Annotated in this window: 56 protein-coding genes and 1 riboswitch (2 of these 57 only partly in view); of the genes, 46 read left to right on the top strand and 10 right to left on the bottom strand. The window is 45.1% G+C overall.

What is annotated here, in order from left to right:
• A protein-coding gene (locus IGJ25_RS01060; RefSeq protein ID WP_016249833.1) for an ISL3-like element ISEfa11 family transposase crosses the window boundary here: on the bottom strand, positions 1-675 show its 5' portion. Its footprint begins 621 nt before the window's first position; only the first 675 of its 1,296 coding nucleotides appear in the window; its start codon is at positions 673-675; the stop codon falls past the left edge of the window.
• Positions 676-850: 175 nt separating this feature from the next.
• On the opposite strand from IGJ25_RS01060, the gene rsgA reads away from it, so the two are divergent.
• The 13 genes from rsgA (at position 851) to IGJ25_RS00995 (ending at position 14,552) form a co-directional block, all read left to right on the top strand.
• Positions 851-1,735, top strand: coding sequence for a ribosome small subunit-dependent GTPase A (gene rsgA / locus IGJ25_RS01055; protein ID WP_015510635.1), 885 nt, complete (start codon positions 851-853; stop codon positions 1,733-1,735).
• Positions 1,736-1,744: 9 nt separating this feature from the next.
• Positions 1,745-2,398 (top strand): ribulose-phosphate 3-epimerase, encoded by a 654-nt coding sequence (rpe, locus tag IGJ25_RS01050; RefSeq protein ID WP_081117067.1) that lies wholly within the window; start codon positions 1,745-1,747, stop codon positions 2,396-2,398.
• Positions 2,399-3,031: a thiamine diphosphokinase gene (locus tag IGJ25_RS01045; RefSeq protein WP_081117068.1), complete on the top strand. Its 633-nt coding sequence runs from the start codon at positions 2,399-2,401 to the stop codon at positions 3,029-3,031.
• Positions 3,032-3,173: 142 nt separating this feature from the next.
• A complete protein-coding gene (gene mreC / locus IGJ25_RS01040) occupies positions 3,174-4,031 on the top strand; it encodes a rod shape-determining protein MreC (protein WP_010748844.1) in 858 nt (285 codons plus the stop codon).
• Between the two features lie 2 nt (positions 4,032-4,033).
• Complete coding sequence (gene mreD / locus IGJ25_RS01035; protein WP_010748845.1) at positions 4,034-4,543, top strand: rod shape-determining protein MreD; 510 nt, start codon at positions 4,034-4,036, stop codon at positions 4,541-4,543.
• A 186-nt stretch (positions 4,544-4,729) separates the two neighbouring features.
• Positions 4,730-6,091: a C40 family peptidase gene (locus tag IGJ25_RS01030; RefSeq protein ID WP_015510633.1), complete on the top strand. Its 1,362-nt coding sequence runs from the start codon at positions 4,730-4,732 to the stop codon at positions 6,089-6,091.
• 69 nt (positions 6,092-6,160) lie between these two features.
• On the top strand, positions 6,161-7,909 hold the full coding sequence (locus IGJ25_RS01025; protein ID WP_081117069.1) for a PTS sugar transporter: 1,749 nt from the start codon (positions 6,161-6,163) through the stop codon (positions 7,907-7,909).
• A complete protein-coding gene (locus tag IGJ25_RS01020) occupies positions 7,890-9,920 on the top strand; it encodes a BglG family transcription antiterminator (protein WP_081117070.1) in 2,031 nt (676 codons plus the stop codon). The genes IGJ25_RS01025 and IGJ25_RS01020 overlap by 20 nt, the downstream gene beginning before the upstream one ends.
• 12 nt (positions 9,921-9,932) lie before the next feature.
• Entirely contained in the window at positions 9,933-10,367 is a 435-nt protein-coding gene (locus IGJ25_RS01015; RefSeq protein ID WP_081117071.1) for a PTS sugar transporter subunit IIA, read from the top strand.
• A gap of 313 nt (positions 10,368-10,680) precedes the next feature.
• Positions 10,681-12,453: a PTS mannitol transporter subunit IICBA gene (locus IGJ25_RS01010; RefSeq protein ID WP_005230247.1), complete on the top strand. Its 1,773-nt coding sequence runs from the start codon at positions 10,681-10,683 to the stop codon at positions 12,451-12,453.
• A 15-nt stretch (positions 12,454-12,468) separates the two neighbouring features.
• Positions 12,469-12,906, top strand: a complete 438-nt coding sequence (locus tag IGJ25_RS01005) for a PTS sugar transporter subunit IIA (RefSeq protein ID WP_008381683.1) — start codon at positions 12,469-12,471, stop codon at positions 12,904-12,906.
• 22 nt (positions 12,907-12,928) lie between these two features.
• The gene (locus IGJ25_RS01000; RefSeq protein WP_081117072.1) at positions 12,929-14,077 is read left to right on the top strand and encodes a mannitol-1-phosphate 5-dehydrogenase; all 1,149 of its coding nucleotides are present in this window, start codon (positions 12,929-12,931) and stop codon (positions 14,075-14,077) included.
• A 175-nt stretch (positions 14,078-14,252) separates the two neighbouring features.
• A complete protein-coding gene (locus tag IGJ25_RS00995; RefSeq protein ID WP_015510628.1) occupies positions 14,253-14,552 on the top strand; it encodes a hypothetical protein in 300 nt (99 codons plus the stop codon).
• A gap of 135 nt (positions 14,553-14,687) precedes the next feature.
• On the opposite strand, the gene IGJ25_RS00990 is transcribed toward IGJ25_RS00995, so the two are convergent.
• Positions 14,688-15,200 (bottom strand): type 1 glutamine amidotransferase domain-containing protein, encoded by a 513-nt coding sequence (locus tag IGJ25_RS00990; protein WP_081117074.1) that lies wholly within the window; start codon positions 15,198-15,200, stop codon positions 14,688-14,690.
• A gap of 124 nt (positions 15,201-15,324) precedes the next feature.
• Here IGJ25_RS00990 and IGJ25_RS00985 point away from each other — a divergent pair, with 124 nt between their 5' ends.
• The 3 genes from IGJ25_RS00985 to IGJ25_RS00975 all read left to right on the top strand — a co-directional run bounded on the left by IGJ25_RS00985 (position 15,325) and on the right by IGJ25_RS00975 (position 17,266).
• Positions 15,325-15,876 (top strand): hypothetical protein, encoded by a 552-nt coding sequence (locus IGJ25_RS00985; protein ID WP_081117075.1) that lies wholly within the window; start codon positions 15,325-15,327, stop codon positions 15,874-15,876.
• 182 nt (positions 15,877-16,058) lie between these two features.
• Positions 16,059-16,502 carry a hypothetical protein gene (locus tag IGJ25_RS00980; protein WP_060791861.1) on the top strand — a complete coding sequence of 148 codons (444 nt, stop codon included), beginning with the start codon at positions 16,059-16,061 and terminating at the stop codon, positions 16,500-16,502.
• An 8-nt stretch (positions 16,503-16,510) separates the two neighbouring features.
• Entirely contained in the window at positions 16,511-17,266 is a 756-nt protein-coding gene (locus IGJ25_RS00975) for a DUF6681 family protein (RefSeq protein ID WP_081117076.1), read from the top strand.
• Between the two features lie 55 nt (positions 17,267-17,321).
• Here IGJ25_RS00975 and IGJ25_RS00970 read toward each other — a convergent pair whose 3' ends face one another.
• Positions 17,322-17,729 (bottom strand): Hsp20/alpha crystallin family protein, encoded by a 408-nt coding sequence (locus IGJ25_RS00970; RefSeq protein WP_005230267.1) that lies wholly within the window; start codon positions 17,727-17,729, stop codon positions 17,322-17,324.
• A 174-nt stretch (positions 17,730-17,903) separates the two neighbouring features.
• Between IGJ25_RS00970 and ispE the strand changes: the two genes are divergently transcribed.
• Positions 17,904-18,755: a 4-(cytidine 5'-diphospho)-2-C-methyl-D-erythritol kinase gene (ispE, locus tag IGJ25_RS00965; RefSeq protein WP_081117077.1), complete on the top strand. Its 852-nt coding sequence runs from the start codon at positions 17,904-17,906 to the stop codon at positions 18,753-18,755.
• Positions 18,756-18,926: 171 nt separating this feature from the next.
• Here the strand turns inward: ispE and IGJ25_RS00960 are convergent, their stop codons facing one another.
• Positions 18,927-19,106 carry a hypothetical protein gene (locus IGJ25_RS00960; protein ID WP_081117078.1) on the bottom strand — a complete coding sequence of 60 codons (180 nt, stop codon included), beginning with the start codon at positions 19,104-19,106 and terminating at the stop codon, positions 18,927-18,929.
• Between the two features lie 306 nt (positions 19,107-19,412).
• On the opposite strand from IGJ25_RS00960, the gene IGJ25_RS00955 reads away from it, so the two are divergent.
• From IGJ25_RS00955 to thiT, 7 genes are all read left to right on the top strand, one after another.
• Positions 19,413-20,372, top strand: coding sequence for a metal ABC transporter substrate-binding protein (locus tag IGJ25_RS00955; RefSeq protein WP_034696266.1), 960 nt, complete (start codon positions 19,413-19,415; stop codon positions 20,370-20,372).
• Between the two features lie 12 nt (positions 20,373-20,384).
• Positions 20,385-21,065 carry a metal ABC transporter ATP-binding protein gene (locus IGJ25_RS00950; protein WP_005232967.1) on the top strand — a complete coding sequence of 227 codons (681 nt, stop codon included), beginning with the start codon at positions 20,385-20,387 and terminating at the stop codon, positions 21,063-21,065.
• Positions 21,038-21,868 (top strand): metal ABC transporter permease, encoded by an 831-nt coding sequence (locus IGJ25_RS00945; protein WP_005230272.1) that lies wholly within the window; start codon positions 21,038-21,040, stop codon positions 21,866-21,868. Before IGJ25_RS00950 ends, IGJ25_RS00945 begins: the two co-directional genes overlap by 28 nt.
• Positions 21,869-22,019: 151 nt before the next feature.
• On the top strand, positions 22,020-22,844 hold the full coding sequence (gene purR / locus IGJ25_RS00940; RefSeq protein ID WP_005230273.1) for a pur operon repressor: 825 nt from the start codon (positions 22,020-22,022) through the stop codon (positions 22,842-22,844).
• A 179-nt stretch (positions 22,845-23,023) separates the two neighbouring features.
• Positions 23,024-24,397 carry a bifunctional UDP-N-acetylglucosamine diphosphorylase/glucosamine-1-phosphate N-acetyltransferase GlmU gene (glmU, locus tag IGJ25_RS00935; RefSeq protein ID WP_225000770.1) on the top strand — a complete coding sequence of 458 codons (1,374 nt, stop codon included), beginning with the start codon at positions 23,024-23,026 and terminating at the stop codon, positions 24,395-24,397.
• Positions 24,398-24,512: 115 nt separating this feature from the next.
• Positions 24,513-25,487, top strand: a complete 975-nt coding sequence (locus tag IGJ25_RS00930; protein WP_005230276.1) for a ribose-phosphate diphosphokinase — start codon at positions 24,513-24,515, stop codon at positions 25,485-25,487.
• Between the two features lie 182 nt (positions 25,488-25,669).
• Positions 25,670-25,771: riboswitch (TPP riboswitch) on the top strand.
• A 52-nt stretch (positions 25,772-25,823) separates the two neighbouring features.
• Positions 25,824-26,396 (top strand): energy-coupled thiamine transporter ThiT, encoded by a 573-nt coding sequence (gene thiT / locus IGJ25_RS00925; RefSeq protein ID WP_081117080.1) that lies wholly within the window; start codon positions 25,824-25,826, stop codon positions 26,394-26,396.
• 55 nt (positions 26,397-26,451) lie between these two features.
• Here thiT and IGJ25_RS00920 read toward each other — a convergent pair whose 3' ends face one another.
• A complete protein-coding gene (locus tag IGJ25_RS00920) occupies positions 26,452-27,240 on the bottom strand; it encodes a hypothetical protein (RefSeq protein ID WP_081117081.1) in 789 nt (262 codons plus the stop codon).
• Between the two features lie 231 nt (positions 27,241-27,471).
• Between IGJ25_RS00920 and IGJ25_RS00915 the strand changes: the two genes are divergently transcribed.
• From IGJ25_RS00915 to gor, 18 genes are all read left to right on the top strand, one after another.
• A complete protein-coding gene (locus tag IGJ25_RS00915) occupies positions 27,472-28,188 on the top strand; it encodes a class A sortase (protein WP_005230283.1) in 717 nt (238 codons plus the stop codon).
• A 75-nt stretch (positions 28,189-28,263) separates the two neighbouring features.
• Positions 28,264-29,928, top strand: coding sequence for a patatin-like phospholipase family protein (locus tag IGJ25_RS00910; RefSeq protein WP_208788519.1), 1,665 nt, complete (start codon positions 28,264-28,266; stop codon positions 29,926-29,928).
• Positions 29,921-30,136, top strand: a complete 216-nt coding sequence (locus IGJ25_RS00905; protein ID WP_005230288.1) for a YdbC family protein — start codon at positions 29,921-29,923, stop codon at positions 30,134-30,136. Before IGJ25_RS00910 ends, IGJ25_RS00905 begins: the two co-directional genes overlap by 8 nt.
• 27 nt (positions 30,137-30,163) lie before the next feature.
• Complete coding sequence (locus IGJ25_RS00900) at positions 30,164-31,048, top strand: YicC/YloC family endoribonuclease (RefSeq protein ID WP_081117083.1); 885 nt, start codon at positions 30,164-30,166, stop codon at positions 31,046-31,048.
• Between the two features lie 13 nt (positions 31,049-31,061).
• The gene (locus IGJ25_RS00895; RefSeq protein WP_005230307.1) at positions 31,062-31,343 is read left to right on the top strand and encodes a hypothetical protein; all 282 of its coding nucleotides are present in this window, start codon (positions 31,062-31,064) and stop codon (positions 31,341-31,343) included.
• 124 nt (positions 31,344-31,467) lie between these two features.
• Positions 31,468-32,082, top strand: coding sequence for a guanylate kinase (gene gmk / locus IGJ25_RS00890; protein WP_005230308.1), 615 nt, complete (start codon positions 31,468-31,470; stop codon positions 32,080-32,082).
• Positions 32,083-32,087: 5 nt separating this feature from the next.
• On the top strand, positions 32,088-32,393 hold the full coding sequence (rpoZ, locus tag IGJ25_RS00885) for a DNA-directed RNA polymerase subunit omega (RefSeq protein ID WP_005232977.1): 306 nt from the start codon (positions 32,088-32,090) through the stop codon (positions 32,391-32,393).
• 128 nt (positions 32,394-32,521) lie between these two features.
• The gene (gene priA, locus IGJ25_RS00880) at positions 32,522-34,924 is read left to right on the top strand and encodes a primosomal protein N' (RefSeq protein WP_081117084.1); all 2,403 of its coding nucleotides are present in this window, start codon (positions 32,522-32,524) and stop codon (positions 34,922-34,924) included.
• Between the two features lie 10 nt (positions 34,925-34,934).
• The gene (gene def / locus IGJ25_RS00875; RefSeq protein ID WP_225000771.1) at positions 34,935-35,426 is read left to right on the top strand and encodes a peptide deformylase; all 492 of its coding nucleotides are present in this window, start codon (positions 34,935-34,937) and stop codon (positions 35,424-35,426) included.
• Positions 35,419-36,372, top strand: a complete 954-nt coding sequence (gene fmt, locus IGJ25_RS00870) for a methionyl-tRNA formyltransferase (RefSeq protein ID WP_086338833.1) — start codon at positions 35,419-35,421, stop codon at positions 36,370-36,372. Before def ends, fmt begins: the two co-directional genes overlap by 8 nt.
• Complete coding sequence (gene rsmB, locus IGJ25_RS00865) at positions 36,362-37,720, top strand: 16S rRNA (cytosine(967)-C(5))-methyltransferase RsmB (protein WP_208788518.1); 1,359 nt, start codon at positions 36,362-36,364, stop codon at positions 37,718-37,720. Before fmt ends, rsmB begins: the two co-directional genes overlap by 11 nt.
• Positions 37,721-37,734: 14 nt before the next feature.
• A complete protein-coding gene (locus tag IGJ25_RS00860; protein ID WP_005230317.1) occupies positions 37,735-38,475 on the top strand; it encodes a Stp1/IreP family PP2C-type Ser/Thr phosphatase in 741 nt (246 codons plus the stop codon).
• Complete coding sequence (pknB, locus tag IGJ25_RS00855) at positions 38,472-40,475, top strand: Stk1 family PASTA domain-containing Ser/Thr kinase (RefSeq protein ID WP_081117087.1); 2,004 nt, start codon at positions 38,472-38,474, stop codon at positions 40,473-40,475. The genes IGJ25_RS00860 and pknB overlap by 4 nt, the downstream gene beginning before the upstream one ends.
• Before the next feature lie 229 nt (positions 40,476-40,704).
• Positions 40,705-41,172, top strand: a complete 468-nt coding sequence (locus IGJ25_RS00850) for a CtsR family transcriptional regulator (protein ID WP_005230319.1) — start codon at positions 40,705-40,707, stop codon at positions 41,170-41,172.
• 5 nt (positions 41,173-41,177) lie between these two features.
• A complete protein-coding gene (locus IGJ25_RS00845; RefSeq protein ID WP_010748867.1) occupies positions 41,178-43,658 on the top strand; it encodes an ATP-dependent Clp protease ATP-binding subunit in 2,481 nt (826 codons plus the stop codon).
• 269 nt (positions 43,659-43,927) lie between these two features.
• Positions 43,928-44,848: a peptidase U32 family protein gene (locus IGJ25_RS00840; protein WP_081117089.1), complete on the top strand. Its 921-nt coding sequence runs from the start codon at positions 43,928-43,930 to the stop codon at positions 44,846-44,848.
• A 13-nt stretch (positions 44,849-44,861) separates the two neighbouring features.
• Entirely contained in the window at positions 44,862-46,103 is a 1,242-nt protein-coding gene (locus tag IGJ25_RS00835; protein ID WP_008381725.1) for a peptidase U32 family protein, read from the top strand.
• Between the two features lie 93 nt (positions 46,104-46,196).
• A complete protein-coding gene (gene gor, locus IGJ25_RS00830) occupies positions 46,197-47,543 on the top strand; it encodes a glutathione-disulfide reductase (protein WP_081117090.1) in 1,347 nt (448 codons plus the stop codon).
• Positions 47,544-47,705: 162 nt separating this feature from the next.
• Here the strand turns inward: gor and IGJ25_RS00825 are convergent, their stop codons facing one another.
• The 4 genes from IGJ25_RS00825 to IGJ25_RS00810 form a co-directional block, all read right to left on the bottom strand.
• On the bottom strand, positions 47,706-48,692 hold the full coding sequence (locus IGJ25_RS00825) for a polyprenyl synthetase family protein (RefSeq protein WP_081117091.1): 987 nt from the start codon (positions 48,690-48,692) through the stop codon (positions 47,706-47,708).
• Between the two features lie 11 nt (positions 48,693-48,703).
• On the bottom strand, positions 48,704-49,264 hold the full coding sequence (locus tag IGJ25_RS00820) for a Gx transporter family protein (RefSeq protein ID WP_005232987.1): 561 nt from the start codon (positions 49,262-49,264) through the stop codon (positions 48,704-48,706).
• Between the two features lie 10 nt (positions 49,265-49,274).
• Positions 49,275-49,682 (bottom strand): NusG domain II-containing protein, encoded by a 408-nt coding sequence (locus IGJ25_RS00815; protein ID WP_010748871.1) that lies wholly within the window; start codon positions 49,680-49,682, stop codon positions 49,275-49,277.
• 206 nt (positions 49,683-49,888) lie between these two features.
• Complete coding sequence (locus IGJ25_RS00810; RefSeq protein WP_005230327.1) at positions 49,889-51,829, bottom strand: NAD(P)/FAD-dependent oxidoreductase; 1,941 nt, start codon at positions 51,827-51,829, stop codon at positions 49,889-49,891.
• 270 nt (positions 51,830-52,099) lie between these two features.
• Between IGJ25_RS00810 and pplA the strand changes: the two genes are divergently transcribed.
• The 4 genes from pplA (at position 52,100) to IGJ25_RS00790 (ending at position 57,045) form a co-directional block, all read left to right on the top strand.
• Positions 52,100-53,038: an extracellular electron transfer flavoprotein PplA gene (pplA, locus tag IGJ25_RS00805; RefSeq protein WP_016608361.1), complete on the top strand. Its 939-nt coding sequence runs from the start codon at positions 52,100-52,102 to the stop codon at positions 53,036-53,038.
• 264 nt (positions 53,039-53,302) lie between these two features.
• Entirely contained in the window at positions 53,303-54,379 is a 1,077-nt protein-coding gene (locus tag IGJ25_RS00800; protein WP_005230331.1) for an FAD:protein FMN transferase, read from the top strand.
• Positions 54,380-54,391: 12 nt separating this feature from the next.
• Complete coding sequence (gene menA, locus IGJ25_RS00795) at positions 54,392-55,345, top strand: 1,4-dihydroxy-2-naphthoate polyprenyltransferase (protein WP_015510612.1); 954 nt, start codon at positions 54,392-54,394, stop codon at positions 55,343-55,345.
• Positions 55,346-55,494: 149 nt separating this feature from the next.
• Positions 55,495-57,045 carry an IS1182 family transposase gene (locus IGJ25_RS00790; protein WP_194185553.1) on the top strand — a complete coding sequence of 517 codons (1,551 nt, stop codon included), beginning with the start codon at positions 55,495-55,497 and terminating at the stop codon, positions 57,043-57,045.
• 395 nt (positions 57,046-57,440) lie between these two features.
• Here the strand turns inward: IGJ25_RS00790 and IGJ25_RS00785 are convergent, their stop codons facing one another.
• Positions 57,441-57,671: the 3' end of a biotin--[acetyl-CoA-carboxylase] ligase gene (locus tag IGJ25_RS00785; RefSeq protein WP_081117227.1), read on the bottom strand. The gene runs 732 nt beyond the window's last position; only the last 231 of its 963 coding nucleotides appear in the window; its start codon lies off the right edge, out of view; its stop codon occupies positions 57,441-57,443.

Raw genomic sequence — 57,671 nt, 5'->3', positions numbered from 1 at the left:
GTCTGTCACCAAGAATTCTACTTCTTCTGGATTGGTACAACCTAAGAAATAGCTTGTTAATCGAGGTAATTTACGCGTAGGCAAAACATCTATTAATTTTCCTGTTTCGCCATCTGCACAAATAAAGCTCATTTTATCTTCTATAGAAGCATGCGAACGAAATTCATCAACCATCAATACTCTGGGGAGAATCTTCTTAGATTGCTTTGGTAAATAGCTTTTAAACTCTTTCAATGTACGAATAACGGTGGTCAAAGATACCTGACAGCTTTTCGCAATAAAAGATAAAGATACTTTTTCAGTCAGTAAAGAAGCAATTTTATATCTAACATGATTTGCGATTGAATGTCTGGGTTGGACAAAATAACTTTGAGCAGTCCAATGGGTGCGACAGTTTTTACAGGTATAGCGCTGCTTTTTTAGGCGCATAACCAAAGGCATATGATTGTATTGTTCAAAACGGACAATCGTTTCCTTCTTCCCATTTTTCACTATAATTGCTTTCCCGTTTCCATCTACCACAGTAGAACCACAACTTCTACAAGCACGAGGAGTAGGCGAGAGAACAGCATCGACGACCAACGTCTTTTTCTTCTGAAGGGTCTCGTAAGAGACCTCTGTAATCATCAAATCTTTCTCTATTATTCTCAGCATTTTTTTGATAGAATCATTCATATAGCATATCGTCCTCTCAGTTGTTTATTTTGTGGTGATTTAATCATACTAGAGAACGATATGTTTTTTAATACCTAAAATGAAAATGGGGCTGAAGAATCAATTCTGATTCATCAGTCCCATAAATTATAGAGCCAAAATATGATACAATAGTAAAAAACGAGGAGGAAATTGTTTGAAGGGAAAAATCATCAAAGCGCTAAGCGGATTTTATTATGTGGCATCAGAAGATGAAATCTTTCAAACCCGCGCTCGAGGAAATTTTCGGAATCGAAAAATCACTCCTTTGGTGGGGGATGAAGTGATCTTTGAAAGCAGCAATCAAACAGACGGTTATCTTTTAGAGATCTTGCCGCGAAAAAATGAGCTAGTTCGACCGCCAGTCGCAAATGTGGATCAAGGGGTGGTCGTGACAAGTCTAGTTGAGCCGAACTTCTCCTATAATCTATTGGATCGCTTTTTAGTGACGTTAGAGTATGAGGGGATCGAACCGATCATCTTTTTGACAAAAGCGGATCTTGTGAAAGATCTTGCCGCAATGAAAGCAATTGAGGAGACCTATCAAGCAATTGGCTACCACGTGATCACGTCAAAAGCAGAAGGCGAAGATCTATTGGAACTTCAACGGTACTTTCCTGAGCGGATCACCGTCTTTATGGGACAATCCGGTGCTGGAAAGTCGACATTGCTGAATCGGATCGTCCCAGAATTGGCATTGGAAACAGGAGTGATCTCAGAATCTCTCGGGCGGGGGAAACATACGACCCGTCATGTGGAGCTCTTGCCGATTTGTGATGGATTGGTTGCCGATACACCAGGATTTAGTTCGATCGACTTTTTGGAAATCGAAGCGGTGGAGTTACCCAAACTATTTCCTGACTTTTTAGCGGTAGCTGCCAACTGTCGTTTTAGGGAATGTAGGCACCTTAATGAACCTGATTGTGCAGTTAAGCAGGGGGTTGCAGCAAATGAGATTGCCGAGACTCGTTATAAGAATTACGTGCAATTTTTAGAAGAGATTGAAAACCGACGTCCGGTTTATAAAAAGAAGAAAAGGTGAGGGAAAAGCATGATAAAACTAGCACCATCTATTTTAAGTGCCGATTTTGCAAATCTTCAAAGAGACATTGAGTTGGTAGAGCGCCATGGCGCAGATTATATTCACGTAGACGTGATGGACGGTCATTTCGTCCCTAATATTACCTTAGGCCCAAATATCGTTAAAGCGATTCGCCCAGTTACCAAACTGCCGTTGGATGTTCACCTAATGATCACCGAACCAGAAAAGTATATCCATGCCTTCGCAGAAGCTGGGGCAGATATCATTGGGATCCACGCGGAAGCAACACCTCATATCCATCGTGCGATCCAAATGATTGTGGCAGAAAATGTCAAAGCAGAAATCGTCATCAACCCAGGCACACCAGTATCAGCCATTGAACATGTTTTATCCATGTGTGATCAAGTGTTAGTCATGACGGTCAATCCAGGGTTTGGTGGGCAATCCTTTATTGAAGAATCACTAGAAAAAATTGCGGTACTGGCTGCTTTAAAAGAAGAAAAAGGCTACCATTATGATATCGAGGTAGATGGCGGGATCGTTCCTGAGACAGCCAAACGTTGCCTGGAAGCAGGTGCAAATGTCTTCGTAGCAGGAAGCTATATTTACGATGCCGATGAACCTGTAGCACAAATCAGAGCCTTGAAAGAAGCTTTGCAATAAATGAAGATTTTGTTAGCAGCAGGGGGGCGCCCTGAAAATTGGCCACCGCTGATGACGTATGACAAATACATTGGGATTGATCGCGGGGCATTGTTTTTGCTTCAGCACCAACGGCCAGTCGATCTAGCGATTGGTGATTTCGACTCTTTGACCGCAGGCGAACTGCAAGCAGTCAAACAACAAGTCAACACAGTGATCCAAGCTCCTGCTGAAAAAGATGATACAGATACCCAATTGGCATTGGTGGAGACGTTGCGTCGCTATCCAAAAGCGCAAATCGACTTGATTGGTGCAACAGGAGGACGTCTCGACCATCTTTTAGCCAATCTATGGCTGCCTTTAGAAGATCGATTTCGTCCATTTGCCCCAAATCTGCGTTTTTTAGATCGTCAAAATGTCGTTCAGTTCTTTTTACCAGGCACCTATCAATTAGAAAAAGAACCCGAGATGCAGTATTTGGCGTATTGCTGTTTGACGCCGGTAACAGATTTGACGTTGATAGGTAGCAAGTATTTATTAGAAAACGTCCAAGTGCCGTACCCAACTTCTTATGCCAGCAATGAATTTCTGACACAAACAGCAGGTTTTTCCTTTAGCAGCGGGATGATAGCAGTCATTCAAAGTTGTGATTAAGAGACGAAACGTCTCTTTTTTTTGTTGAAAATTTCAGAAACTTAATTACAAAAAAAACATTAAGACGGTCAACTTAGCTTTTGTTTGCAGGGTATTAATGGTAAAATTGGAACTACAGTTTGGAATTATTTGAGGTGTCTTTGTGAAAAAGTTTAATCCTAATAAAAATATTATCATCACATTGATTATTGTGATTTTAGTTGTCACCGTATTAAGCGTGACGATCGCCCGCAGAGCTGCGGGAAACTCCACCAATGTTGTGCAATCAACGGTCAATGACTCCGTTGGCTTTATCGATAAAGTGATTACGGCGCCTTTTCGTTGGATCGAAAATGGTGCGAATTCAGTCAAAAACTTGTTTGTGACGTATGAAGAAAATGAACGTTTAAAAGAGAAATTGGACAGTTTTGATGAATTGGAACAAGCGAAGGACAATGCGCAAAGAGAAATCGATGCCTTGAAAGAAGAGCTAGAGCTGAATGCGACCTTGACGAATTATGAACGGATCTCCGCCAATGTCATCAATCGGTCACCTGATACTTGGCAAGATATGCTGATCGTGGATCGAGGCTCAAGAGACGGCGTTGAGGTCAACATGGCGGTCATGTCGCAAAAAGGCTTGATTGGTCGTGTGATAGAAGTCAATGCAGCTTCTTCTAAAATTGAACTTTTGACTTCTGAAAACCAGAATTCTAACCACTATCCGGTTCGGATCAGCGGCGAAGATGGGTCAAACTTTGGGATTCTAAGTAGTTACGATCAAAAAGAACGTTCCTTGGTCATTACCCAGTTGACAGGGGACAATGAGCTGAAGGAAGGCGATGTCGTGCAGACCTCTGGATTAGGAGGAAACTCACCTGCCGACTTAGCGATCGGAACAGTGATCCGTACCACCAAAGATGAGTTTGGTCTTGATACCCAAGTGTTTGTAAAACCGTATGCCCAAATGTATGATATTCAAGCAGTAACGATTATCAAACGCTTGGCAGGTGAGGAATAGCCATGAAAAAGCATGACTACATCAAATACCTGGCAGCGGGCGTCTTCTTTTTGATGATGTTGGCAGATGGACAACTGACGCGTTTTTTAGAAAAATGGACCCAAGACAATTATATCGCCAGTGCGCATCTTTTATTGATCGCCCTTTTATGTGGCGCGAAGTATTTGCCGAAAAACTTTTTGATCACCACGGCGCTTGTGATCGGCTGCCTCTATGACGTGTATTATGTCGGTGTGATCGGCATCTACACGGTGGCGTTTCCCTTGATCGTGTGGATCATGTATATTTTGCAAAATACGCTTTATCAAAATGTATTTACCATGTTTTTCGGAATGATCATCTTTGTTACAAGCTTAGAAGTTGTGACGTTGGGCGTCCAGTTGCTATTTAAGATCGCCTCAGTTAGCACGTCATTCTTTGTTTCCCGCTTTCTAGCACCTACGCTTTTATTGAACATCATTTTGTTTATCCTTTTAGTCGTTCCATTCATGAAGCTATTCAAAGACGAATAGCTTCATTTTTTTTTGCGTTTGACTGTATAAAAATAACAGCGATTGAAATGTTTTTGTAATATTCCTTTTATCTCTCTGACATACGGCTGTGTTACAATCACACTATCGTGAAGGACTTTAGGTATTCTTAAGCATTTATACATAAAAAAACCATATTAGGGGAAGCAACAGCCGGAGGAATGAAGAGTGAAAAAGCGAATTTTATCTTTATTGTTAGTAAGTTCAATTGTTCTTACTTCTGCAGCAGCACCGACACTTGTCTTTGCATCAGATTTTGACAATAAAATTGAAGAAAAAAATAAAGAGATCTCTGACTTGCAAAACCAGCAAGCGAGCATCCAGTCACAAGTAGCAGCACTTGAAAGCGACGTGGCTGCAATCAATGAAAAAGCCCAAACTTTGTTGCAACAACAAGGTGATTTGCGTGCGGATTCTGAAAAGTTGAAGCAAGAAATTGCTGATTTGAAAGTCAGGATCGAAAAGCGTGAAGAAGCGATCCAAAAACAAGCCCGTGACGTTCAAGTCAATGGTCAAAGCACGAACTTTATTGATGCAGTATTAGAAGCTGACTCTTTAACAGATGCTATTGGCCGTGTGCAAGCAATGACGACGATCGTCAATGCTAACAAAGATCTTGTGGATCAACAAAAAGCAGACCAAGAAGCAGTTGAAGCGAAAAAAGCGGAAAACGACGATAAATTGGCAGAAATCGCAGCGAACCAATTTGAGCTAGAAACACAATTAGGGGATCTACAAGCCAAACAAGCCGATTTAAATGTTTTACAAGCGGAATTGGCTGTTCAACAAGCATCTAAAGAAGATGAAAAAGCTGATTTAGAAAAACAAAAAGAAGAATACGAAGCAGAACAAGCACGCATCGCTGCAGAAGAAGCGGCGGCAGCAGCCGCTCGTGAACAAGCAGCACAAGAAGCAGCGGCTCAAGAAGCGGCAGCAGCTGAAGCAGCTACTCAGGAAGCAGCATCAAGCGAGTCTTCAACGTCGAATTCAACGACATCAAACTCAACAACAAATTCTAGTACGACGACTGATACTACGCAAGGCAGTTCATCACAAGGTGGCGGTTCAACAAATACGACACCATCGACTCCTGCCAACAATAACAATAGCAATAACAACCAAGGATCGAACAATAGCGGCAATGGTGCAAGCAATACTCCTGCACCCGCACAAACGGTCAACGGTTCAGCAATCGTAGCCGAAGCAATGAAATACATTGGTACTCCTTATGTATGGGGTGGTACGACACCAGACGGCTTTGACTGTTCTGGCTTTACACAATATGTATTTGCTAAAGTTGGGATCTCATTACCACGGGTAACTTACGCACAAGAATTTTCTGGTACGGTGATTTCGATCAATGAAGCAAAAGCTGGTGACTTGTTATTCTGGGGTAGCCGCGGAAGCACACACCACGTGGCGATCGCTATGGGTAACGGACAATACGTTCATGCACCAACACCAGGTCAAAATGTTTCTGTTAGCAGTTACTCTTATTACTCACCAGATTTCGCGGTACGCGTAAACTAAATCAATTGAAGCTATTTCAAAAGCTGGCGTTTTACGTCAGCTTTTTTTGATTTCTGTTTTAAAAAACGTATGCTTTTTTTGTTTTCAGTCTTGCCAGAACATCTTATAATAGAGAAGAGAAAGGAAGCGGATAAAATGAACAAGACCTCGTCTTCCAGAGAAAAAATGATAACGGTTAAGTTTTATACGAATTATCTTTCTCGCATGATGATGCCGAATTTAAGTATTTTTATTGCGTGGATGCTGATTTCATTCCTGCTGCCTTTTTTCTCAGTCGATCAACAAGTGATCCAGAAAATGGAACAAGGAGTCTTGACTGTGCTGCTGCCCCTCATGATCGCCTATACAGGTGGGCAGATGTTGGCGCCTGAACGAGGTGGGGTCGTAGGAGCAGTGGCGGTCTTAGGGGCTATTCTCGCAACCGATATTCCCCAGGTCTTTGGGGCGATGCTGCTGGGACCGCTAGCGGGCTGGCTATTGTACCGCAGTGATTCGATCGTGAGCAAAGTCAAAAGTGGCTATGAGATGCTGGTGCGCAATTTTATTGCAGGTGCGTTTGGCGGACTCCTCTTTTTAGGCAGTTACTTCCTATTGGCGCCGCTTTTTAATTGGTTCAGTCTCGGCAGCTATCAGCTGGTTGATTATTTTGTTCAGCAAAACGTTTTGCCCTTTATTCATATCATTGTAGAACCATTGAAGGTTTTGTTTTTTAATAATATTGTCAACCATGGTCTATTTACACCGCTAGGGATCGAAGCAGCGGCACTCAATGGTCAGTCGGTTTTATTTTTGATCGAGGCTAACCCCGGTCCAGGATTAGGGGTCTTAGCGGCGTATCTTTTTTTTGGTTCAAAGCGAAACCGAACGAATGCCGCAGCATCCGTTTTTGTGCAGGCTATTGGTGGGATTCATGAAGTGTATTTCCCGTTTGTTCTGCTCGATCCTTGGGTGTTGCTCGGTCCGATCGTTGGTGGTTTCAGTGGCACGCTGATCTTCCAATTTTTAGGGGTAGGCTTAAGAGCGCCTGCGTCTCCGGGCTCGATCTTAGCGATTTTACTCAATACACCGCCGTCTATGATCCTAGGTGTCTTAGCTGGGATTGTCGTCAGTACGGTCGTATCGTTTGCGATCGCTAGTGTGCTGTTAAAACGGAAGTCCAATACAGAAAATGAGGAGCGTAAGATGCCGAAAATGAAGAAAGTCACGGAGATCGTCGTGGCCTGTGACGCAGGGATGGGGTCCAGTGCGATTGGTGCCAGCATACTAAAAAAACAATTACAAGAAGCCCAGCTAACGTTTCCTGTCCGCTATCAATCGATTTATCGTGTGATCGATGATCCCGCGCTTTTGGTGATCACCCAACGGGAATTAGCAGCTATTGCCCAAAAGCAGACACCACACGCACAGCATTATGTGTTAGATAATTTTTTGGCGGCAGATGAGTATGCCCCGCTGATCCAAGAATTACAAAAAAGAGAACAGGATCCGCAAAAATCGCTGCAAACCGAGGCAGCAAGTTCGCTAGGATTTTCAACGATCATCTTTTTGTATACTGGAAAAAAACGCGGTTCACAAACGATGGCAGTGGAGATACTAAGAAAAATGGCCCGCCAACAAGCGCTGTCTTTGACCATAAAAAAAATGGCGTATGAAGGACAAGCTCTTGACCCTACGGCAATCTATATCCTCCCGAAAGAACTTGCAGAAAAGTGCCTGATCCCAGATGTTCCTTTGCTGGTGGTGGATGATTTATTGACGACAGATGCGTATCGTCAGTTACTGACAGAAGGAGTCGACTATGTTTTTGACCAATCGTGAAACACTTTTATTAACGGAATTGATGAATAGTACCGGTCCAGTTTCTTTAGATCGCATGATGCAAGTCTTAAAAGTCAGTAAACGAACGGTGTACCGTGAACTGGCTAATCTAGAAAAATCGCTGGAAACAGTAGGAGCTACCTTAGAGAAGGTCGGTCGTGGTCATTTCCAAATTTTTGCATCAGAAACGAGCATTCGCCAATTGCAAGAAGCCATTATGGCAGATACCGATCAAGAATTCGCGGCTAGTGAGCGACAACATCGTATTTTGCTGCAACTGACTACCGCCACGAAGCCTGTATCTAGTCATTTCTTCTTGGATCGCTACCAAATCAGCAATACGACGTTTTTTTCAGATATCAAACAGCTAGAAGAAAGTCTCGCACGGCTGCCGTTAAGGATCGTGCGCAATCAAGGGTATGAGATCGAAGGCTCCGAAAAATATCGGCGGTTGATCACAGCCAATACACTAGTGATGGAGATCAATGAGTACCAATTTTTCCATTTACTGGAAACCGATGATGAAGCCCCGTTTATTTTTCAATTTCTGTCCCGTGACCATCTATTGCTAGCCCAGCGGCTGATTCGAGAAACCATCGAGCCGCAGTTCAAGGAACTTAGTGACCGCAAATTGGCGTTTATCGTCTTGATGCTGGCGCTAGCCATGGATCGGGTAGCTTTGGGCTACACGGTGGAAGAAGAGACGTACCCGAGTCAGATCAACAAAGACTTGCTGAAGGTGGCGAAAAAGATTTTTGCTCAGATCGCCGAAAAGACGAAACTGCTTTATTCCATCAACGAAATCGTCTTTTTTGCCGTGTTACTAGGTGATTTTGCTAATTCCTTTGATCGTGATTTTTTTGATGACAATTTTGATACTGACTTGGCTTATCGTGTGAAACGCTTGATCGAATTGGTCAGTGAGCAAACGGAAGTGGCGTTTTATGAAGATACGAACTTGTATAAAATGCTGCTGACCCATATCTCAGGAGTGATGACGCGGGCGATTTTAGAAGAAGATCATTTGAACAACCCTATCCTAGAAAAAATCATGAACCAGTATGTCGAGATCGCCAGCGGGATTCGCAATCATCTGCCGCAGGTCTTTCCGCAGCAGCAGTTCTCGGAAGAAGAAATCGCCTATATGGTCCTGCATTTTGCCAATTCGTTGGAAAAAAATCCGAAAGTGTTAGAAGTCAATATTGCAGGGATCTCTCCTAGCGGATTAGCCTCCATCAGTTTATTAGAGATGCAGCTGCGGAAACATTTTCCCTTTATCAATCAAATCACCTTCTTTCGAGTGGGAGATGTCAAACGGGAAAATATCGAGGAGACCTATGACTTGGTGATCTCGACTTCCTTGCTGCCAGGGTATCAAGGAGAGTACAAACTCGTTTCACCGATCCTGCTAGAAGAAGATATTCAAGAGTTGAAGAAGGCCTTCCAAGCCATTAGTCAGAAAAAACGTTCCGCAAAAAAGGCACCCTCTGCTTTGGTCAAAGAGGAATCCTATGAAGCGGTCTTGGCTTTTATCGAAGCCATTAACCAGCTATTGGCGCTGTTTCAAGTGCAAGCCCTTGATAACCCAGCGGACTTGGAAGAAACGTTGCAGCTGGTGCTGACGTCTTTTGATGAACATGTTGTTTTGGATCGTGAGAAAGTCGTTGATCGTCTCTTACGGCGCTACTTCCAAGCGCCAGTGGGCATTCCTGACACTCACTTTGCCTTGTTTCACGCGGCGAGCTCGGCGATCTTGCAACCAGTTTTTCGTATTTTCGACTTGAAACAACCTTTGCCCCTTTTAGCGATGGATAAAAAAGAAATCGCTGTTACCCGTTTATTAGTCATGTTGGCGCCGTATCCTATCAATGAAACAAGCTCTCAGATGTTAGGAAAAATCAGTGGTTCGATCATTATGAATGATCTAAATACGGAGATTTTTAATTCGGGCAATGATTCGATTATTTATCAGTTACTCTCTTCGCTCTTGATTGAAGAAGTAAAACAATAGGAGGGATCAGCGATGTATATTCCACAGGAGCGGATTTTGTTGGATCAACACTTTACCGATGCCACAGAGGCTCTGACAAAAATTGGCGAGTACTTAGTCAACCAGGAGATCGTTTCCTTCCCCTATGTCAAAAGCCTTTTGCGGCGCCATCAAAAAACAGGTGTTTACATCGGTAACTTTGTGGCATTGCCCCATGCGGAAGAAGAAGCCCAGCAATGGATCAAGGAAGAAGGACTCTTTTTGATCCAAGTGCCTGATGGCGTCGACTTCGGCACGAAGGAGCAGCCTAAAATCGCTACGATCCTTTTCGTAGTCGTCCTAAAAGAGCAGCAATTAGCTGTTTTGCAAGAAATCGCCTTTTTTTGTTCTGATATGCAGAATGTTCGGGTGCTTAGTGATGCCGAATCGGTTGAAGAGATCCAACAGATTTTGCTGGCAGAAGAATAAGCGATCAGCAGCAGGCTGGCTTGCAACAAGAGCAGCGAACGAAATAAATGAATGAGCTGCCTCCGTGTACTTGCTCTTTCTACCTTGTGTAGAAGGAGCGGGTACACGTTTTTTTTGTGTTTTGGCAAAATCCAAAAAAATGCTTCACGTGAAACATAACGAAAATAAGCGAGTGCAGGGGCTGCTCGCCTTTTTTTTGTCCTATCCGTTTGGCTACAAGTTTTGGCACAGTTTTTTGTGCCAAAGTACGACTTTCGAGCTTTTTGGGAAGCGCCTACAATAAGGGTGTAAGCAGACGAGAGGAGAGAAAAAAATGGAACAGACACAAAAAGCAGCCAAATCATCAGTCAAAGCAAAAGTTCAAAAATTAGGCAGTACGTTGTCGAGTATGGTGATGCCGAATATCGGCGCATTGATTGCATGGGGTGTATTAACGGCATTATTTATTCCAGATGGGTATTTACCAAATGAAGCCTTTGCAACGATGGTCGGTCCAATGCTAACGTATTTGATCCCAATCTTGATCGGGTATACTGGCGGGAAAGTGATTGCTGGTGACCGCGGAGCCGTAGTTGGGGCGATCGCAACGATGGGGGTCATCGTCGGAACGGATATCCCAATGCTATTGGGTGCGATGATCATGGGTCCTTTAGGCGGTTGGGTCATCAAGAAATTTGACGAGATCTTCCAAGACAAAGTTCGCGCTGGCTTTGAAATGTTGGTCAACAACTTTTCATCAGGTTTGATCGGTTTTGCCTTAGCATTACTGGGCTTTGTAGCAATCGGGCCAGTTGTGAACACCTTGACAGAAGCAATGGCAGCAGGGGTCGAAGTGATCGTCAATGCCCACTTGATTCCATTAGCCAATATCTTTATTGAACCAGCAAAAATCTTATTCTTAAACAATGCTATCAACCATGGAATTTTGACACCACTAGGCACTGAGCAAGTCAGCGAATTTGGGAAATCGATTCTTTACTTGTTAGAAGCCAATCCTGGACCTGGTTTAGGAGTCTTGCTAGCCTTCACTTTCTTCGGAAAAGGAGCAGCGAAATCTTCGGCACCTGGAGCGATCATCATTCACTTTATCGGTGGGATCCATGAGATCTACTTCCCATACGTCATGATGAAACCATTGATGTTCTTAGCAGTGATTGCCGGCGGTGTATCAGGAAGCTTTACCTTCCAATTACTAGGTGCAGGCTTACGGGCACCTGCTTCACCAGGTTCGATCATTGCGATCTTAGCAATGACGCCATTCAACTCGGTGATGAGTGTCGTTTCTGTCTTAGCGGGAATTGCCGTAGGAGCAGGCGTATCCTTTATCGTCGCTGCCGCGATCTTGAAAGCGGATGCGAAGGATACGGTGGATAATTTTGAAGAAAAAGTACAACAAACGCAAGCAGCAAAACTTAGCTCAAAAGGCTTGGCGGCTCAACCAATGACTGGCATCAATCGTATCATCTTCGCATGTGATGCAGGCATGGGCTCCAGTGCTATGGGGGCATCGATCTTACGGAAAAAAGTCAAAGAAGCCGGTCTTCCACAAAATGTCTCGAATTCCGCCATCAATAATTTGACGGACGATGCCAATACGCTGATCGTCACTCAAGAAGAATTGCAAGAACGTGCCAAACAAAAAGCGCCAAATGCGACCTTCGTTGCGGTTGAGAATTTCCTGAACTCTCCACGGTACGATGAAATCGTAGCCACATTGTCAGGGACTAAGACAGCGGGGGAGTCAGCAAAAAAGTCTGAAGCAGGCAACCAGGTAGATGTTCCTTCCGCCAATGACCTTAAGCAAGTCAGCGAAATCATTTTGGCCCACGATGATCGCAAAGGTTCGGCAACGATGGCTCAGAAAGTTTTCCAAGATCTTTTAGCCAAAGAAGCTCTGACGATGCCGATCAGAAAAAGCCATATCAATGATCTCCATGCCAACGCCTCTTCACTGGTGATCACAAAAGAAGCCCTAACGCCGCAAGCGCAAACGTCAGCGCCAGAAGCGATCCACCTATCTGTCAATAATTTGATGGGCACGACGAACTATCAACGGATCGTGGCATCGATCAAAGCAGCGAATTAAGAAAGGATGAGCCGAATGCAAGTATTAGAAAAAGACATGATTGAATTGAACAAACAATTTGCGACCAAAGAAGAAGCCATTCGTTACTGCGGCGAAAAATTGCTGGCGGCAGGCTGTGTGGAAGAAGAATACGTCGAAGCCATGCTTGAGCGTGACGAGATGCTCTCAGTCTATATGGGGAACTTTATTGCGATTCCTCACGGCACGGATGAAGCCAAAAAATACGTCAAGAAATCAGGTATCTGTATCGTGCAAGTGCCTGATGGCGTGAATTTCGGTACAGCGGACGAAGAAAAAATCGTCACCGTCCTTTTCGGCATCGCGGGCAAAGGGGAAGATCACCTGCAATTGGTCCAACAAATCGCCCTCTTTTGCAGCGATATCGATAACGTTGTCGAATTGGCGGATGCCTTAGATAAAGAAGAAATCGCCCAAAGTTTGACCGTAGCATAAGCATTTAAGGAGGAGACAAGACATGAAGGCAGTTCACTTTGGTGCAGGTAATATTGGTCGCGGCTTTATCGGCGAAATATTGGCTGCCAACAACTTTGAAATCACGTTTATTGATGTCAATGAAACGATCATTGACGCCTTAAAAGCAAGACAAGGGTATACCATCGAATTAGCCGATGAGACCCAAGAACAGATCCACATCGAGCATGTGACGGGATTGAACAATGCCAAAGAACCAGAAGCGGTGATCCAAGCGATCGCCGAGGCAGACATCCTTACGACCGCCATTGGTCCCAACATTTTGCCGCATATCGCTGAGCTGATCGCCAAAGGCTTAGAAGCACGTCAGCAACACTCAGACAAGCCAGCCATTGATGTGATCGCATGTGAGAACATGATCGGCGGATCGACCTTTTTAAAAAGCGAAGTGCAAAAATACGTTGCGGATTGGTCAGCATTGGAAGCGACGGTTGGTTTTCCAGATGCAGCGGTGGATCGCATCGTACCGCTGCAGCACCATGAAGATCCTTTATTCGTTCAAGTAGAACCTTTTTGCGAATGGGTGATCCAAGAGTCAGGGATGAAATCCTCGATCCGTCTGCAAGGGGTCCATTATGTGGCGGACCTGGAACCGTATATTGAACGGAAATTATTCAGTGTCAATACGGGTCATGCTACGGTAGCGTACACAGGCGCCCTCCAAGGCTATCAGACGATCGATGAAGCGATGCAGGACCATTTAGTGGTGATCCAATTAAAATCCGTTCTCGAAGAAACTGGGCGGCTTTTAATTGAGAAGTGGGCCTTTGATCCCGAAGAACATGAACGGTATATCGAAAAAATCATCCAACGCTTTAAAAACAAACACATTTCCGATGCTATCACTCGGGTGGCACGGACACCTGTCCGCAAATTAGGGACCGAAGAACGCTTTATCCGACCAGTCCTTGAGTTAGAAAAACGCAACATGCAGCCAGATCATCTCTATGAAACGATTGGCATGATCTTCAACTACAAAGACCCTGAAGATGAGCAAAGCCAACAGTTACAAGCACTTTTGGATGAAAAATCACTACCGGAAGTTATTGCAGAAATCACTGGCTTACAAGATGAAGACATGATTGAAACGATCCGACAAAACATTGAAAAATATGCGTATGTTGCCGCATAAAAACGAGTAACACACAGAACAAGCAGATAAATTGCCGCATCCGTAAAAGCTAGCCCAACAAGCGAGCTTTTTCGGATGTGGCAATTTCTTTCAACGCTTGTTCTGTGTTTTTTTGCTCACCGATTGACCTTTGCTACTAACTTGACGATAATAAGAAAAGAAATGAGGGAGAGCGATGGAACGATGGTTTGAAGAAGCCCAGCTTCAAGTAATTGAATTGCCGATCGAATGGCAGGAAAACCGCCCCGTCTATCGGGCCTTTATCCGTGAATTGCCGACGATCCAAGCAGAAGGAACTTCGCGGCAAGCTGTTTATCGGCAGTTGGCAGAAGCCTATGCGGCTTACCTTGCCCAACTTCGAGAGGCCAATGAGACACAGGAAGAAATGACGTCTTCCTTATTATCGACGGAAGAATTATTGCGCTACTATGATGGCGAGACTTTCGATGGTTTTGAGCTGCCCTCTGACGAGTAACGGGGAAAGAGCCATTCACTGAAAACTGAAAAGCTACGCAAGAAAAAACCGCTCAGCTGCAGCTCGATCGATACGAAGGATCGAACGCTGCAACTGGCGGCTTTTTTTCTCTAAGAAACCAAGTCTTATTCGTGGTTAGTTCAATGCCTCGGTAATGGCTTGATTGAAGGCATCTAAGTCATCTGGGTTTCGGCTGGTGATCAACCGATAGGTTTCGTCGATCACGACGGGCTCATCTTTGACGGTGGCACCTGCGTAGGCTAAATCTGGTCGCACAGAATCATAAGCCGTCAAGGTCAAATCTTTCGTCAGTCCTGTTTGGATAAACAGTTGTGGGCCGTGGCAAATGGCAAAGACAGGACGATCAGATGTCAAAAAGTCTTTCGTCAATGACACATAGCGCTCATCGGTCCGTAATTGGTCAGGGGAGAAACCGCCTGGGATCAACAAAGCATCAAAACTTGCAGGATCGATCGTATCAATGTCCGCATCGACGGTAAATGTTCCACCTTGTTTGCCTTCGACGGTCTCGGCGCCTTCATTACTAATAACGACTACTTCGTGTCCAGCCGCTTCCAGTGCTTCTTTTGGTGACGTCAACTCAACATCTTCAACTAGATCAGTGACAATAACAGCAACTTTACTCATTCGATCTCCTCCTTATTACTTGATGAACAATTTGTTCACCTGCTATTATTTATGCTAACGAAGATTTTCGCTGTTGACAAATCATCTGTTTGTCCGCAGCTTGAAAAAGAAAGAAGGCAACGCCATGGCAACGATCCAACTATTTATCTCTGATACCCCCCTTTGCTTTGAAAAAGCGGAATTCACTTTTATGGAAGAAACATTTGTCATCGAGAAACAGCAATTATTTGAAAAAGTTGATGCGGTGATGCATCAAGAGGTATCCTCGGCCTTGGTTTCATTGGTAGAAAAAGCCCTTTTGACGCTAGAAGCGATCGGGGAAGAAGAGGATTATTTCGACCTGCTTTATTTGACCTATGAGAATACCCGCCATTCCCTCAGCGGACAGCAATTACTCGCGCAGCCGTTTCCAGCTGTAGAGGCAGCCTTGCAGCCAGTCTTTGATGAGTTGGCAGAACCGATCGTAGAAAAGTTTTATGAAGAGCTGACCAATCAGCTAGAAGAAGTTGCTGATGATGAACTGTTTAGTTCTTATTATCTGGATGAGGAAGAAGCGGTGATCCAAATCGATGCCCCGATCCAACATGAAGAAGTGATCGCTTTGCCCGCCCTTTTACGGGATTACCATGGCACGTTGCGGCTGACCTTTGAAAAGTTTTATGAATACCTTGTGTAGCGGCGGCAACTGCCGTCGTTGTTTTTTTGTGAAAACAGTTACATGTTTAGTTTTTTTTAAATCCTGCGACAGAAGCCTCTGGAATCTTGACCCTTTTGTCAGAAACGATTATAAAGGTAAGAAGAGGCTGAAGGAACCGAGGATGCCAATGGGCAACATCGGGTAAGAAAAGGATGAGAATCATGCGAAAAGTCCCGCCTATTTTAAAACCAATTGCACTTTTAACGATATCAACGATTATTGCCACTGCCACCGGCGTGGTGAATTCAGGCAGCTACCGCCAACCAAGTCGTGCGACGGAAACGACAGAGACGACAGAAACGACCGAACAAGCACCGAGTGAAAGCACACCCTCTTCGATGACAGAAGACAGTCAAAATCAGACACCTGCTAGCACGGACTCACAACCGACGAACGATGACCAGCAGACAACACCGTCATCCAGCAGTGAACCAGCAACACCAGCAACGACTCCGTCTTCTTCGGTGCCTGCAGAAACGACGCCATCAAGCGATGCCAATGTTTCACCAGCACCATCGGAAAACAATCAGGAAACACCTTCTTCAAGTGAAGAGACCACGCCAGATCCACAAGGGATCATGGATGAGAATCAAGGAAATGAGTAGGTGAGAAAATGACGCTTATTTTAGATTTAATCAACGGCATCCATAAATTTTTGGGCTATCTCGATATCAGTCCTAAATATTTGAACCGTGCCTATACCATCCTCAGTATCATTCCAACGGCGTATATTTTGCGGATCGTCTACGGGATGTTTGCGAACCAAAACTATTTTCAAGCGATCCTTTATACGGTCGGCTTTTTGGTCTTAGTCTACTTCTGGGTACTGAATATCTTCTATTATTTCTTAAACAAAAATATGAAGTTCGATGTCACTCAGGCCTTTGTCAAAGTTTTACCAGACGAAGTCTTCAATATTGAAGGAGAAACCATCAGCACCACCGACATTGATCGTTTGACGACTGAAAAAGCGGTGATCCATTTTGAAGAAGACTATCAGCTGGTATTGGCGAATCATTTGCAGACCTTGATCGCTCAAGAAGAATTGGCGATCAAACTGTCATCCAACGGCTTTACGATCCCGAAAAACACCTTGTATCCTTACTATTTTGTCAAACAGCAAGGGGAAAATGAGTACGCATTACAGATCGGTACTAGCTACACGGAGATGACGAAAGTCGGCACGATCCAATGGACAGGCAAACAGCCCTTAGAGCCAGTGGGCTTATTTATCACTGGCGGTGATTTTATCAAAAATGATGTGAAATACCATGAACCATACAGTTTGAAATTGTACGTCAAAAAAGAGATTTCTGAAGAAGAACCACAGACCTCAAGACAGGCGTATCGACGACAAGCACGCAAATAGGAAAAGGCAGTCCCCAAGAGCGTTCTCTGAAGGGACTGCCTTTTTGGTATCTCGGTTATTCGATCGGGATATTTTTTGCGGGTGCATCTTTGTAGCTGGCTTTTGGTAACGTCAGGGTCAAAACGCCGTCTTCAAACACTGCTTTAATGGACTCGTCATCAATGTCTGTGATGGTGAAGGTCCGTTGATAGGCACTGCTAGAGCGTTCTTTGCGCAAATAATGTCCGAAATCCTCCTCGGTTTCCGTGGTCTCTGTTTGAGCCGCTGAAATCGTCAGCGTGTTGTTGACGTAACTGACGCGGATGTTTTCTTTCTTGATGCCGGGTAAATCTGCTTGAACGAGATACTTGTCTTCGTACTCTTTAATGTCCGTATTCATTTGCCGTTCTTGCCAAAAACTGTTCATTAATTTGCCTAATAGTTCTTCGCCGCCTGCGAAATCTCTTGGAATCAAATTTGCCATGTGGTTCCCCCGCTTTCTTTTATCTATTGAGTTGGTACTTCTATTTTACGAGGAACCAAGCCAAAGGGCAACCAAAATGGCAACAATCATAAAAACAAGAGAAATCACTCAACTATCTTATAAGAATCTGCTATGATAGAACTAAATAACTATCAGATGATTGGATGAATGAAGATGGAGATTATTGAAAAAGCGCCAGCTAAGATCAACCTCGGTCTCGATGTGTTAGAGAAAAGAACAGACGGCTACCATGAGTTGGAAATGGTGATGTCTAGTGTTGATCTAGCCGACCGTCTGATAATGGAAGAGATAGCAGAAGATAAGATCATTATAGAAACCAACAAAGCCTTTTTGCCGATCGACAAACGCAATAATGTCTATCAAGCCGCCAGTATCTTAAAAAAACGCTACGGCATAAAAACAGGCATCCGTATCCGCATCACCAAGAATATCCCGGTGGCAGCTGGGTTAGGTGGGGGCAGTACGGATTGTGCGGCAGCGCTGCGGGGGATGGTTCGCCTGTGGCATTTAGACCTTTCCATGGCAGAGCTGATCGATATTGGTATGGAAGTCGGCACCGATGTTCCCTATTGTCTTTATGGGACCACTTCCCATATTGCAGGAAAAGGGGAGCTGGTGACGCCGCTGCGGCCGATGCCGCAATGTTGGGTCATCTTGGTTAAACCTCGTTTGAGCGTTTCAACGGGGAAAATCTTTCAAGAAGTCGAGCTAGACCAACTGCACCATCCAGATATCGCAGCATTGTCGGCCGCCGTCTTAGCCGAAGATTATCCAGCAATGATCGCTGCCATGGGCAATAGCCTAGAAGCCATCACGATCCCGAAGTATCCGATCGTCCAACAGATCAAAGATCGCATGATGAAATATGGTGCCGATGTTGCCTTGATGACCGGCAGCGGACCGACTGTCTTTGCTCTTTGTCAAAAATATTCGCGGGCACAGCGGGTCTATAATGCCTTAAAAGGATTCTGCGATGAGGTTTATCTTGTACGTACATTGAAATGAATGAGTCAAGGACACAGGCTGAATTCGCCTGTGTTTTTTTGTATGCCTTCTATTTCAATGGTAAAGAAAAAGGCAGCTGAAGTGGGGAAGGAAGCATCTAGAAGCTGCCCTACACAAAAGTCCCCGACGAAAATAAGGCGTCGGGGTCTGATTCTTTACGTAAAGCAAAGGCTATTCTTTTTGGTGCTGCTTCTTTGCGGATTTTTTCTTTTTGTCTTCTTCATACAATGGTTTGTCGATCGTTTTGCGGATTTCTTCGGTTTGCTGCGATGCAGGATCTTCTGGTAAGACGATTCGAGTCAACAAGTCGCTGTTGTTTACAGTTGGCGGCACAGTTACAAATTTGTTCATCTTCGTTTCCTCCAAGTGCTTTTAGGTTATTATCCTACATACTCTCTAATTTTTCAATCTGGTACAGCAGGGGCGCATGGCGAATGGTGTAAAATATGGCTAAGTTCCTGAGTGAAGAATCCGCTTCAAATGAACGTTTTCTCCTATGTTTTCCGATTTATCTCGAAATAAAAGTTTTAAATCGTAAAACGTACGATTTGTCTTGACGAACCGGAAATCATTTGATAGAGTAACTTTTGCTAACAAAACGGAGTTGTTCCGTTTTAAAATAAAAAGAAGAGCCAGCAAATGGAAGGGGAAATCCCGATGAAAAAAATCTTACTTACTACAGCACTCCTTTTAGGGGGCGTGCTTCTTGGCGCTTGTGGGCAGCAAGAAGCGACAAGCCAATCGAGTGACACAGAGAAGCTGTCGATCGTCACGACGTTTTATCCAATGTACGAATTTACGAAAGAAGTCGTAGGCGACGCAGCAGAGGTCTCCTTGTTGATCCCTGCAGGAACCGAACCCCATGACTATGAGCCAAGTGCCAAAGATATGACCAAAATCATGGATGCAGATGCCTTTGTCTACAATAGTCCTGAGCTAGAAACTTGGGTCGCTAGTTTGACGGATTCCGTCGATCCTGAGCAAACAGCCGTGATTGAAGCAGCCAAAAACATTCAGTTGGTGGAAGGCACAGAGGAGGAAGATCATGACGCGCATGATCACGAAAGCGAAGACAGCCATGAAGGCCATGATCATACGTACGATCCTCATGTTTGGACCGACCCAGTCTTAGCGATCCAAGAAGTAGAAACGATCCGCGATGACTTGATTGCGAAGTTTCCTGAGCAAAAGGCAACTTTCACGGAAAATGCAGCTGCCTATATCGAAAAGCTTTCTGCTCTAGATGAAGCCTACCAAGCGGCGTTAAAGGATGCGACCCAACGAACCTTCGTTACGCAGCACGCAGCCTTTGGCTATTTGGCACGGCAGTATGATTTAGTCGAAGAATCGATTTCGGGCATTTCACCCGATCAAGAACCAACACCAAGTCGGTTGGCTGAGCTGAAAGAATATGTAGAAGAAAAACAAGTCAAAGTTATCTATTTTGAAGAAAACGCGTCATCGAAGGTGGCTGAGACCTTAGCGTCTGAAACAGGAGTGGAGCTGGCGGTCTTGAATCCATTAGAAAGCTTGACGCAAGAGCAGATGGATAACGGCGAAACATACCTGTCTGTAATGGAAGACAATTTGGCAGCATTACAAAAAAGTATTCACTAAGGAGGCGCCTGCGTGCGTTATATCGATGTAAAAGATTTGACCTTTTATTATGATGATGAGCCCGTCTTGGAAGACATTTCCTACTTTGTCGAAGACGGCGAATTCGTGATTTTGACTGGCGAAAATGGGGCGGCAAAATCTACTTTGATCAAAGCAACCCTTGGTTTGTTGAAACCTTCTAAAGGAGCAGTCACCTTGGCGACCAAAAATGCTGCTGGTGAAAAATTAAGCATCGGCTACATTCCTCAGCAGATTGCTTCCTTTAACGTCGGGTTCCCCAGCACCGTTTTGGAATTGGTCCAATCGGGCCGCTACCCAAGAGATCGCTGGTTCAAGCGCTTGACGAAACGAGACCATGAACATGTCCGCCGTGCATTAGATGCTGTCGGGATGTGGGACGTGCGTCATAAACGGATCGGCGAGTTGTCCGGTGGCCAAAAGCAGCGGATCAGCTTGGCACGGGTCTTTGCCACGGACCCTGATTTATTTATTTTAGATGAACCGACTACGGGGATGGATGAACAATCCCGCAATCTGTTTTATGAACTGCTACGGCACAATGCTCATGACCACGGCAAGTCGATTTTGATGATCACCCATGATCACGAAGATATCAAAGAATACGCGGACCGTCAGATCCGTTTAGTGCGGAAGGAGGATTCACCATGGCGTTGCTTTCATATGAATTCATGAGAAGAGCTTTTCTTGCGGCAATTTTTATTGCTGGTATCGCACCGATGCTGGGGGTCTTTCTAGTGATTCGGCGACAGTCATTGATGGCTGATACGCTGTCCCATGTCTCTTTAGCAGGGGTGGCACTGGGCTTCTTTCTAAATCTAAATCCGAGTTTGACGACGCTATTGATCGTAGTCATTGCCGCAATCATTTTGGAATACTTGCGAACACTGTACCGCAGTTATTCAGAGATCTCGATCGCCATTTTGATGTCTGGCGGCTTAGCGTTAGCCCTCGTCTTGATGAACCTTAGCGGGGGGAACTCCGCAACGAGTATCCAATCGTATTTGTTTGGGTCGATCGTTACGATCACACAAGAACAAGTCTGGATCTTAGGCTTTTTGTTTTTAGTCGTTTTTGCTTTATTCTTCTTATTCAAACGGCCCATGTACATTTTGACCTTTGATGAAGATACCGCCCATGTCGATGGCTTGCCTGTGCGAGTGATGTCGATGCTCTTTAATGTCTTGACGGGGGTGGCAATCGCCATGATGATCCCGATTGCGGGTGCATTGTTGATCTCTGCGATCATGGTTTTACCAGCTGCCATCAGTATGCGTTTAGGCAAGAGCTTCAATGCCGTGATTTTGATCAGTGTCGTGATCGGCATGATTGGGATGATGTCTGGTTTGACCAGTTCCTTTTATTTGGACACACCACCGGGTGCGACGATCACGCTGGTTTTTATCGCTCTTTTCTTAGTGATCAATTTGATCAAACGCATCGTGATCCTCGTCCAACGAAAACAACGCCTAAAATAAAGGGCTTTATGAAAAAGAAACGAAGAATTTTCGTTTCTTTTTTTTAAACTCTAATCAAAACCGAACAATATAAGCAATATTTTAGATAATGCTCGCATTTATCCCGAAAAAGCCTTATAATAAGGCGAATAAACTAAAGGAGTTGTCCGGTGTGAAAATACGTCGAAGTGAACGACTGATCGATATGACACATTACTTGTTGAATCATCCACATGAATTGATTTCATTGTCCTTCTTTTCTAAACGATATGCCTCTGCAAAATCATCGATTAGCGAAGATTTATCTATTATCAAAAAGACCTTTAAAGAACGAGGAACAGGCATTCTTGATACCGTGCCAGGCGCTGCTGGCGGTGTTTTTTTTGTGCCTGAAATTTCTGAAGAAGAAGCGTATGCGTACGTCGAAGGGCTGGCAGAACGCTTGTCTGAGCAAGACCGTTTGTTGCCTGGCGGCTATGTTTATCTATCTGACTTATTAGGCGAACCGGAATTGCTGCGCCAAGTCGGCCGCATCATCGCTTCCAAATATTTAGGCGAACAAATCGATGCGGTGATGACCGTTGCTACTAAAGGAGTGCCGATCGCTCAAGCAGTCTCTTACTACTTGAATGTTCCCTTCGTGATCGTGCGTCGTGATTCCAAGATCACTGAAGGCTCGACCGTGAGTGTCAATTATGTCTCTGGTTCTTCAGAGCGCATCGAAAAAATGGAATTATCCAAGCGCAGCTTAAAGCGCGGCTCTAGAGTATTGGTGGTCGATGACTTTATGAAAGGCGGCGGCACGGTCAATGGGATGAAGAGCTTGATTGAAGAATTTGAAGCCGAATTAGTCGGTATTACGGTTTTTGCCGAAACGAAATTCAAAGGCAAGCGGGCCATCAGCGATTACAGTTCTCTGCTGTATGTTGAAGATGTCGATACCCAGACCAAAACGATCTCGGTAGTACCGGGAAATTACTTTGAGAAAAAAGCCTGATTTTTTGTGGCTCTTAGACTGGCGCAAGCAGCTGTTTTTTAAACGGCGGCCGCCAGTCTTTTTTTTGATTGGTCTAGGTGGGGATTCCTTAAATCGTTGAAATTTACAAGTACTTGGGCTAAACTGTTTATAGGAAATTCAATGAACAAAAATCGTTCAGATTGATAGGAGTGGAATACGTGGACGCACGTTTTGCAATAATTTTAGCGGCTGGAAAAGGCACGCGCATGAAATCGAAGTTATATAAAGTGTTACATCCTGTTTGTGGCAAACCAATGGTGGAGCACATCATGAATCGAGTGGTGGAAACAAATCCTGAAGAGATCGTGACGATCGTCGGTCACGGGGCAGAAATGGTCAAAGAGCAGCTGGGGGATCGCACCAACTATGCCTTACAAGCCGAACAATTGGGTACTGGCCATGCCGTCGTTCAAGCCGAATCGTTTTTAAAAGGCAAAAAAGGGACGACCTTAGTGATCAGTGGGGATACACCGTTATTGACGACGGAAACCTTGAATAACTTGTTCGATTACCACCAAGGGAAAAATGCGTCGGCGACGATCTTAACGGCGCAAGCGGCAGACCCAACAGGCTATGGCCGAATCGTGCGGGATCGTGTCGGTATCGTGGAGAAAATCGTTGAGCAAAAAGATGCATCGATCGAAGAAGCGCTGATCCAAGAAATCAATACAGGGACGTATTGCTTCGACAATGAATTGTTATTTGACGCCTTGGCAAAATTAGATACGGACAATGCCCAAGGGGAGTACTACTTGACTGATATCATCGAGATCTTAAAGGAAGACGGCAAAATCATCGCTGCTTATCAAACCGAAGATTTTCATGAATCATTAGGAGTCAATGACCGCATCGCCTTAGCCGAAGCCAATCGCTTGATGCGTCAGCGGATCAATCGTCAGCACATGCAAAATGGCGTGACCTTGATCGATCCGGCAACGACTTATATCGACGAAGGTGTTGTGATCGGCTCAGATACTCTGATCGAAGCCGGTGTCACCATCAAAGGGAAGACGACGATCGGAGAAGACTGTGTCATTACGGCAGCTTCTGAAATAGAAGACAGCAAGATCGGCAACCAAGTGACGATCAAGGCATCGACGATCGAGGAGAGCATCATTCATGATGGCGCCGATGTCGGTCCCAATGCCCATCTTCGTCCTAATGCGGAAATTTTGGCCCATGCCCATATCGGGAACTTTGTGGAGGTCAAAAATGCGACGATTGGTGAAGGCAGCAAAGTCGGACACTTGTCTTATGTTGGCGATGCGACCTTAGGCAAAAACATCAATGTCGGTTGCGGCGTAGTCTTTGTTAATTATGACGGCAAGAGCAAATTCAAAACGACTGTCGGCGACAATTGCTTTATCGGCTCTGGCTCCAATCTAGTTGCGCCATTGACCATCGAAGAGGAAACGATGATCGCTGCTGGCTCAACGATCACCAAAGATATTCCTAAACACAGTATGGCGATTGCCCGCGCCCGTCAGGAAAATAAAGCGGATTACGCGAAAAAGTTGCCTTATCTAAATTAGAAATAGCGAAATGACTTGATTTCTTAAGGAAAAATGACTACTATTTATTAGGAAGAAGATTCTAGTAAAAGGAGTCATTTTTTTCTAGATGAACGCAAAGAAAGTGGAGGTTCTCATGTCAAATCATTATTTTGATCCAAGATTGAAGATTTTTTCTCTGAACTCAAATCGTCCTTTGGCGGAAAAAATCGCAGCTGCAGTAGGTGTTGAATTAGGTAAGTGTTCAGTCAAACAATTTAGCGATGGTGAAATCCAAGTGAATATTGAAGAAAGTATTCGTGGTGCCCACGTCTACGTGATTCAATCAACCAGCAGCCCTGTAAACGATAACTTAATGGAATTGCTGATCATGATCGATGCTTTGAAGCGCGCCAGTGCGAAGACGATCAATGTAGTAATGCCTTATTATGGTTATGCAAGACAAGACCGCAAAGCGCGATCAAGAGAACCAATCACCGCAAAACTTGTGGCAAACATGATCGAAAAAGCCGGTGCGAACCGCATGGTTACACTGGATTTGCATGCCTCACAGATTCAAGGGTTCTTTGATATCCCAGTTGACCACTTGATGGGTGCACCATTGATCGCCAACTACTTCTTGGAAAGAGGCATTCAAGGCGATGACGTCGTCGTCGTTTCACCAGACCACGGGGGCGTGACTCGTGCCCGTAAATTAGCTGAGTTTCTTAAGTCACCAATCGCGATCATCGACAAACGTCGTCCGAAAGCCAACGTAGCAGAAGTCATGAATATCATTGGTCATGTTGAGGGCAAAACTTGTGTCTTGATCGACGATATGATCGATACTGCTGGTACCATCACATTGGCTGCGAATGCGTTGAAACAAGCAGGTGCTAAAAGTGTTTACGCCTCATGTACCCACCCTGTCTTGTCAGGACCTGCCTTGGAACGGATCGAAGATTCTGCCATTGAGCATCTAGTTGTGACAGATTCGATTCACTTGCCAGAAGACCGCAAGTCGAAAAAAATCGATGAGATCAGTGTCGGTGCCTTGATGGGCGAAGCGATCAAACGAATCCATGAGAACAAACCAGTCAGTCCACTGTTTGAATCAAAATTATCAATTTAATCGTGTCTCATAAGCATGAGAACAACAGCCAATGGTCGGTCTTTAGCCCCTCATTGGCTGTTTTTTTTCTGAGGAGTTTCAGGATGTTTTTAGAAAAAACGATCGCAGTCATGTTTCTTTTCACCAATTTATGGTATTCTTGAAAGTGACTTGCGAAATGCAAGCAAAAAATAAAATAGAATCTAATCACAAAGGGGAGTCTGCAAAGGCTGAGAATGAGAGTACTCTAAACCCTTCGTACCTGTTTCGATCATGCGAACGTAGGAATTGTGACGAGTTGAAGTGTCCAACACTTCTCCTTTGTGAATTGTGATGATTCTAAAGGAGGAGTTTTTTTTGAAACGAAAAATGTCGCTGCAGGTCTGGACGGAAGGAACGATGATCGCTGCGATTGGGGTCGTCTTGTCGTATATCCCGATCCAGACAGCCAATTCCAGTATCGACTTGTCTCTAGGTCTCGTGCCCTTGGTCTTGTATTCGTATCGTCGCGGAGTGCTGCCGGGAATGACAGCTGGATTTATGTGGGGCTTGCTGAATATTTTGATTGGTAGCGCCATGCGTAACTTTATCACCGTTCCACAGATCATCTTTGAATACCCCTTTGCCTTTGCTTTTGGCGGGATGGGCGGCTTGTTTGCTAATAAAATCCAGCAAGCGATCCGTCAAAACAGCAAAACCGTTACGTGGTATGTCGTCTTAGGGGGCATCGTGGCGGTGATCAGCCGTTGGTTTTGGCATTATTGGGCTGGGGTCTTTGTCTGGGGAATGTACGCACCGAAAGGACAAAGTCCGTATCTGTATTCCTTGATCTTCAATGGGACATCGGTCATTATCAATATCGTTTATGTAGGGGTCGTCCTAGGTCTCTTAGTCAAGGCAGCCCCGAAATTATTTGTCCCGAAAGCTTAGTTTTAGAAATGGAACCATCAAAAAATGTCTTGATGCTCTTTGAGAAAGAGAAGCATCAAGACATTTTTTTGTCGATAAAGCCAAACGCTAGATCTTCTTGGTCGATTTCCAACGACCAGCTTTTTTTGCTGGCTGAATAGCGTAAAACAGCGATTTGATCCAGCTCTTTTTGATTGACCAGCGTGTTTTTTAAGCCAGCATCTTCTGACAGATAGATCGGGACCGTATAGGTTCTGTCGATCAATTGTTCTTGTGTTAGACAAAAGACGATGCCTTCTTGCATGATTCCCCGCAATTCTTTCAGCAAATTAAAATCGAGCTTTTCCACCGGTGTTGCTTTTTTAAAAAAGGAGAGGCGATCATTGATTTTTTCTAAGACGATGCGGGTGATCCGATCCGCCAAGATCCGATAATATTCATCTAAATAGCGATAATAAACGCGGGAACGTGCATCTTTTAAGTCAAAGAAAACAAAGTTATTTTGCAGTTTGTAAAAGAAAGGGGAGTGGAGGTGTGTCTTCATGTGGCCAAAATATAACAACTCGGAGATCTCTAAAGGCGTCAATTCTTTGACCATCTCGTAATCATTAAAATCGATCCACTTCATTTCTTCGGCAACACGACCTTTGTTGATCTGCTGAAAAAACAGTTGGACGTCTTCCATTCCGCGTATCACTTTTAAGCCTGTATGACCGTCGAATTCGCCGAAATCACTGGAAGGATCAAGCAAGAGCAAATTCTTGGGCTGATGGACGATGCTCTTGTTAAAATCTTGGGGGGCAAGCCCGCGGGTCAAGACGGCATTGCTGGTTGTATCAATATGTACGTAAATCGTGTTAGACATGCCGATCGATCCCTCCTATATACTAAGTTCATTCTACAACAAAGCGCTGAAAATTGCTTGTATCTTTTCGTTTAAAGTTATATTACAAAATAACAGAAAAAACAATTTTTAAGTTCCCTTTTTCGACAAAAAAAGGCAAATCTTGTCTTTTCGTAAAAAAACTGGCCAAAATTGGCGTCTTTATGAGGATTTTGGTATGATAAAAGAAGAAACTAATGGAGACGAAAACCTATGAGAAAAAAGAAACGCAGACTTTCGAATTGGCTGAGCAATCTCTTTTTGCTTTTGCTGTTATTGATTGGTTTAGCATTGATTTTTAATAATCAAATCAAAAATTATTTTATTAAACAAACAGGTGAAGCATACGCAGTCGGCACCATTGATCGCAGTGATGTGGAAAAAAATATGGAAGCGGAAGCGACCTTTGATTTTGATGCCGTGGAGCCGGCGAGTTCAGAAGCAGTCTTACGGGCGCAGCTGAGCAACAAAGCCTTGCCAGTGATCGGCGGCGTGGCGGTTCCTAGTGTAGGGATCAATCTGCCGATTTTTAAAGGCTTGGCCAACGAGGCCTTGCTGTATGGTGCTGGTACGTTAAGTCCCACCCAAAAAATGGGGGAAGGCAATTACGCACTAGCTAGCCATCGCGCTCAATCGCCAGAGCTTTTGTTTACGCCATTGGATGATGTCGCCATCGGGGCGGCTATCTATGTGACCGATCTGGAAAATATTTACACGTATACCGCGACTTCTTCTGTACGGGTCGACCCGACCGATGTCTATTTGCTTGACGAAGTGGAAGGCCGTAAAATGATCACGCTGATCACCTGTGGCGAAATGGGCGGTGTCACCCGTCGTGTGATCCAAGGTGATCTGGAATCTGTAACGCCTGTCGACGAAGCAACGGATGAGATGCTGGCGGCATTCAACATGGCACAACGAACATTTTAATCAAAAGAATAGCTCGAGTGGTACGGCAGCTGGCGTGTCATTCGTCTATTCTTTTTTGCTTAAGGAGGTGTCTTGATGAAAGTGAAAAAACTGACTTCGATCGATTTTCTTGCACAAAGGGCAGGGTTTCAAGAAAGCCGACTCGTCTTTTCCTTTTTTGAGTCGCATTCAAAAGCGCGACGAGCCTTTCTAGCCGATATAGCGCAGCGGGGCTGGCAGATCGACAGCCGTTACGGACGTTTTTACCTTGCTGGGCAGTTTGATTTTGACCAAAAGACACTGACTATCACCAATCTGCTGGTGGAAGCGGCCGCCGATTTTACTTGGAAACAACTGCTAGCCGTGACAGAAAGCTTTGCCCGCAGTCGTTTTGTAGCAGCTGTCTTGTGGCAGCTTCCTCATCGGCCCCCCTTGGCTGAGTGGTTTATCCAGCAAGGGTATCAGGTGGTCCCTCAAGGGTATCAAAAAGCGCTAGCTTATCAGACGGCGCTGGTTTTAGGAGGTGGCGGTGCTCACGGGGCATATCAAATCGGTGTTTGGCAAGCGCTGCAAGAACGGGGCATCACCTTTGAATGGATCACGGGAACTTCCGTCGGTGCCTTGAATGGCGCCTTGATTTTAATGAACGATGTGGAAGCGGCCGTCGATTTATGGGCAAATATCTCTAACGAGCAAGTATTGCACTATCCGCTTGCTTCGGTACGTGCCCAAACACTGCGAGATTTGATGAATCAAGCCAATTCACTGGTCCGCGAAGCGGTCAAAAGCAACGGTGCCAGTACCGAACCGTTGGCAAAGCTTTTGCAAAAGACCTTTGATCAAGAAAAATTCAGCCAAACTGCTTGTCGTTTGCTGATCTGTACGACTCGTCTTCCCGATTTCAAGGAGACGGTTTATGCCTTTGATCCATCCGCAGTAGAGGAAAATCTGCATTGGTTGTTGGCATCCGCTTCATTTTATCCAGCGATGCAGGCGCAAAAAATTAACGACGCTTATTACATCGATGGCGGCTATCGTAACAACCTGCCCATCGATGTCGCTGTCCAGCAAGGGGCAACGGAATGTATCACCGTGGATGTCCAAGGACCCGGCATCAATAAAAGGACGGTTGTGACGGAAGAAACTGCGCAGCTTTCGTTGGGGTCTCCTTGGTCCTTAGGCAGCTTTTTGGTTTTTGATGCCCAGCGTTCGCTGGATAATATGACCTTAGGCTATTTGGAAACCTTGAAAGTGTTCGGCAAATACCAAGGCCATTGGTATACCTTTGAAAGGACGGTTGATTTTCAGCCGTTATGGCGGGGCTTTTTGAAAGAACTGCGCCAGACAGACCCGCTGCTTTATCAGGAACTAAAGAAAAAAGAATTTTGGAAAAAAATGCGTAAATTCTATCAACAGGATGTGCCATTTGAGCAGTGGGGGCGTATACTGATAGAGTGTACCGCGAAAGTATTGTATCTAGCGCCTACAGTGATTTATGAGCAGGAAACGATTCTAACGGCTTTAGCTGAAAAAATTGCGCTAAAGGCAGTGGAAGAAGCCGATGCCTGGTCGATCACCGAGTGGCTGAGCTATTATCGCGACCGTTTTTTTGTCTTGTCCGAGCAAAACCGCTTTTTCTTTTTTTATCGGACGCAGCAATTGAATCTGCCCGCCCTTCAGCAGATTCGGCGGCGTTACCCACTGACTGCTTTAATGGCAGCGTATAGTCACTATCTTTTGAAAGGAGCAGAAAATGGATAAATTTTCGTATGAAATCGTTGAAGAGATCGCCGTGCTTTCGGAAAATCAAAGAGGCTGGCGCAAAGAATTGAATTTGGTGAGCTGGAATGGGCGCCCGCCAAAATTTGATCTGAGAGATTGGGGCCCAGAGCACGAGAAGATGGGCAAAGGCGTGACCTTATCCAATGAAGAATTTGCAGAACTTAAAAAAGCCCTGCTTTCCATGTAAGAAAGCAAAACGGTGAGGAGTGATCAAATGAAAAGTATGACTGGTTTTGGCAAAGGCAGTGCAGAAACACCAGATGTGCAGATCGAAATTGAGATCAAAAGTGTCAATCAGCGCTTTTTGGACCTGCAGCTGCGAATGCCCAAACAATTGAATCCTCTAGAAGGTGCTTTACGGCAGTCGATCAAGCAGACCCTCCAGCGAGGACGAATCGAATTGTATGTGACGTTAAAAGAAAAAACCGCAAATACGAAACAGATCGAGATCCAATGGGACTTGCTGGAACGTTTCATGCAGGAAATCGATAGCGAAGCCAAAGACCGTTTTGACCTAGCAGAGCTACCAAAAGCAGCATTGCTGGAACAATTCTTGCTCCATGAGGCCTTTCTAACGATCTCTGATCAAGAGCCAGAAGAAAGCACCTTGGCCGATGGCGTGATGGAAGCATTAGATCAAGCGCTGGCAGCGATCGATCAAAGCCGCTGGGTGGAAGGGCAAGGCATTTTGCAGATCTTGCAAGAAAACCAGCGACAGCTGCAGGAAAAGCTGACAGAACTCAAACAATTCGTGGCCCTCTATGAGGCGGACTACCAAGAACGCTTTGAAAAGAAACTGACTGCTTATTTAGGGGAAGAAGTCGATCGCGATCGTTTACTGACAGAGTTGGCGATTTTATTAGAACGCGGCGATATCCACGAAGAACTGGATCGTTTAAGTATCCATTTAACGACGATGACGGAGCTGCTGGCAGCTGAGACACCGATAGGTCGAGAGCTGGATTTCTTGATCCAAGAGATGAACCGAGAAGTCAATACGATTGGCTCAAAATCAAGTCCGATCCAAATCAAAAACAGTGTCGTCCAAATGAAGACGATCATTGAAAAAATCAGAGAACAAGTTCAAAACATCGAGTAGGAGGAATGAACCAATGAAATATTACGATATCACCTTTCACGAACTAAGCGGAAAAAATGTCATTAAGCGCAGTATTCCTTCTGACAAAGAGAATTTCTCTGCGTGGGAAGATGCTTGCGTAGCCATCGAGCCAGATTTTCTCCATCTATTAGTTGATGGCGTAGCTGTTTCTTTAAATCGTCGGTACATCGTACGTATCGATTGCCAAGAAGTGACGGATCCTACTGAAAAAGCGATCACCGCTAAAGACGAATTGGCAGGGGTCATCAATACCTTAAGCAACATGGGCTTTTAAGAAAGCGGCCAAAGTGTAGACTAGCAATTTCATGAAATTCCCATTATAATAAAGTAGTTCTTGAAAGTTGCTGAAAAAAAGTGCAAAATAGACGTTAAGCAAATGTCAGTGAAAGGACGTCATTATGTCAGAGCGAGGATTACTTATAGTTTTATCAGGACCTTCCGGAGTAGGGAAAGGGACCGTGCGCAAAGCAATTTTTGAGAGTGACGACAACGATTTTCAATATTCCGTTTCAATGACCACTCGTCAAAAACGCGAGGGGGAAGTGGAAGGGGTCGATTACTATTTCCGCACGCGTGAAGAATTTGAAGCCTTGATCGAAGCCGGTGAAATGCTGGAATACGCCGAATATGTCGGCAATTATTATGGAACCCCATTATCTTATGTCCAACAGACACTGGATCAAGGAAAAGATGTGTTTTTAGAGATCGAAGTGCAAGGGGCAAAACAAGTAAAAGACAAAGTTCCCGATGGTGTGTTTATTTTTCTGACGCCACCTGATCTGGCAGAATTACGCTCTCGTATTACAGGAAGAGGAACCGACTCTGCCGAAGTGATCGATGAACGGATGCGTGTCGCCCGTGAAGAAATCGAAATGATGGCTTTATATGACTATGCCGTTGTCAATGATGAAGTACCTAAGGCAGTCCAACGAATTCGCGAAATTATTTCGAGTGAACATTTTCGCGTTGACCGAGTGATCGGAACCTATATCAAAATGTTAGAGGAGCTGTAAGAAATATGATGTTAAAACCTTCAATCGATTCTTTGTTGGATCGTGTCAATTCAAAATATTCATTAGTGATCTTAGCAAGCAAACGGGCGCATGAACTTGATGCCGGTGCGCAAGCAACACTAGAAAACTTTGATTCAGTGAAAAGCGTGGGTCAAGCACTTGAAGAAATCGAAGCGGAATTAGTCGTTAATGATCCGCATCCAGAAATCAAGCGTGCCCGCTTGAAAATGGAACAAGAAGAGCGCAAAGCGCAAAAAGACCAAGAACAAAAAGAATTAGAAGCGCGTATCCGCGACGAACAAAAGCTATAGACAAAAGCAAGCTAGAGCACGCCTGTGTTCTGGCTTTTTCTTTTGAATGATGATGGTTAAATTTTTGTAAGGGGTACAGACAAACCCCCACCCATTTAGTAAAATAGAACCTAAAAGGAGGAGAAGAAATGGCGTACATAGCAGAAGTGATCGTGGATGTTCCCACGATGCAGACCGATCAGCCTTTTACCTATCTGATCCCATCAGAATTACAAGCCGCCATTGAGACAGGGATGCGGGTCGAAGTGCCATTTGGCAAGGGCGACCGCCATATCCAAGGGTTCGTCGTCGGCCTTTCAGAAGTTGCCGAACCGCAGCAGACCTTAAAACCAATCGTTCGTTTGTTGGATTTGTCGCCTGTCGTCAATGAAGAACTTCTCCAATTAGCCGACTACATGAAGGAAACGACCTTTGCCTTTAAGATCACTTGCTTGCAGACGATGCTGCCTAGTGTGATGAAAGCCGAGTACCAAAAGCAGATCGTTTTGCTGGAAGGAAATCATCCCATCAAAGAATATTTTCCCGAAAACGGCATCCTCAGCTGGCAAGACGCCGAAAGTGCAGGGCTGTTGCCGCAGTTGAAGCCTTTGCGGGAAGCCGCAGTAGTTGAATTGCAGTATCTCGTGAAAAATAAAAACAAAGCGAAAATGACCCGTTACATTGAACGCAAGATCGATCCAGCAGAAATCCCCGCCGTCCAGCAACAGCTGCGCAAAGGAGCCAAACGCAAGCTGGAAATCTTACAGATTTTGACAGAGGAAGCCCGCTTGCCGGTTTCCTTTTTTACCGAACAAGGGATTTCCACCGCGGCTTTGAACCAAGCGCAAGAAGCTGGTTGGCTGACCTTTACGGAAGTTGAAGCCTACCGTGATCCTTACAAAGACCGTCAATTTCAAAAAACGGTCCCGCTTGAATTAAATGAAGAACAGGCAGCTGCAGTAGCGCAAATCACTGCTTGTGCGGATAACCAAGAGGCACAGACTTTTTTACTGGAAGGGATCACCGGCAGTGGAAAAACAGAAGTCTATCTGCAAGCGATCGCCCAATTGCTGAAACAAGGCAAAACCGCGATCATGCTCGTGCCAGAGATCGCGTTGACTCCGCAAATGGTCGAACGCTTTAAAAGCCGTCTCGGCGACGCAGTGGCTGTTTTACACAGCGGCTTGTCCCAAGGTGAAAAATACGATGAATGGCGTAAGATCGAACGTGGGGAGGCTCAGGTGGTGGTTGGCGCCCGCTCGGCGATTTTTGCTCCGTTGAAAAACATCGGGGGCATCATCGTCGATGAGGAGCACGAAGCCTCCTACAAGCAAGATGAAGCCCCTCGTTACCATGCGAGAGATTTAGCGATTTGGCGCAGCCAGTACCATCACTGTCCAGTGGTGTTAGGCAGTGCGACGCCGTCATTGGAATCTCGTGCCCGGGCGCAAAAAGAGGTCTACCGCTTATTGAAATTGAATCAGCGGGCAAAAACCAGTGCGCAATTACCGCAGATCGAAGTCGTGGATATGCGTACCGAATTTGCCAATAAAAAGTATCAAACCTTTTCTCGTCCGTTACAGGAAAAAATCACAGACCGCTTGGCCCGCAAAGAACAGATCGTCTTGCTGCTGAATCGGCGCGGCTACTCTTCCTTCGTGATGTGCCGCGATTGTGGGTATGTTTTGCCTTGCCCAAATTGCGACATCTCCTTGACGCTGCATATGGATACCAAAACGATGCGCTGTCATTATTGCGGACATGAAGAACACATCCCCCATCGTTGCCCCAACTGCAATGCAGACAAGATTCGGTATTACGGAACGGGCACGCAAAAAGTGGAAGAAGAGTTGAAAGAACTGTTTCCCGAAGCGCGGGTCTTACGGATGGATGTCGATACCACCCGCAAAAAAGGCGCCCATGAAAAAATCTTGACCTTGTTTGGGGAGAAAAAAGCGGATATTTTGTTAGGGACTCAAATGATCGCCAAAGGCTTGGATTTCCCTGATATCACACTGGTAGGGGTCTTGAATGCCGATACCGCCTTGAATTTGCCAGATTTTCGTTCGAGTGAACGGACGTTCCAGCTGTTGACTCAGGTCAGTGGTCGGGCAGGTCGGGCAGAAAAAACCGGCGAAGTGGTGATTCAAACATTCAACCCTGAGCACTACGCTATCCAATTGGCGCAGTCGCAAGATTACGAAGATTTCTATCAAAAAGAGATGTGGATGCGGCACCAAAGCGGCTATCCACCGTATTATTTCACCGTCAAAATCACCTGCAGTCATCCCGAAGAGCAAGTCGCAGCTCAGAAGATGTTTGCGATCGCGCGGGATCTGCAGCAGGAGCTGTCACCGCAAAGTATTTTGTTGGGTCCGGCACCCAGTGCGATTTTACGGGTGAAAAACCGTTATTACTACCAATTGATCATTAAATACAAAAATGAACCGCAGCTACCTGCTTTGTTGACCCGTCTGTTGGATCAAAGTCAAATCGATCAGCGCAAAGGATTGTACGTGTCGATTGACCAAGAGCCGTTGAATTTTATTTAGAGGAGAAAATATGCGTTATCCTATTATTATCACCCCCGATGAACGTCTTCGTCGGCAAGCAAAACCCGTCAAAGTAATTACCGATGAGCTCGTTCAGCTACTAGACGACCTTTATGAAACGATGGTCGCCCACGACGGGATCGGTATTGCCGCACCGCAAGTCGGCAAAAACCTGCAAGTGGCGATCGTGGAAGTCGAAGAAGACGACCGCTTTGAAATGATCAACCCTGAGATCATCGCTTCTTCTGGTGAATCCCTTGATGTGGAAGGCTGCCTGAGTATTCCCCACACCTTTGGGACCGTCAAACGAGCAGACGAGATCAATGTCCGCTATTTCGACCGAGAAGGAGAGGAAATGGAAGTGGAAGCATTCGGCTACTTGGCGCGTGCGATGCAGCATGAGATCGATCATTTAAATGGCGTGCTGTTTGTCGACAAGCTCGTCGAACGCATTCCTGAAGAAGACTTAGAAAAGTATATGGAGGAACATGAAAATGACTAAAATCGTCTTTATGGGTACCCCGGCGTTTTCCGTCCCAATTTTAGAAGGCTTGCTTGAAGCTGGCTATGAAGTGGCAGCAGTCGTGACCCAGCCGGATCGTCCCGTCGGTCGCAAAAAAACCATCACTCCGACCCCCGTTAAAGAAGCGGCGATGAAGCATGGCTTGTTGGTTTTACAACCAGAAAAAATCAGTGGGTCACCAGAAATGGAGCAGATTCAAGCTTTAGCACCTGACCTGCTGATCACGGCAGCTTTCGGCCAATTTTTACCTAGTGCGTTACTAGAAGTACCAAAGCATGGCGCTATCAACGTTCATGCATCCCTACTACCGAAATACCGTGGCGGGGCTCCTGTGCATTATGCCATCATGGAAGGGGAGCAAGAAACGGGTGTAACCATCATGGAAATGATCAAAAAAATGGATGCTGGCGGTATTTTTGCTCAAGCTCGTTTGCCGATCACGGCCCAAGATGATGTGGGGACGATGTTTGATAAGTTGAGCCTATTAGGCAAAGACTTGCTGCTGGAAACTGTGCCGAAAATCTTGTCAGGAGAGCTGCAGCCTGTCCCGCAAGAAGAAGCAAAAGTCACCTTTTCACCAAATATCAGCCGTGAACAAGAAGCCATCGACTGGCAGAAAACGGCGGTGCAAATCGATGCCCAAGTCCGAGGCATGCGACCATGGCCGATCGCCTTTACGACACAAAATGGCAACCGCTGGAAACTTTGGCAAGTAACACCGCTGGAGCAAACGACGACAGCCGAACCAGGAACGATCATTGAACGGACGAAAAAAACGTTGCTGATCGCTTGTGGGGAAGGCACGGTATTGGCTATCGATGAATTGCAGCCAGCTGGAAAAGGCCGACAAGACATTGCCGCATTCTTAAACGGCAGTGGACAACAGATTCAAAAAGGGGATCAGGTAGGTACCTATGAAGCGTAATCTTGGAGACATACAATATACAGTGCGCTTTGTGGCACTAGAAGCGTTGTTGCGAATCGAAAAAGGCGGCGCTTATTCCAATCTACTGCTGCGGGAATTGATGAATCAAGGGCGTTTAAATGACAAAGACGGTCGCTTATTGACTGAATTGGTGTACGGCACCATCAGTCGTCAGCTTTTATTGGATTATTATTTGGATCGGTTTATTAAAAATGCCCGCAAAGTTGACCCGTGGGTCAAAACGCTGCTGCGGCTTTCCTTGTATCAGATGCTGTATCTCGATAAAGTACCCGCCCATGCCATCATTCATGAAGCCGTGGATATTGCGAAAGCCAAAGGCAATCCGGGAACTGGAAAATTCGTCAATGGCGTCCTGCGCACGATCCAACGACAAGGAGTGCCAGACTTGGCATTGATCAAAGACCCAATGGAACGTTTAGCAACGGAAATCAGTTTGCCCCTGTGGCTAACGAAGAAACTAGTCAAACAAATTGGGATCGAAGAAACCAGTGAGCTGGGCTATGCCCTATTTGAACCCAATCATGCCAGTGGTCGTATCGATCTGCAGCGCATCTCGCAAGCAGCAGCGATCGAACGGCTACAAGAAGAAGGCATCGACGCACGACCAAGTGAGCTTTCCCCCTATGGGGTTGTGGCTGACAAAGGCTTTATGGCGGGCTCGTCCCTCTACAAAGAAGGTTTACTGACGATCCAAGATGAAAGTTCGATGCTGGTTGCCCCCGTTTTACAAGTAGCCCGAGACCATCAAGTACTGGATGCCTGCGCAGCACCAGGAGGCAAAACGACCCATATCGCTGCCTTCTTGTCTGCCGCAGAGGGCGGCAAAGTGACAGCATTGGATATCCATGCCCATAAGGTTAAGCTGATTCAGCAAAATGCCCAACGTTTAGGCGTCGAAGCAGTTGTGGAGACCCGCGTGATGGATGCGCGGGAGACGGCTCAAACCTTTGTACCCGAACAATTTGATCGTATCTTAGTGGATGCCCCTTGTTCTGGATTAGGGTTGATGCGCCGTAAACCGGACATCAAATACAGCAAGACGGAAGCCGATTTCCAACGCTTGCCGCAGATTCAGCGAGAGATTTTGGAAAGTGCCGCCCCAACCCTGAAAAAATCGGGTATAATGGTCTACAGCACATGCACGATTCTAGCGGAAGAAAATCAACAAGTCGTGGCAGCGTTTCTCGCTGACCATCCTGAATTTGAGCAAATGCCTCTTGCGGTAGGACCGCTGGCAGCCGAAGCGGTTCAAGAGGATATGTTGACGATCTATCCGCAAGATTTTATGACAGATGGCTTTTTTATCAGTTGTCTACGCAAAAAGTAACGAGGTGAAAGAAATTGGAGATTCGTTTTCAAACAGATGTCGGCAAACGTCGCAACACAAACCAAGATTTTGCAGCAACCTATGTAAATAAAGCCAATGTGACATTGGCCTTGCTTGCCGATGGCATGGGGGGCCACCGGGCCGGAGATGTCGCTAGCCGTCAAGCAGTCAGTGAGATCGGCACCGCTTGGGAACAGACAGAGCTGACAGACAGTGAAAAAACTGCCCAATGGCTGATCCAAAAAATCCAAGCGGAAAGCCAAGTGATTTTCCAAAAAGGACAAGAACAAGAAGAACTTAGCGGCATGGGCACCACGATCATTGCTGTGGCCTTATTAGGCGACCAGTTTACGATCGCCAATGTCGGGGACAGCCGTGCCTATCTTTTACGCAATCAAGTGCTGACTCAAATCACAGAGGACCATTCACTGGTCAATGAATTGGTGAAGTCGGGACAAATCACGGCAGAAATGGCCTTGAATCATCCTCGCAAAAACGTTTTGACCCGCTCGATCGGTATGCCAAGCGAAGTCGAAGTCGATGTGGCGATCCACTTTATTGCAGACGGGGATTATTTGCTGCTGTGTTCAGATGGATTGACCAACATGGTCTCAGATGAAGAGATCACAGCAACGATCCAAGAAACCCCTGTGCTGGAAGAAGCAGTGCAATCATTGATCGATCAAGCCAACGAACGCGGTGGTGTCGACAATATCACGGTATTATTGATTAAAGTTGGAGGAGAGCGCCCATGATCGAAATTGGGAAGAAGATAAACGGCCGATACAAAATCATCGGCAATATCGGCAGCGGCGGAATGGCAAATGTGTTTTTGGCGCATGACTTGATCTTAGACCGTGAAGTGGCAATCAAAGTGCTTCGTTTTGACTTCCAAAACGACCAAAGTGCGATTCGGCGCTTTCAACGAGAAGCCTTGGCGGCGACTGAGCTGGTTCATCCAAACATCGTAACCGTTTATGATGTCGGCGAAGAAGACGGCATGCAGTTTTTGGTGATGGAATATGTCAAAGGGATGGATCTCAAGCGCTATATCCAAACGCACTATCCCGTACCTTATTTGCAGATCGTTGATATCATCCAACAAATATTATCAGCGGTGGCATTGGCCCATCAACACCGCATCATTCACCGGGACCTAAAGCCCCAGAATGTGCTGATCAATGAAGACGGTGTGGTGAAAATCACCGATTTTGGGATCGCGATCGCCTTATCAGAAACATCGATCACCCAAACCAACTCGATGCTAGGCTCGGTGCATTATCTTTCACCAGAACAAGCACGAGGCAGTATGGCGACCAATCAATCAGATATTTATGCGATTGGGATCATTCTCTATGAAATTTTAACGGGCAAAGTACCCTTTGATGGCGAATCAGCCGTAACGATCGCCTTGAAACATTTCCAAGATGAGATCCCTTCGATTCGGATCTATGACAAAAATGTTCCGCAATCGCTGGAAAACGTCGTATTGAAGGCGACCGCCAAAGAACCGGCGGATCGGTACAAAACTGCCGATGAAATGCGAGCGGACCTTGATACCGTGTTGTCTCCTGACCGACTCAATGAACCGAGATGGGAACCTCATGCCCTGATGGATGAAACGAGAGTGCTGACTCCTGTGGAAGCAGCCCAAGTCGAAACGCCGCCAGTAGAAGAACCCGTAGAAGATAAGGTTGCGGATCAAGCTGAAGAACCAGCGCAGCCGAAAAAGAAAAAACGCAAACGGTGGCTGCTGCTGCCCATCATTATGGTGATCGCACTGCTAGGCATAGGCAGTTACTTCCTATTCGGCGGTGGTCGGGGAGATGTGGCAATTCCTGAAGTCAGTGGTCAAACAGAAGCAGCTGCCCGTGCCGAGCTGGAAGCTGCTGGTTTGCAAGTGGCAGACGAGGTAGAAGAAATCGAAGACGATGAAGTCGAAGCAGGCAATGTCGTCAAGACCGATCCGCCAGAAGGCAATGAAGTCAAAAAGAATTCCGTCGTGACTCTTTATATCAGCAGTGGGACCAAGAAAATCACTCTTGATGATTATGAAGGTCGTTCCTTTGATGATGTCAAAAAAGAGTTGATCGATTTGGGCTTTGATGAAGACAGAATCAAAGAAGAGCTAGAGTCGTCAGATGATGTCGATGAAGGGGATATTATCAGTCAATCACCAGCAGCAGGGCGGGAAGTTTCCCCAGCAGAAGACGAAATCACCTTTAAGGTCAGCTCCGGACCAGATAGCTTCGCAATGGACAACTATTATGGCATGACAGAGGCAGATGCACGAGCAGCATTAACTTCTCGCGGTGTCGACCGATCACAGATCGAAGTAAACTATCAATCCAGCAGTCAACCATCAGGCACGATCATCGCTCAAGCACCAGCAACAGGTGAAACAGTGGTGACTTCACAAACGACCATCACTTTGACGGTCAGCAGTGGGCAGGAAATGGTCAATGTACCGAGAATCGTTGGCAAAAGCCAAGCCGATGCAGAAGCAGACTTGAATGAAGCAGGATTAGACTCAACTTTTGAGGAAGAGGACGGCTATAATGATTCGGTGCCAGCTGGACATGTTGTCCGTGTCTCTCCAGGTGCTGGAACCTCCGTCGAAGTTGGCTCTACTGTAACGGTCACAATCTCTAGAGGACCTGAACCAGATGATTCGTCCTCATCGACGCCAAGCAGTAGTTCAGAGGATTCCTCGGATTCAACGGCTACGAGCGAAAGCAGTTCCGAAAGTGATTAGAAACTAGCTAAAACCCAATATTTTAACCAAGCAGCCTTCGGGGACCAAAGAATTTTCTTTTTGTTCACCGACGAGCTGCTTGTTTCTTTTTGTAGCTAAAAAAGCTGAAGCGAGGGATAAGTGTCTTTAAAATTTCCTTTAGACCTTCCTTTTGTGCAAGCGTACATCTTTCCAAGGATTCAAAAATTGGGTATAATGAAGGTCAGAATTAGTCAAGGGAGGGAATGAATTGAGTCATCACAACACTTCCGATTTGATTGAAGCATATTTGAAGAAAATTCTTGAAGACAGTGAAACCATTGAGATTCGTCGCGCAGAAATGGCAAATTTGTTCAACTGCGTGCCCTCACAAATAAATTACGTGATCAATACCCGCTTTACCGTTCAAAGAGGCTATGCGGTTGAAAGTAAACGCGGCGGGGGCGGCTATATTCGGATCGAGAAAGTCAAAATTACTGACAGCCACCACTACTTAAAAGAAATGAATCAATTATTCGATGAAACCATCTCGGAAAAAGATGCGTATGCAATAATCCAGAAACTTTATGAGGAAGGAATCCTGTCCAAGCGAGAAGGCAATTTATTGTTGACCGTCATCGCGAAAGCAGTTCTAGGACGTTCTCCTTATGAAAATAGAACACGAGCAGATTTGCTCCATGCAATTCTAGAACGATTAAGTTACGAAGACAGGAAGTGAAAGAGATGGATGAATTATTCACCCAACGCGCGAAAGCCGTTTTGGCTATCGCCCAAGAAGAAGCAAAATACTTTAAGCACCAAGCGGTAGGTTCTGAACATATTCTATTGGCACTGGTCATTGAACAAAACGGGATCGCTGGCAAAACGTTACGGGAAATGAATATCACAGAAAACGATATTCGTGAAGAAATCGAACATTTAACAGGGTATGGCACCGTTCGTCAATACCCAGAAAACGCCTATCTCGCGTATTCACCACGAGCAAAACATACATTTGCTTATGCAGGGGATGAAGCCAAGCGTTTAGGGGCACCACAGATCGGTACCGAACATCTATTATTAGGCTTATTAAGAGACGAAGACATTTTGGCTTCACGAATCATGCTGAATCTCGGCTTGAGTCTCGCAAAAATGCGTCAGCTTTTGAAGAAAAAAATGGGCTTCAATGAAAGCAAAACCAACGGAAGTGCTGGTCGTCGTCGTCCAGCCCAAGCCAAAGCGCAGCAAGGAACACCAACCTTGGATTCCTTAGCCCGTGATTTGACCAAATTAGCTCGTGAAAAACGGCTAGATCCTGTTGTCGGTCGTGCCAAAGAAGTCAAACGGCTGATCCAGATCCTTAGCCGTCGGACCAAAAACAACCCTGTTCTCGTTGGGGAACCTGGTGTTGGGAAAACCGCGATCGCCGAAGGCTTAGCCCAAAAAATCATCAATGGGGAAGTCCCAGAAGACATGCAAAACAAACGTTTGATGATGCTGGACATGGGGGCTTTAGTTGCTGGAACGAAATACCGTGGAGAATTTGAGGACCGAATGAAAAAAATCATCGATGAGATCTATCAAGATGGTCAAATCATCTTATTCATTGATGAATTGCATACACTGATTGGGGCCGGCGGAGCCGAAGGGGCGATTGATGCCTCGAATATTCTGAAACCAGCCTTAGCCCGTGGAGAATTGCAAACCATCGGTGCCACGACATTAGATGAGTATCAAAAATACATTGAAAAAGATTCTGCGTTAGAACGCCGTTTTGCCCGAGTGCAAGTCGACGAACCAACACCAGAAGAAGCGGAAGAAATTTTGCGGGGCTTGCGTCCTCGTTATGAAGAACATCATGGGGTGGAAATTTCTGATGATGCGTTACACGCCGCTGTGCAATTGTCCGTACGTTACATCAATTCGCGCCAGTTACCAGATAAAGCCATCGATTTGATGGATGAATCAGCAGCCAAAGTGCGTCTAGACAAAACCGATGAAAGTTCGGAATTGGCAGATCTACAAAACGAGATCGCTAACTTGATCGAAGAAAAAGAAGCAGCCATTCGCCAGCAAGATTTTGAAGCAGCAGCTCGTCTGCGGATCAAGGAAAAGAAATTGACCCAACAATTGACGGAAGTGGCGTTTATGGAAGTCAAAGAAGCGTCAGGCTATGCCGATAGTGTTACTGCAGAAGATGTTGCTACGGTCGTTTCTCAATGGACTGGTGTACCTTTGCAACAGATGGAGAAAAAAGAAAGCGAACGCTTGTTGGATCTTGAAAAGATCTTGCATCAACGGGTAGTTGGCCAAGAAGAAGCGGTCAAAGCAGTCGCTCGTTCGATCCGCCGAGCCCGCAGTGGGTTGAAAGACCCCAACCGCCCAATTGGTTCCTTCATGTTCTTAGGCCCGACTGGTGTCGGGAAAACCGAGCTTGCTAAAGCCTTAGCGGAAGCGATGTTTGGTAGTGAAGATGCCTTGGTTCGTGTCGATATGTCCGAATTTATGGAAAAATACAGCACGAGCCGTTTGATCGGTTCACCGCCAGGCTATGTCGGCTATGACGAAGGTGGGCAATTGACGGAAAAAATCCGTTCAAAACCTTACTCCGTCATCTTATTGGACGAGGTGGAAAAAGCCCATCCCGATGTCTTCAATATCCTCTTGCAAGTGCTAGATGATGGACATTTGACGGATGCCAAAGGTCGGAAGGTCGATTTCCGCAACACGATTTTGATCATGACCTCTAATATCGGTGCCCAACAAATCCGCGAAGAAAAAAGCGTTGGATTCAATGTCACTGATTTAACGAAAGATCACCAAGCGATGCAAAAACGGATCTTAGAAGAGCTGAAAAAAGCCTTCCGTCCAGAGTTCTTGAACCGTGTGGATGAAACAGTGGTCTTCCAATCCTTAGGTGAAGGGGAGATCCATGAGATCGTGAAGATTATGAGCAAAGCGATCATCAAACGGTTAAGCAACCAAGACATCCAATTGAAGATCACGCCATCTGCCATCGATGTGATCGGTAAAGCTGGTTTTGATCCAGAATATGGGGCACGGCCGATTCGTCGAGCATTGCAAAAAGAAGTCGAAGACCGTTTAAGTGAAGCACTCCTATCAGGACAAATTCATTTAGGTGACAAAGTGACGATTGGTGCTTCCAAAGGATCGATCACCCTCAATGTCAAAGAGGGACAAGCACGGGTCTTGCAACAAGTGTAAGTCGAGCCAATAATGGCAGCGGCGTTTCTATGGTCGAGTAATCGGCATCCATAGAAACGTCGCTTTTTTGTCTTGCTATGTATAGTAGTGATCAAGTGATCTCTATTAATTATGATTGATGATTCACAAAAAAATATCCTTCTAAATAGCTTTATGGCAACGATTTATTAATGAAAAAAGCATGATTCGTGAAAAAAAGAGTAACGAGACCTCTTGGAAAGAATCCTGCTGTGTGATACTATGAATGAGTTGAAAAAAGGAGGAGTATTATGGTTGAGATTATCGCCACGGTGGAATCGATCGAGCAAGCACAGCAGCTCATCCCTTATGTTGATACATTGTTTTTTGGAGAAGAGACATTCGGGCTGCGCCTACCGGCCTCTTTTTCTCGTGAAGAGCAAATCAGACTGATCGACATGGCCCACGAAGCTGGAAAGAAAGTGACGATCGCGGTCAATGGCATCATGCATCCAGAAAAAATGAAGCGGATTCCAGAATACCTAGCATTTCTGAAGACCAATCAAGCCGATCAAATCGCTCTCGGAGATCCTGGAATCATTTACCGCATGAAGCAAAATCCAGAATGTGCCTTGCCATTTATCTATGCAGGGGAAACCTTAGTAACGAGCGCTCGTCAAATCAATTTTTGGGGACAAAAAGGAGCAAAGGCAGCTGTTTTAGCGCGAGAAGTTCCTTTCGAGGAAATGAAAATCATGGCACCACAACTAAATATTCCTGTGGAAGTATTGGTTTATGGTGCGACCTGCATTCACCAATCGAAGCGTCCGCTTTTACAAAATTATTATAACTATACCCAACAATCGGAAGAAAAGAACCACGATCGTGGGTTATTTTTATCCGAACCGAAAAAAGAAGAAACCCACTATTCCATTTATGAAGATAGCCACGGCACGCACATTTTTGCCAATAACGACATCAATCTGATGCTGCAGCTGGGGGAATTAGCCGCAACAGGCTTTCAAACCTGGAAGCTGGACGGAATCTATACACGAGGGGCTGCCTTTGTGGCAATTGCTAAGCTGTTTGCCCAAGCCAAGACCCTTGTAGAAAGTGGGAAGTGGCAAGCAGAGCAAGCAACTGTGCTCAGTGAACAAGTTGCCCAACTTCATCCAGCAGAACGTGGGTTGGACACTGGATTTTATGCCATCAATCCTGACGATATCAAGTAAGGAGCAAGAACAAATGACCGTTAAACAAGCATTGAAACGACCAGAAGTGTTAGCACCAGCTGGTACGTTAGAAAAATTAAAAACAGCGATCCACTATGGCGCTGACGCTGTCTATATCGGCGGCAATGCCTATGGTCTACGGAGTCGCGCGGGAAACTTTACCTATGAAGAAATGGCGGAAGGGGTGGCTTTTGCCAAAGCCCACAACGCAAAAGTCTATGTAGCAGCCAACATGGTGACCCACGAGGGCAATCAAGAAGGTGCAGGGGAATTCTTTCGGGAATTGCGAGATGTCGGTATTTCGGCAGTGATCGTTTCTGATCCCGCTTTGATCCAGATCTGCGCAACAGAAGCGCCAGGTCTACCGATCCATTTGTCCACCCAAGCCAGTGCCACGAACTATGAAACATTGGAATTTTGGCGGGAAGAAGGTCTAGAACGGGTCGTTCTCGCCCGAGAAGTGTCCATGGAGGAAGTCGCTGAGATCCGCAAAAATACTAGCGTGGAGATCGAAGCCTTTATTCATGGCGCCATGTGTATTTCTTATTCTGGCCGTTGTACTTTGTCCAATCATATGTCGATGCGAGACGCCAATCGCGGCGGCTGTTCGCAATCTTGCCGCTGGAAATATGATCTGTTTGACATGCCCTTTGCAACGGAACGAAACAGTTTGACTAAAAATGGGACAGTGGAAGAAGAGTTTTCCATGAGTGCTGTGGATATGTCGATGATCGAACATATCCCTGATTTGATTGAAAACGGCGTGGATAGTTTCAAAATCGAAGGCCGCATGAAATCGATCCACTATGTTTCAACCGTGGCGAACGTTTATAAAGCAGCCGTGGACAGTTACATGGCCGATCCAGAGAACTATGTCTGCAAACAAGAATGGATCGATGAACTGTGGAAAGTTGCGCAGCGCGAGCTTGCCTCAGGCTTTTACTACGATACCCCGAGTGAAAATGAGCAGTTGTTTGGTCCACGTCGGAAAATTCCGCAATACAAATTTATTGGGGAAGTCATGGCGTATGATCCGGCAACAAAAACAGCTACGATTCGGCAACGGAACCACTTTTCCGTCGGCGATGAAATCGAATTTTACGGTCCCGGATTCCATCACTTTCACCAAACCGTCGAAGTCATGTATAATGAAGACGGTGAATCCATCGATCGTGCACCAAATCCTATGATGCTGCTGACGATGCCGGTCAAAGAACCGGTGGAAGTCGGAGACATGATTCGGAAGAAAAAATAAGGTCGAGAGTTTCTCTCGGCTTTTTTTGTTGAATCAATCCAGCCAAAAAGGATCGATGAGAACATAGACAATCTTAAGGAGGAAACAACAAATATGGAAACATACGACTACATAGTAATTGGTGGCGGCAGCGGAGGAATCGCCTCAGCCAATCGGGCAGGGATGCACGGCGCCAAAGTATTATTGATCGAAGGCAATGAATTAGGCGGCACCTGTGTCAATGTCGGTTGTGTACCGAAAAAAGTCATGTGGCAAGCTAGTGAGATGTTAGAAATGATCAAACGGGACGCAACTAGCTACGGCATTTATCCACATGTGGATAAATTTAATTTTACCGAGCTTGTGGATAACCGTGAAAAATACATTGATTTTTTACACACAGCCTATCAAAAAGGCTTAGACAGCAACAACGTAGAAGTTATCCACGGTTATGCACAGTTTGTGGATAACCACACGGTTACCGTCAATGGGGAAAACTACCATGCAGCAAAGATTTTGATTGCCACCGGTGGAAAACCTAGCGCGATGAATATTCCCGGCGGTGAGTACGCCATTGACTCGAATGGTTTTTTTGCGTTGCGAGAAGCACCAAAGCGTATGGTCGTCTTAGGGGCAGGCTACATCGCAGCCGAAATCAGCGGTGTCAGCCAACAGCTGGGCAGCCAAGTGGCTTGGGCGTACCGCAAAGAGCGGCCATTACGAACCTTTGACAGGATGCTTGCGGATAATCTCGTGGAGATGTACCAAGAATCAGGAATCGAAACTTATGCAGGCTACGTGGCCTCTCGTATCATTAAAGAAGGTGACGAGTATATCGTTCACTTTGAAAATGGCGAAACCTTGACCGGCGATTGCGTCCTTTTTGCTGGTGGTCGTGTGCCGAATACGGATAAGTTAGGTCTGGAAAACACCGATGTCCAATTGGATGAAAAAGGGTTTATCATTGTGGACAAATATCAAAATACCACAGCTGACTCGATTTTTGCGGTGGGCGATGTCATCGGAAAACTGGATTTAACCCCGGTTGCGATCGCCGCCGGTCGTCGCTTGTCTGAACGCTTGTTCAACGGTCAAAGCGATGCGTACTTGGATTATCACTTAGTACCGACGGTCATCTTTACTCATCCACCGATTGCCACGATTGGTTTATCCGAAGAAGCAGCCTTGGCAAAATACGGCCAAGAGCAGATAAAGGTGTATCGCTCGCGCTTTACACCGATGTACTTTGCTTTAAATGAGTATCGCCAAAAATGTGAGATGAAATTGGTGTGCTTAGGAGAAGAAGAAAAAATCATCGGTCTGCACGGCATCGGGATCGGTGTCGATGAAATGCTGCAAGGCTTCGCTGTAGCCATCAAGATGGGTGCTACAAAAGCAGACTTTGATCAAACCGTTGCCATTCATCCGACAGGGTCAGAAGAATTTGTGACGATGCGTTAAAAGAAAAAAACCTCAACTGACAGATGATTTGTCAGTTGAGGCTTTTTTTGCGTATAAAATTTTATCTATCAACTAAAAAGCCCCCAAAGGTAGATCAAAAATCTAACCTTGGGGACTTATTTCAGTATGATTCCAGCTGCTAGGCTTTTGCTAGATCCTTGATCAGTTCTGACGCCCAAGGATCTGAGCAGTGATCTGGTAAAGATACGTTTTGGTTTCATCTTTGGTCTCAGGTAATTTCTGGATCGCCTGCAAAGCTTTTTTCGTATAGTCGGCTGCGAGTTTCTTGGCTTCCTCGATCCCAGCACTTTCTTGGACGATCCGATAGATTTCGTGGGTGTCGGTGTCCGTCATAGCGTCTTGTTTTTCCAACAATGGGAGCAGCTGTTGGCGGTCACTTTTCAGTGCCATTAACAGCGGCAGGGAATAGACGCCTTGCCGAACATCTTCCAATACTGGTTTCCCTAAAGCAGCCGCATCTTGGCTGTAATCCAAGACGTCATCCATGATTTGAAAGGCAAGACCAATGGCTTCACCGATCTCACGGGCTTGATTGGCAAAGCGCAAGGAGGTGCCGCTTTCGTAAGCCCCGATGAAGCAGCTTAAAGCAAACAACTCAGCGGTTTTGCCGCGAATGTTTTCTAAGTAATCCTCGACAGTGACGGACAAATCGTATCGTTTGCTCATTTGTCCTAATTCGCCGGCCAGGATTTTTTCCATACTACGGGAATTCATCTGCAAGCTTTTCATGGAGCTGGCATAATCGGCCATCAATTTAAAGCAGCAGACGAAGAGGTAATCACCAGCATAGACAGCGACATCGTTGCCAAATTCGGAACGAATGGTCGGCAGCTTGCGGCGGGTGTCCGCATGATCGACGATATCGTCGTGGATCAACGAGGCAGTGTGGAGCATTTCGATCGAGGCCGCCAATGCGACGGCTTTTTCGCGATCTTTGTCGCTGCCATAAGCAGAAAAGAGCAGCTGATAAGCAGGACGCAGCAGTTTCCCACCTGAATGGATCATGGACAGGATCGCTTGTTCGACCTCTTTGTTTTTTAGTTTTAATGATTTTTCCATCAATTGCAAGGAGGCAGATAAGTCAGCTTGCAGTGCTGGATACTCTTGCCACATGGAATGAAGTTTCATAATTAACTCCTTTATTCTGAATCCGAGCGCCATTTGACTTTGGTCTGGCGTTCATAATCAATTTGAAAACGGCGCAGTGTTTCGACACGGCGCAGCAAGTAGTTGGCGGCGATCCCGATAGCGATCCCGGACAAGATCCCAAAGAAAGACAGGACCGGCAAGTAGAGCATCACGCTCCAGGATTGAGCGATCCATGAGGCAGTGATCAACTGTCCGACGTTGTGTAAGAACCCGCCGGCCGCACTAATGCCGATGATACTGACACGCTTAGGCCCCAACTGTTTCACCAAAGACATCCCAAAGTAGCTCAGTAAGGAACCGCTCATACTATATAAGAAGGTCGAAACCGTTCCTCCTAGTAACGTCGTTAAGATCAGTCTTAGCCAAATCAAGAGAAAGCTGTCTTTTTTTGGCATGGTGAACAAAGCAATAATGGTAATTAAATTTGCCAAACCTAGTTTCGCACCAGGCGCAAAGGCAAATGGATAAGGGATCATATTTTCAACTAAACCAATCACGACCCCTTGGGCGACCAGCAGTGAGATGAAAATTATTCGTTGTAATCGACTCATAAGCAAACGATCAATAGATTAGATCGTCGGTCTCACTCCCATCTGCGGCTTGGATTTCGATCACCAATTTATGAGGCAGACAGACGATGGTTTCCCCATTTTTACTGGCCCAGCCACGGCGGACACAAATCTGGTCGCCGCAATCGGCTTCCTTGATTCGGATCCGATCCCCTTCGATCTCCAGTAAATTGGTATCGCCATCTTCATCTTCATAAAGATAGGTGTACGTTTTTTGACCTTCAACTAAGTCAAAACGCTTGATTTCTGTCCCATCGACCCGCAAGACGGCTTCTTTGTCCGCTGTTTGCGTCTGGCCAAAAATAAAAATCGGTAAAAAAGAGCTGAGGATCAAAACAAGTATGATGACGCCATCCCATGGTTTTAAATGGGCATCGCGGATAAATTCTTTTAATTTCATCAAAAAAGACTCCTGTTCTTTCATGTGATGTGTCTCATTCTAGCATAAGAAGACAAGATTCTACTAGCTGAATCCTCAATAATCCACCGATTTCTGTGCAAGGACGATCAAGAAAAAGTTCTGTACTTGGAAAGAGACCAAGACACTGATTGAAAATCAGAATGTCTTAGTCTCATGAAGTCGTACAGGTATTCTATTTTGCTGGCTTATTTATTGCCATATAAGGAGCGAGGGGTACCGTACCACCATTTTCCAAGGGTACGTTGCAACCATGGGATTACCCAACGGTCTAAACCGACTGCGCGTCCTGAACCGTTCATCAAGGCAAATGCAACTGGAATGAACCAGATGTTTACCCAGTAGAACATACCAGACATACAGAAAGTCAACACTAAAACGATAGTCGTTGCGTTTACTAACCAAGTGAAGAGACCAGCCATCAATGCAAGAGCTAAAGCAATTTCAAAGAAGACCATGAATTTTTGGAAGAACATTGCAACGTCGTTGTTTGGCATGATAAATTGCATAACTTTTGTGAACCAGTCAGGTGATTTTTCAATCACGATCATTGGTTGCTCACCGTAGGCATAGCTCAAACCGAAGTGTGCGGCTTGTGTCGCTGCATCGGCTGCTTCACCGGCACCACTAGCGGCACTTGCTGCATCGGCTGCTTCACTAGCACCACTTGCTGCATCAGCGACTGTTTGGTATTCCCAAGTCCAAGGGAAAACGCTGTTGCCTTGGAACCAAGAACCTTCACCGAACCAAGTACCAGGTTTGAAGACTTCCCCATTCGTACCCAAAATTTTCTTGAAGGCTTCAACGAACCAGACAAGACCATAGAAAATACGAAGCGGAACACTCCACAAGACGTTTCCGTAACGAGACGTATGACCACGAGCGACTGTCCGGTCATCTTTGATGTGGAAGATTTCATGCATCAAGTATTGGAACATGTAGTAACCAGAACGAATATCAAAGAAGTATTTCAAGTTAACGATATGTTTCATAATGATCGCTAAGAAACCGCTCAGGTGAATCTTATTGAATAAGTTCGCCACGCCCCATTTGGCACCGATGGAAACCATAAATCCTTGGTAGTTTCCTTTGAATTTATGTTTTTCGCCGCCTTTGATGGCTGAAACGATATTCGTTGCTGCAGTGTGCCCAGTTTGTTCAGCTGCTTGCACGATTTGTGGTGTTGGTGTGTTCGGGAATTCTTCGAAGTAAACCAAGTCACCAATAATATAGATGTTTTTGTCTTCGTAGCCTTTTGCTTCCATATACTCATTGGCAACTAGACGGAAACCACGAGCGGTTTCTAAACCGAAATCAGCAGCATCGCTAGTTCCTTTGACGCCGGCAGTCCAGATCAATGTGTGGGTTGGGATCGTTGAACCATCTTTTAGTTTGATGTGGTCAGGTGCCACTTCAACGATTGGTGCATTCAAGACAAGATCAACATTGTTTTTCTTCAAGTAACGTTCTGCTTTGGCTGCATCGTTACGATCAAGCATGTTTAAGATCGTTGGCATTGCTTCAACGACTTTCAAGCTGATTTCACTTGGGTCCAATTTATAATCGGAAGCTAAACGATCTTTCCAATCGATCAGTTCACCGATCATTTCGATCCCAGTAAATCCAGAACCACAAACGACAAACGTCAACATTGCTTTACGTAATGCTGCATCTGGTTCGATCGCTGCTTTTGCGACAGTTTTTTCAATGTGTTCGCGAATGCGGACAGCATCGTCAAATGACCATAGAGTAAAGCCATTTTCTTTGACACCAGGTGTACCGAAGTCATTCGGTTCGCCACCCATCCCTAAGATCAAGTAGTCAAATGAATAGCTGCCTAATTTTGTTTGGACGGTTTTATTTTCTTTATCGATCCCAGTTACTGTATCGGTTACTAAACGAACATTTTTCTTGCGTGAGAACAAGCGCTGCAAGTCATATTGAATTGCGGTAGGTTCTACACGTCCTCCAGCGACTTCATGCAGTTCAGTCATCATCGTATGATAAGAGTGACGGTCGATCAATGTTATCTCAACATCATTGTCTTTTTTCAATTTCTTTGCCATGTACTTCGTAGCAGAAACGCCTGCATAACCGGCACCGACAACGACAATGTTTTTCTTTGCCATTGCAAATCTCTCCTTAATAAAAATAATCTATGATAATAATTACACAATCGTTCCTATTATATAGACAAATGGTTCATTTGTCTAACGATTCTGATGAAAAAAACGCATATTTCCTGAAATTCGTGAAAACTTGCGAAAATCAAAAAATAAGTCATTTTTTATTGAAAAAGCGGAAAGGAAGCGGTTGACATCTCGTAAATTTACTTTACAATGTTAGATGTATCACAAACTTTTTTGTGGGGAAAATAAACAAGTAAAAGGTGGATAATTATGAAAGCAAAGAAATTGATTGTAGGTATGGCGGTATTTTCATTCGCAGCATTATTGTTAGGGGGATGCGGAGCAGACGACAACAATACAGGTTCTTCGTCAACTAGTGAAAGTACATCACAAACTTCTGCAAGCGATTCTGCAACTACAGAAAGCTCAGAAGCAACCGTCGTTGCAGGCGAGCCAATGCAAGATGGTACGTATCGTTTAGAAGAAAAGAACTATAAAAACGACTACCGTGTCACATTTGAGATCACAGTCAAAGACGGCAAAATCGTTGAATCAAAATATGACAACGTCAATGCGGATGGCGAATCAAAAACAGAAAACACTGAATACAATGAAACAATGAAAGAAAAAGCAGGCATCAGCCCAGAAGAATTTATTCCTAAATTCAATGAAGAGTTAGTTGCCGCACAAAGCCCTTCTTCAATCGAAGTAGTTTCTGGCGCGACTCATTCCTTTGATTCCTTCCAAAACTATGCACAACAATTGATTCAAGCGGCGCAAGCAGGCAACACGGAAACCATTGAAATCGACAATGGTGCCGACTTGAAAGACGGAACCTATACATTAGAAGAAAAGAACTACTCAAACGGTTACCGCGTAGTCTTCTCAATGACTGTAGCTGACGGCAAAATCTCTGAATCAAACTACGACTACCTAAACGAAGCAGGCGAGTCGAAAAAAGATGATGCATCATACAACGAAAACATGGAAGCAAAATCTGGTACAAGTCCAGAAGAGTTCATTCCAAACTTCAATGAAGCCTTTGTTTCTGCAGTCAATGCCGAAGACGGCTCTGTGGCAGACATGGATGTTGTTTCAGGGGCAACCCACAGCTTCCACAGCTTTGTTATCTATGCACAACAATTGTTGAATGCCGCTGAAAAAGGCGACCAAACAACAATCGAAGTGGATAACTTCGTTACTGAATAATCACAACTTCTTTCCATGAAGAGGACAGCATTCGTTTTGAGTGCTGTCCTTTTTTCGTGGGCAACAAGGTCACAAAAGCAAGTTCGTGCAAAAGGAAGCAATCTGGTGGGAAGGTTTTTTAAAAAAAGAACTGTTTTTTACAAAGAAGAAAAGGTTCGATTAAGGATTCCTAAAATACGTTGAGGAATCACGGAATGCCCCTTTTCATTCTGCCAAAAAAAGGCTATTATATGAAGGTTGAAGACAATAGAAAAGAGGAAAATCATGAAAAAGAAAGTAACGTTTTTTCTGATGTTTGTTTTTTTAGGCACAATGTTGGCAGCCTGTGGCAGTGATCAGGAAGCAACGACGCTGCGCGAAGAACCATATTTTCAAGAAGAATTTTTATTAGGCACGTATACTCGGATTCGCATTTATGATGAAGGCAAAGAGGACGCTATGAAGCCTGCCTTTGACCGCATCAGAGAGTTAGGCGATAAAATCACCATCAACCAAGCAGGGTCAGAGATCGATGAAATCAATGCGCAAGCTGGCATCAAGCCAGTGAAGGTCTCAGATGATATCTATTATTTGTTGAAAGAAGCCTATGATTATAGTGTGAAATCAGAAGGCGGCTTTAATATGGCCATCGGTGCGATCACCCAATTGTGGCGAATCGGCTTTGATGATGCCCGCAAGCCAGAACAATCTGAGATCGATGAAGCGTTGAAACATATCAATTATGAACAAGTCGAGTTTAACGACGAAGACCACACGGTGTATTTAAAAGACAAGGACATGATCCTTGACCTTGGGGCGATCGCCAAAGGCTACATCACGGATGAAGTCGTCAAAGTGCTGAAGGACAATGGCGTGACTTCCGCGATCGTCGATTTGGGCGGGAATGTCTATGTGTTAGGTCATAGCAACCGCGGTGCAGATGAGCCATGGAATGTCGGAATCCAAGATCCAAACAAATCTCGCGGCTCGATTATCGGCAGTATCAAAGAAACCAATAAAACAGTAGTTACTTCAGGGATCTACGAACGCTACTTAGAAGTAGACGGCAAAACGTATCACCATATTTTTGATTCTGAGACTGGCTATCCTTACGATAGCGATGTAGCAAGTGTGACTGTGATCACTGACAAATCCATCGATGGTGACGGGTTGACTACGGTGGCGTTTGATAAAGGAGTCAAAGAAGGCTTGGCTTATATCGAACAGCATACCGAAAAGGGAACCGATGCGATCTTTATCACAAAAGAAGATAAAGTGTACGTAACAGACGGCATCAAAGATACCTTTGAGCTTTCAGAGGAATCAGGCTACACGATGGGTGATCGTGCTGATTTAGAATAGGAGGAGTGAAAGATGTCTCTTTCAGTGTTTTTAGAAGTGGTGGAGATCCGCACCAAGGTGGCGAGTGTCTTCCCCTTCATTATGGGTGTGTTGTTCTCGTTGGTGTATTTTCATGAATTTCATCCGTTGAATACTGTGATTTTTTTTCTGGGGATGCTGCTGTTTGATTTGACGACGACGTCCATCAACAATTATATGGATTTCAAAAAAGCCAAATCAGAGACCTACAAATACCAGCACAATGTGATCGGGCGCGAAAACATCTCAGAAGCTACTGTTCGCAATCTGATTTTTGCGATGCTGGCAGGAACCTTACTGATCGGTCTTTACTTGACCTTTGTTACCGGCTGGCTGCTGCTAGTGATGGGGCTGGTGGTTTGTTTTATCGGGGTCTTTTATACCTTTGGCCCCATTCCGTTATCGCGGATGCCTTTAGGCGAGGTATTCAGCGGTGTAACGATGGGATTAGGGATTTTTGCCATCACGATCTATATCAATACCATTGATCAAAAAGTGTTTTATCTGGCACTGGATTTTGCGAACGGAACCTTTGGCTTAGTGGGGAACCTCTGGGCCGTGTGCGCCATCGTGTTGGCATCCTTGCCGTTGATTTTCACGATTGCTGACATCATGTTAGCCAATAATTTACGGGATCTGGAAGCTGATATCGAAAACCATCGCTATACGCTGGTGTACTACATCGGTCGCGAAGCAGGTATCCGTCTGTTTCAAGGCATGATGTTGGCGTCTTATGCCGCTATTTTATTGGGCCTCTTGTTTGGACTCTTTCAATGGCCGATATTGCTCGTGTTTCTGACACTGCCAAAAATCCGCCAAAACTTGAAAGAACATCAAGCCAGCCTGCCGCACCCACGTAGCTTCGGCTATTCGATTAAAAACATGATTTTATTCAACAGCAGCTATGCCTTGGGCTTGCTTTTGTGCCTGCTGTGGCAATTGCTGTAAAAGAAAAGGGACTGTGACATAAGTCCATAGAAGAAAACCGCAAGAAATGACGAGAAATCGTTCATTTCTTGCGGTTTTTTGGGTAAAATAAAAAGGAGCACCGGTTGCCGCCAATGCCCCATCATTTAATCCTGAAAGGACTAAACAAAATGTATACTAATTATAACATGAATCAACTCACTTTGGATCTATCTACTTCATTTTCTCCAAAAGAAAATCATGTCGCCGTTTTTATCCATGAACTGGTCGAAGCGCTTCAGATTAATGACCCCTATCTTTTTGGTCGACCAAGAGAATATGATTTAGGTGCCATGATGAAGTTGGTTCTTTTTGCGTATACACGAGAAACCTTTACAAGTCGCAAGATTGAACGCTTAGCTGAAGAAAACCTCTATGCTCGTTGGTTGACGCAAGAACGGGTTCCAACTTATCGAACGATCGCCCGTTTTTGTGTATCTAACGATGTGCAGGAGTTGACCAATAAAGGCTTAGATCAGTTGACAGAGTATCTGCGTGCACGGAATCTGATTGATGATGCGTTGTTTATTGACGGTACAAAAATCTTGGCAGATGCGAATAAGTACAGCTTTGTCTGGAAGAAAAACACGATCCGATTCGATCAAATGAATCGCGAAAAACTGCTTACTATGATGACGGAACTAAGAGAAGCGTATGCCCTGAAACAGATTCCCGAAGGGACGTCCTTGACAGTAGACATGATAGATGAACTGTTAACACGGATGGAACTACGTCTGGAAGAACTAGAAAAAGAAGTTGAGGCAACGAAACGTCTTTCGCCAAATCCAGCGAAACAACAACGGCGAACGTTGAAAAGCCAAGTACGCAAATTAAATACAAAACGAGAAAAACTTCTGGAACATCAAACGCAGTTTTCTACTTATGGGACAAGAAACAGTTATTCAAAAACTGATCATGATGCGACATTCATGCGCGTAAAAGAAGACCCTATGAAAAATGGCCAACTTAAGCCTGCGTATAACCTGCAGTTCGCTACTTGTAATCAATTTGTACTCGGCTACGATGTCTTTCAAAACCCAACAGACACTAAGACATTGAAACCATTACTGGAAAAGATGAAGATTGCACAAAAGTCCCCTCATTATTTGGTCGCCGATGCAGGCTATGGTTCAGAAAGCAATTACCGCTATATAGAAGATGAACTTCCCCAGCATACTGCACTGATTCCTTATGGAACGATGTTTAAAGAACAAAGCAAGAAATGGCAGACAGATGATCGGAAAGTAATGAATTGGGATTATGAGCCTAAGGAGGACTTTTACATCGACCCCAAAGGGGTACGATTTAATTTTCATGCTTACCGTCAACGAACAGATGCGGATGGCTTTGTCCGAGATTTTAAAGAATACCAAGCAGAAAAAACGGATGCGAACCAAGCGCTCATTCCTGAAGCCTTAACCCCAAAGGGGAATCGCAGAAAGATCACTGTAAATCCGTCTTGGGAATACCATAAAGAAAAACAAAAAGAGCGCTTATTAACGCCTGAAATTCAAAAAATATATGGTCGGAGAAAGATCGACGTGGAAACAGTCTTCGGATTTATGAAGGCTTGTTTGGGTTTCACTCGATACACGGTTCGGGGCTTAGAAAAAGTCAGAAAACAGACGGGTTTACTCATTACGGCAATCAATATGATGAAATTGACAAAAATTGGTACTTGAACTACCCAAAATGAATAAAAAAAACAAGGAGCATTCGAAAAATCACATGATTTTCGAGTGCTCCTTATATTTTGGAGAGCGTAACTAGTTAACTTATGTCACGCCCCCTTTTTTATGTAGGGAATGAAAGAGCGCATAAAAACTGTAGAAAAGACATGATAAAAGAACAAGCATCCTACTTAGTATGAAAAGATGAGGCTCGCTTTCTCAGCGATCCTGATTGCAACAGTAAAGTTTTGGTGACAGTGGCTAAACCCGATAGAAAGGGGAGCTGCCTAGGTTGTTCTTTTGTATGACCCCTCGGAATAAGCAGGTCTGTTTATGGAGCATTTATGCTTGACTGATTCCTTACGAAAGCAGCGAATCAGCAAGCGGATTTGCGACTTTTTGCAGCATCAATACCGTTCCAAACTGATTTCTCCAGAAGAAAGCACCTTGCGCTCCGTTGCTGTTTCCACCACTAATTCACCGGTGTTAGTAATGTCTTTGGCGATTCCTTCATAGGTCACACCTTGTTGTGTAAACTGAACGGTGCGGCCCAAAACGAAGGATTTCTGCCGATAGCGGGCCATATAATCCATGTCAGGCAGCTGCGCCAATAATTGGAAGAACCGACGCCAAATTTC

The organism is Enterococcus sp. DIV0240d (genome assembly GCF_051711245.1).
Lineage (GTDB): Bacteria > Bacillota > Bacilli > Lactobacillales > Enterococcaceae > Enterococcus_D > Enterococcus_D casseliflavus.
This window is presented reverse-complemented; position numbering and strand designations above follow the sequence as displayed.

Excerpts from the sequence above, each read along its gene's own strand:
- IGJ25_RS00995 (WP_015510628.1), top strand. The coding sequence starts at position 14,253 with ATGGAACGATGGTTTGAAGAAGCCCAGCTTCAAGTAATTGAATTGCCG.
- IGJ25_RS00825 (WP_081117091.1), bottom strand. The coding sequence starts at position 48,692 with ATGAAACTTCATTCCATGTGGCAAGAGTATCCAGCACTGCAAGCTGAC.
- IGJ25_RS00920 (WP_081117081.1), bottom strand. The coding sequence starts at position 27,240 with ATGTCTAACACGATTTACGTACATATTGATACAACCAGCAATGCCGTC.
- pknB (WP_081117087.1), top strand. The coding sequence starts at position 38,472 with ATGATCGAAATTGGGAAGAAGATAAACGGCCGATACAAAATCATCGGC.
- IGJ25_RS01025 (WP_081117069.1), top strand. The coding sequence starts at position 6,161 with ATGCTTTTTTTGTTTTCAGTCTTGCCAGAACATCTTATAATAGAGAAG.
- IGJ25_RS00930 (WP_005230276.1), top strand. The coding sequence starts at position 24,513 with ATGTCAAATCATTATTTTGATCCAAGATTGAAGATTTTTTCTCTGAAC.
- IGJ25_RS00945 (WP_005230272.1), top strand. The coding sequence starts at position 21,038 with ATGGCGTTGCTTTCATATGAATTCATGAGAAGAGCTTTTCTTGCGGCA.
- menA (WP_015510612.1), top strand. The coding sequence starts at position 54,392 with ATGTCTCTTTCAGTGTTTTTAGAAGTGGTGGAGATCCGCACCAAGGTG.
- IGJ25_RS00990 (WP_081117074.1), bottom strand. The coding sequence starts at position 15,200 with ATGAGTAAAGTTGCTGTTATTGTCACTGATCTAGTTGAAGATGTTGAG.
- rpe (WP_081117067.1), top strand. The coding sequence starts at position 1,745 with ATGATAAAACTAGCACCATCTATTTTAAGTGCCGATTTTGCAAATCTT.
- IGJ25_RS00790 (WP_194185553.1), top strand. The coding sequence starts at position 55,495 with ATGTATACTAATTATAACATGAATCAACTCACTTTGGATCTATCTACT.
- IGJ25_RS01010 (WP_005230247.1), top strand. The coding sequence starts at position 10,681 with ATGGAACAGACACAAAAAGCAGCCAAATCATCAGTCAAAGCAAAAGTT.
- IGJ25_RS00955 (WP_034696266.1), top strand. The coding sequence starts at position 19,413 with ATGAAAAAAATCTTACTTACTACAGCACTCCTTTTAGGGGGCGTGCTT.
- IGJ25_RS00810 (WP_005230327.1), bottom strand. The coding sequence starts at position 51,829 with ATGGCAAAGAAAAACATTGTCGTTGTCGGTGCCGGTTATGCAGGCGTT.
- IGJ25_RS01000 (WP_081117072.1), top strand. The coding sequence starts at position 12,929 with ATGAAGGCAGTTCACTTTGGTGCAGGTAATATTGGTCGCGGCTTTATC.
- IGJ25_RS00910 (WP_208788519.1), top strand. The coding sequence starts at position 28,264 with ATGAAAGTGAAAAAACTGACTTCGATCGATTTTCTTGCACAAAGGGCA.
- IGJ25_RS00845 (WP_010748867.1), top strand. The coding sequence starts at position 41,178 with ATGGATGAATTATTCACCCAACGCGCGAAAGCCGTTTTGGCTATCGCC.
- IGJ25_RS00835 (WP_008381725.1), top strand. The coding sequence starts at position 44,862 with ATGACCGTTAAACAAGCATTGAAACGACCAGAAGTGTTAGCACCAGCT.
- ispE (WP_081117077.1), top strand. The coding sequence starts at position 17,904 with ATGGAGATTATTGAAAAAGCGCCAGCTAAGATCAACCTCGGTCTCGAT.
- IGJ25_RS00900 (WP_081117083.1), top strand. The coding sequence starts at position 30,164 with ATGAAAAGTATGACTGGTTTTGGCAAAGGCAGTGCAGAAACACCAGAT.
- IGJ25_RS00915 (WP_005230283.1), top strand. The coding sequence starts at position 27,472 with ATGAGAAAAAAGAAACGCAGACTTTCGAATTGGCTGAGCAATCTCTTT.
- IGJ25_RS00840 (WP_081117089.1), top strand. The coding sequence starts at position 43,928 with ATGGTTGAGATTATCGCCACGGTGGAATCGATCGAGCAAGCACAGCAG.
- rsmB (WP_208788518.1), top strand. The coding sequence starts at position 36,362 with ATGAAGCGTAATCTTGGAGACATACAATATACAGTGCGCTTTGTGGCA.
- IGJ25_RS00970 (WP_005230267.1), bottom strand. The coding sequence starts at position 17,729 with ATGGCAAATTTGATTCCAAGAGATTTCGCAGGCGGCGAAGAACTATTA.
- gor (WP_081117090.1), top strand. The coding sequence starts at position 46,197 with ATGGAAACATACGACTACATAGTAATTGGTGGCGGCAGCGGAGGAATC.
- IGJ25_RS01020 (WP_081117070.1), top strand. The coding sequence starts at position 7,890 with ATGTTTTTGACCAATCGTGAAACACTTTTATTAACGGAATTGATGAAT.
- mreD (WP_010748845.1), top strand. The coding sequence starts at position 4,034 with ATGAAAAAGCATGACTACATCAAATACCTGGCAGCGGGCGTCTTCTTT.
- def (WP_225000771.1), top strand. The coding sequence starts at position 34,935 with ATGCGTTATCCTATTATTATCACCCCCGATGAACGTCTTCGTCGGCAA.
- IGJ25_RS00815 (WP_010748871.1), bottom strand. The coding sequence starts at position 49,682 with ATGAAATTAAAAGAATTTATCCGCGATGCCCATTTAAAACCATGGGAT.
- IGJ25_RS00960 (WP_081117078.1), bottom strand. The coding sequence starts at position 19,106 with ATGAACAAATTTGTAACTGTGCCGCCAACTGTAAACAACAGCGACTTG.
- priA (WP_081117084.1), top strand. The coding sequence starts at position 32,522 with ATGGCGTACATAGCAGAAGTGATCGTGGATGTTCCCACGATGCAGACC.
- IGJ25_RS01005 (WP_008381683.1), top strand. The coding sequence starts at position 12,469 with ATGCAAGTATTAGAAAAAGACATGATTGAATTGAACAAACAATTTGCG.
- IGJ25_RS00905 (WP_005230288.1), top strand. The coding sequence starts at position 29,921 with ATGGATAAATTTTCGTATGAAATCGTTGAAGAGATCGCCGTGCTTTCG.
- rpoZ (WP_005232977.1), top strand. The coding sequence starts at position 32,088 with ATGATGTTAAAACCTTCAATCGATTCTTTGTTGGATCGTGTCAATTCA.
- IGJ25_RS00800 (WP_005230331.1), top strand. The coding sequence starts at position 53,303 with ATGAAAAAGAAAGTAACGTTTTTTCTGATGTTTGTTTTTTTAGGCACA.
- pplA (WP_016608361.1), top strand. The coding sequence starts at position 52,100 with ATGAAAGCAAAGAAATTGATTGTAGGTATGGCGGTATTTTCATTCGCA.
- IGJ25_RS00820 (WP_005232987.1), bottom strand. The coding sequence starts at position 49,264 with ATGAGTCGATTACAACGAATAATTTTCATCTCACTGCTGGTCGCCCAA.
- IGJ25_RS00985 (WP_081117075.1), top strand. The coding sequence starts at position 15,325 with ATGGCAACGATCCAACTATTTATCTCTGATACCCCCCTTTGCTTTGAA.
- IGJ25_RS01045 (WP_081117068.1), top strand. The coding sequence starts at position 2,399 with ATGAAGATTTTGTTAGCAGCAGGGGGGCGCCCTGAAAATTGGCCACCG.
- IGJ25_RS00895 (WP_005230307.1), top strand. The coding sequence starts at position 31,062 with ATGAAATATTACGATATCACCTTTCACGAACTAAGCGGAAAAAATGTC.
- fmt (WP_086338833.1), top strand. The coding sequence starts at position 35,419 with ATGACTAAAATCGTCTTTATGGGTACCCCGGCGTTTTCCGTCCCAATT.
- IGJ25_RS00975 (WP_081117076.1), top strand. The coding sequence starts at position 16,511 with ATGACGCTTATTTTAGATTTAATCAACGGCATCCATAAATTTTTGGGC.
- IGJ25_RS00980 (WP_060791861.1), top strand. The coding sequence starts at position 16,059 with ATGCGAAAAGTCCCGCCTATTTTAAAACCAATTGCACTTTTAACGATA.
- IGJ25_RS01015 (WP_081117071.1), top strand. The coding sequence starts at position 9,933 with ATGTATATTCCACAGGAGCGGATTTTGTTGGATCAACACTTTACCGAT.
- gmk (WP_005230308.1), top strand. The coding sequence starts at position 31,468 with ATGTCAGAGCGAGGATTACTTATAGTTTTATCAGGACCTTCCGGAGTA.